At 46.8% G+C, this 57671-nt stretch carries 37 protein-coding genes, 1 tRNA gene and 2 pseudogenes (1 of these 40 running past the window's edge); 26 read left to right on the top strand and 14 right to left on the bottom strand.

Going from position 1 to position 57671, the window contains the following annotated elements; genetic code table 11:
* Together E5S67_RS09830 and E5S67_RS09825 are read right to left on the bottom strand one after the other, a co-directional pair.
* Positions 1-1425 carry the beginning of an EAL domain-containing protein gene (locus E5S67_RS09830; protein WP_246276708.1) on the bottom strand. Its footprint begins 1749 nt before the window's first position, so 1425 of the gene's 3174 nt are visible here — the first part of the coding sequence; its start codon is at positions 1423-1425; its stop codon lies off the left edge, out of view.
* Positions 1426-1937: 512 nt separating this feature from the next.
* The gene (locus E5S67_RS09825; protein ID WP_172186853.1) at positions 1938-5216 is read right to left on the bottom strand and encodes a PAS domain S-box protein; all 3279 of its coding nucleotides are present in this window, start codon (positions 5214-5216) and stop codon (positions 1938-1940) included.
* A 538-nt stretch (positions 5217-5754) separates the two neighbouring features.
* Here E5S67_RS09825 and gatB point away from each other — a divergent pair.
* From gatB to E5S67_RS34680, 10 genes and pseudogenes are all read left to right on the top strand, one after another.
* Positions 5755-7257, top strand: a complete 1503-nt coding sequence (gene gatB / locus E5S67_RS09820) for an Asp-tRNA(Asn)/Glu-tRNA(Gln) amidotransferase subunit GatB (RefSeq protein ID WP_172186852.1) — start codon at positions 5755-5757, stop codon at positions 7255-7257.
* Positions 7258-8978: 1721 nt separating this feature from the next.
* Positions 8979-10202, top strand: a pseudogene (locus E5S67_RS34690) (GAF domain-containing protein); the annotation flags it as partial.
* Between the two features lie 15 nt (positions 10203-10217).
* Positions 10218-10319 (top strand): annotated as a pseudogene (locus E5S67_RS34685) (DNA-binding response regulator); the annotation flags it as partial.
* 6 nt (positions 10320-10325) lie between these two features.
* A complete protein-coding gene (locus E5S67_RS09815) occupies positions 10326-13982 on the top strand; it encodes a PAS domain S-box protein (RefSeq protein WP_422614736.1) in 3657 nt (1218 codons plus the stop codon).
* A gap of 245 nt (positions 13983-14227) precedes the next feature.
* Positions 14228-15394: a pentapeptide repeat-containing protein gene (locus tag E5S67_RS09810; protein WP_172186851.1), complete on the top strand. Its 1167-nt coding sequence runs from the start codon at positions 14228-14230 to the stop codon at positions 15392-15394.
* Positions 15395-15433: 39 nt separating this feature from the next.
* Positions 15434-16021, top strand: coding sequence for a Uma2 family endonuclease (locus E5S67_RS09805; protein WP_172186850.1), 588 nt, complete (start codon positions 15434-15436; stop codon positions 16019-16021).
* Positions 16022-16234: 213 nt separating this feature from the next.
* A complete protein-coding gene (locus E5S67_RS09800; RefSeq protein WP_172186849.1) occupies positions 16235-16873 on the top strand; it encodes a Uma2 family endonuclease in 639 nt (212 codons plus the stop codon).
* 122 nt (positions 16874-16995) lie between these two features.
* Positions 16996-18207, top strand: coding sequence for a pentapeptide repeat-containing protein (locus tag E5S67_RS09795; protein ID WP_172186848.1), 1212 nt, complete (start codon positions 16996-16998; stop codon positions 18205-18207).
* Between the two features lie 187 nt (positions 18208-18394).
* The gene (locus tag E5S67_RS09790; RefSeq protein ID WP_172186847.1) at positions 18395-18598 is read left to right on the top strand and encodes a hypothetical protein; all 204 of its coding nucleotides are present in this window, start codon (positions 18395-18397) and stop codon (positions 18596-18598) included.
* Between the two features lie 137 nt (positions 18599-18735).
* Positions 18736-18867, top strand: coding sequence for a type II toxin-antitoxin system RelE family toxin (locus E5S67_RS34680; protein WP_216670338.1), 132 nt, complete (start codon positions 18736-18738; stop codon positions 18865-18867).
* A gap of 133 nt (positions 18868-19000) precedes the next feature.
* On the opposite strand, the gene dpdE is transcribed toward E5S67_RS34680, so the two are convergent.
* The 6 genes from dpdE to E5S67_RS09755 all read right to left on the bottom strand — a co-directional run bounded on the left by dpdE (position 19001) and on the right by E5S67_RS09755 (position 29690).
* On the bottom strand, positions 19001-22336 hold the full coding sequence (dpdE, locus tag E5S67_RS09780) for a protein DpdE (RefSeq protein WP_172186846.1): 3336 nt from the start codon (positions 22334-22336) through the stop codon (positions 19001-19003).
* Between the two features lie 197 nt (positions 22337-22533).
* Positions 22534-23355, bottom strand: a complete 822-nt coding sequence (locus tag E5S67_RS09775; protein ID WP_246276707.1) for a glutathione S-transferase — start codon at positions 23353-23355, stop codon at positions 22534-22536.
* A 51-nt stretch (positions 23356-23406) separates the two neighbouring features.
* On the bottom strand, positions 23407-24354 hold the full coding sequence (gene trhO / locus E5S67_RS09770; protein WP_172186845.1) for an oxygen-dependent tRNA uridine(34) hydroxylase TrhO: 948 nt from the start codon (positions 24352-24354) through the stop codon (positions 23407-23409).
* 54 nt (positions 24355-24408) lie between these two features.
* Positions 24409-24480 (bottom strand) — tRNA-Gly (locus E5S67_RS09765).
* Between the two features lie 139 nt (positions 24481-24619).
* Positions 24620-27760 (bottom strand): efflux RND transporter permease subunit, encoded by a 3141-nt coding sequence (locus E5S67_RS09760; RefSeq protein WP_172186844.1) that lies wholly within the window; start codon positions 27758-27760, stop codon positions 24620-24622.
* A 133-nt stretch (positions 27761-27893) separates the two neighbouring features.
* Positions 27894-29690 (bottom strand): efflux RND transporter periplasmic adaptor subunit, encoded by a 1797-nt coding sequence (locus E5S67_RS09755; protein ID WP_172186843.1) that lies wholly within the window; start codon positions 29688-29690, stop codon positions 27894-27896.
* Positions 29691-30099: 409 nt separating this feature from the next.
* On the opposite strand from E5S67_RS09755, the gene E5S67_RS09750 reads away from it, so the two are divergent.
* Both E5S67_RS09750 and E5S67_RS09745 read left to right on the top strand, forming a co-directional pair.
* Positions 30100-31233 carry an AI-2E family transporter gene (locus tag E5S67_RS09750; protein ID WP_172186842.1) on the top strand — a complete coding sequence of 378 codons (1134 nt, stop codon included), beginning with the start codon at positions 30100-30102 and terminating at the stop codon, positions 31231-31233.
* Positions 31234-31386: 153 nt separating this feature from the next.
* Positions 31387-32454, top strand: coding sequence for an ABC transporter permease (locus E5S67_RS09745; RefSeq protein ID WP_172186841.1), 1068 nt, complete (start codon positions 31387-31389; stop codon positions 32452-32454).
* A gap of 61 nt (positions 32455-32515) precedes the next feature.
* Here E5S67_RS09745 and E5S67_RS09740 read toward each other — a convergent pair whose 3' ends face one another.
* A complete protein-coding gene (locus E5S67_RS09740; RefSeq protein ID WP_172186859.1) occupies positions 32516-35923 on the bottom strand; it encodes a PAS domain S-box protein in 3408 nt (1135 codons plus the stop codon).
* Between the two features lie 626 nt (positions 35924-36549).
* Here E5S67_RS09740 and E5S67_RS09735 point away from each other — a divergent pair.
* From E5S67_RS09735 to E5S67_RS09695, 8 genes are all read left to right on the top strand, one after another.
* Positions 36550-36894: a hypothetical protein gene (locus E5S67_RS09735; protein WP_172186840.1), complete on the top strand. Its 345-nt coding sequence runs from the start codon at positions 36550-36552 to the stop codon at positions 36892-36894.
* A gap of 208 nt (positions 36895-37102) precedes the next feature.
* Positions 37103-38128 (top strand): ABC transporter permease, encoded by a 1026-nt coding sequence (locus tag E5S67_RS09730; RefSeq protein ID WP_172186839.1) that lies wholly within the window; start codon positions 37103-37105, stop codon positions 38126-38128.
* 575 nt (positions 38129-38703) lie between these two features.
* Positions 38704-40314, top strand: coding sequence for a ribosomal protection-like ABC-F family protein (gene abc-f / locus E5S67_RS09725; RefSeq protein WP_172186838.1), 1611 nt, complete (start codon positions 38704-38706; stop codon positions 40312-40314).
* 12 nt (positions 40315-40326) lie between these two features.
* Entirely contained in the window at positions 40327-41169 is an 843-nt protein-coding gene (locus E5S67_RS09720) for a hypothetical protein (protein WP_339382811.1), read from the top strand.
* Between the two features lie 62 nt (positions 41170-41231).
* On the top strand, positions 41232-42275 hold the full coding sequence (locus E5S67_RS09715) for a hypothetical protein (protein ID WP_172186837.1): 1044 nt from the start codon (positions 41232-41234) through the stop codon (positions 42273-42275).
* 386 nt (positions 42276-42661) lie between these two features.
* Positions 42662-43435 carry an ABC transporter permease gene (locus E5S67_RS09710; RefSeq protein WP_172186836.1) on the top strand — a complete coding sequence of 258 codons (774 nt, stop codon included), beginning with the start codon at positions 42662-42664 and terminating at the stop codon, positions 43433-43435.
* A 270-nt stretch (positions 43436-43705) separates the two neighbouring features.
* On the top strand, positions 43706-44605 hold the full coding sequence (locus E5S67_RS09705; protein ID WP_172186835.1) for an ATP-binding cassette domain-containing protein: 900 nt from the start codon (positions 43706-43708) through the stop codon (positions 44603-44605).
* A 114-nt stretch (positions 44606-44719) separates the two neighbouring features.
* Positions 44720-44962 carry a hypothetical protein gene (locus E5S67_RS09695; RefSeq protein WP_172186834.1) on the top strand — a complete coding sequence of 81 codons (243 nt, stop codon included), beginning with the start codon at positions 44720-44722 and terminating at the stop codon, positions 44960-44962.
* Between the two features lie 124 nt (positions 44963-45086).
* Here E5S67_RS09695 and E5S67_RS09690 read toward each other — a convergent pair whose 3' ends face one another.
* Entirely contained in the window at positions 45087-46046 is a 960-nt protein-coding gene (locus E5S67_RS09690) for a GNAT family N-acetyltransferase (protein WP_172186833.1), read from the bottom strand.
* 708 nt (positions 46047-46754) lie between these two features.
* Between E5S67_RS09690 and pap the strand changes: the two genes are divergently transcribed.
* Together pap and E5S67_RS09680 are read left to right on the top strand one after the other, a co-directional pair.
* Entirely contained in the window at positions 46755-48242 is a 1488-nt protein-coding gene (gene pap / locus E5S67_RS09685; RefSeq protein ID WP_172186832.1) for a polyphosphate:AMP phosphotransferase, read from the top strand.
* A gap of 353 nt (positions 48243-48595) precedes the next feature.
* The gene (locus E5S67_RS09680; protein WP_172186831.1) at positions 48596-49582 is read left to right on the top strand and encodes a YdcF family protein; all 987 of its coding nucleotides are present in this window, start codon (positions 48596-48598) and stop codon (positions 49580-49582) included.
* On the opposite strand, the gene E5S67_RS09675 is transcribed toward E5S67_RS09680, so the two are convergent.
* Positions 49579-49941, bottom strand: a complete 363-nt coding sequence (locus tag E5S67_RS09675; protein ID WP_172186830.1) for a hypothetical protein — start codon at positions 49939-49941, stop codon at positions 49579-49581. The genes E5S67_RS09680 and E5S67_RS09675 overlap by 4 nt on opposite strands.
* A gap of 348 nt (positions 49942-50289) precedes the next feature.
* Here E5S67_RS09675 and glsA point away from each other — a divergent pair, with 348 nt between their 5' ends.
* A complete protein-coding gene (gene glsA / locus E5S67_RS09670; protein WP_172186829.1) occupies positions 50290-51216 on the top strand; it encodes a glutaminase A in 927 nt (308 codons plus the stop codon).
* A gap of 98 nt (positions 51217-51314) precedes the next feature.
* Here glsA and E5S67_RS09665 read toward each other — a convergent pair whose 3' ends face one another.
* The 3 genes from E5S67_RS09665 to E5S67_RS32360 all read right to left on the bottom strand — a co-directional run bounded on the left by E5S67_RS09665 (position 51315) and on the right by E5S67_RS32360 (position 55286).
* Positions 51315-53132, bottom strand: coding sequence for an adenylate/guanylate cyclase domain-containing protein (locus E5S67_RS09665; protein WP_172186828.1), 1818 nt, complete (start codon positions 53130-53132; stop codon positions 51315-51317).
* 430 nt (positions 53133-53562) lie between these two features.
* On the bottom strand, positions 53563-54669 hold the full coding sequence (locus E5S67_RS09660; RefSeq protein ID WP_172186827.1) for a FecR family protein: 1107 nt from the start codon (positions 54667-54669) through the stop codon (positions 53563-53565).
* 347 nt (positions 54670-55016) lie between these two features.
* On the bottom strand, positions 55017-55286 hold the full coding sequence (locus E5S67_RS32360; protein ID WP_216670336.1) for a hypothetical protein: 270 nt from the start codon (positions 55284-55286) through the stop codon (positions 55017-55019).
* 53 nt (positions 55287-55339) lie between these two features.
* On the opposite strand from E5S67_RS32360, the gene petP reads away from it, so the two are divergent.
* The 3 genes from petP to E5S67_RS32355 all read left to right on the top strand — a co-directional run bounded on the left by petP (position 55340) and on the right by E5S67_RS32355 (position 57601).
* A complete protein-coding gene (gene petP, locus E5S67_RS09655; RefSeq protein WP_172186826.1) occupies positions 55340-55540 on the top strand; it encodes a cytochrome b6f subunit PetP in 201 nt (66 codons plus the stop codon).
* Between the two features lie 170 nt (positions 55541-55710).
* The gene (locus E5S67_RS09650; protein ID WP_172186825.1) at positions 55711-56805 is read left to right on the top strand and encodes a Get3/ArsA fold putative tail anchor-mediating ATPase NosAFP; all 1095 of its coding nucleotides are present in this window, start codon (positions 55711-55713) and stop codon (positions 56803-56805) included.
* A 214-nt stretch (positions 56806-57019) separates the two neighbouring features.
* On the top strand, positions 57020-57601 hold the full coding sequence (locus tag E5S67_RS32355; protein ID WP_216670335.1) for a hypothetical protein: 582 nt from the start codon (positions 57020-57022) through the stop codon (positions 57599-57601).
* The last annotated feature ends 70 nt before the right edge of the window (positions 57602-57671 follow it).

Genomic DNA, 57671 nt, shown 5'->3' with positions numbered 1-57671 from the left:
ATCGCCGTCGAGAATGATCGTGATGTCTGTAGCGTTTTCAATCAGCGATCGAAATCGCTGTTCGCTTTGCCGCAGCGCTGATTCGGCTTCTTTGCGATCGCTGATGTCGAGAGCTACTCCGTCTACAATTATGTCGCCGTTTTCGTTCTTGGAAAATCTGGCGCTGTCTTGCACCCACTTGACCTCCCCAGATCTCAGAACGATGCGGTACTGGCGATCGCAGGGCCAAAGACTCGCTCTCGATGCTGCTACGCTGCTGTCACACGAGCTTTTGTCATCTGGATGGATGATTTCCGTCAATAGTTCCGGGCGCTTCATTACTTCTTCGGCAGCGATCCCAGTAACTTCGCGCACGCCCGAACTGATGTAGGGCATAGAAATTGTGCCGTCTGAATGAAGCACGGTGCGGTAAACTGAGCCGGGAATATTGGCTGCCATTGTAGCTAGCTGCTGCTGGATGCCGCAGACTGCTGCTTCGGCGCGCTTGCGTTCTGCGAGTTCGGTTTGGGCTTGTTGGTAGAGTTCGGCTTGGTGGATCGCGATCGCGCACTGATCGGCTATGGCTTTGAGTAGCGACAGTTCTTCGGCGCTCCAAGAGCGCGCCCGATCGCACTGATAGAGGGCAATTCCTCCCAAAAATGACTGCTGGTAGAGCAGCGGGGCGATCGCGACGGCGCGAAACCCTACAAAATCTGCTGATGCTTGCAGGGACGGGCACAGGGTCGATAACTCGTCGAGGGCCAGGGTTTCTCCGGCCGCGAGCCCGGAGTGGTAGTGCTCGGCCAATTCGCAATTTAGCCCGACGAACCGTTCTCTGTCGGCTGCTTTACTGATGTAGCGAACTCTGATGCCGCCTGCGCCATCTGGCTGCAAGATCGCGCAGGCGCTGATTTCGAGAGCTTCGTGCAGTTGATCTGCAGTGGTTTGGAGCACTTCGTCGAGTACAAGGGTGAAGCGCATGGCTTGGAGGATGCGGTTGACGATCGCTTCTCGCTGAGCTTGCCGCTGAATTTGGGCGATCGCTTCTTGCTGCTGGCGGCGCATTTTGTATTCTTGGAGCGATCGTTCTAAGACTGTTGGCAACCTAAACAGCCGCCCCTTTAATACGTAATCGGTCATTCCGGCTTTGATGCACTCAACTGCCGCTTCTTCTCCCAAACTTCCGGTTACTAAAATAAATGGTATGTGTTGCCCTAATTCCTTCATTAATTTCAACACTTCTAAACCGTTGAAGCCGGGGAGGCGGTAATCTGATAGTACAGCATCGTACTTGCAATTTTGGAGTAATTTTCTGCACTCTGTTGCTGTTTCTGCCGTGTCGCAATTAAATTTTACTCCCCCCGCTTCTAAGGCGAGCATTATTAACTCCATATCTTCTGCCATGTCTTCGACAATCAACAATTTTAATGTTGATTCCGTTACCATTTTTAGTAGATAGTTGGTCGGAATTATATCTAACATAAGGTATTCGGAAGTTTTTAATTTGTTGTTTGTGTTGTTGCTGAATGTCATTTTTAAAATTTAGTTTTGTTAAGTTTAACTCAAATTTTTTAGTTGTTTTTAGTAAAATTAATTATATGCTCTACTCTCCAGACCTTTATTTAGCACTCGGAGCCGAGGGCTGAGCGAACCGATTGGGGAGCATCTGACCTTTGTACCCAAGCTAGAAATTGGAGTTTTGAGGCAGGAGGCAGAAGGAAAGAGACAGAAGGAAGGAGCCAGAAGAACTGTTTTCACAAATATGAGATGCTCCCATCCCAATTCTATAAAAAGCGTTTTTTAGGAGTGCGAGCATCTTGCACAGTCTAGAGTTTTCGCTGCGAGTTCTCACAGCGAACAGTCCTGTGAAACCAAAATTCGGATGCTCTGACAGATTGTGACTTCTTTAAGTGTATAATAGTTTTAAATTTTGCATTTAAAACTATTATAAAGTTAACTTACGAATCTATATTGGCGTTTGAGATTGTTTGCCCTAGTCTAAAGTAAAACGTGGCTCCTTGACTAGGTAGGCTTTCTGCCCAAATCGTGCCGCCGTGACGATTAATAATCCGCTGGACGATCGCCAAACCGATGCCCGTACCTTCAAATTCTCTCTGGGAGTGCAGCCTCTGAAAAGCTCCAAACAGCCGATCGGCATATTCCATCGGAAAACCCACGCCGTTATCCTTGACAAAAATCGTTCCATCGGGTAGAGCCTCAATAACTATTGTAGCCGGAGTGCGTCCGCGGCTGAACTTGACGGCGTTGCTGATCAAGTTGCTGAACACCTGTTGCAGCAAGGTTGGATCTCCCGTTACCGTCGGCAAGTTTCCGACGGCAAATTCAACGCTGTGGGGAGTTTGGGCCGGATCTGCGACTGTTGGGGGTTTAGTCAATTTAATCGCAGTTTGCACCAAACGGGTCAGATCGATCGGAATGTACATCAACTCGGTGCGAGCCACCCGCGACAAGGCGAGCAAACCGTCAATCAACAGGCTCATTTTTTGGCTGCTATCTTCAATTACTTCCAGATAGTGAACTATTTTGCGATCGCTCAACACCTCAGTTGCTTCTAGCCGCTGCTTTAAGGCATCCACAAAACCTGAAATGTGTCGCAAAGGTGCGCGCAAGTCGTGGGAAACTGAGTAAGAAAAAGATTCTAATTCTTGATTGGCAGCTTCTAATTGCTCTGTGCGTTCTGACAAAGCTTGTTTTGTCTCTACCAACTCAGTGACATCGCGAGCAGTGCCAATTAAAGCATAAACCTCGCCGTTGAGATTTCTCATCGGAATTTTAAACGTGTCGAAGTAAGCATTGCCACCCGGTATCACCACAAATTTTTCCTGGTAGTGCAGAGTTTTGCCGGATTCAAATACCTGCAAATTTTCCCGGCAAAATCGTTCTGCGATCTCGCTGGGATAGCACTCAAAAATAGTTTTGCCCTGCATCTGCTGCCTGCTGTCGAGTCCTGAAAATTCGACAAGGGGATGGTTGACAAAAGACAAGCGCATATTGTCCCGTTCTACAACATAAATGCAGTCCGGTAAAGTATCAAAAAAAGTCTCTAATTCTGCGGTACGCTGCGCGACCTGAGCTTCTAAAGTTTCGTTGAGTTCTTTGAGTTCAGCTTCTACTCGTTTGCGTTCGGTGATATCTTGACCAATGCCGATACACCTGCCGTCGGAAAGGCGAACATTTGCCCAAGAAGTGTCGATAATTCGCCCGTCTCTAACTTTTGTTTTGAAGTCGCTCCAGTTCTCATTGGCTGCTTGGATTTTATCGAAAACGTATTCACGGTATTCTGGCTGCGGATAAAATTCGGCCAAGATATCGCGGCCTTTGATTTCTGCCAAACTCCAGCCGAGCACTTGTTCCCAGTGGCGGTTTACCCAGTTTATTTTACCGTTTTTGTCTAATAATCCCAGCATGATCGGCACGTTGTCGAAGATAGTTTGCAGCAGTTCTTTTTGCTGTTTTAATGATTCTTCGGCTTGTTTGCGATCGCTGATGTCGAGTACGGAACCGATAATTTGCCTCATTTTTCCGTCTGGGGTTCTTTTGAAGATTGTAGACCGAGCGTGTACCCAGCGCCATTCCCCATTTTTATGTTTTATTCTGTAGTCTATGTCATCGGTTTCATAGGGATTGCTGCTGTGTTTGAGCCGCTCCATACCTGTAATTAACTTTAACAGATCCTTGGAATGAACTAAGTTAGCGATAGCATCTGTACCGAAATCTTGCCATTCTTTGGCAGTGTAGCCGAGTATGGGTGTGACAGATTCATTTGCATAAATAGTTTTGTTTTCTACTGCATCGTAAATGTAGAGAAAGTTCGGGATAGTTGTCAAAATGCTCTCTAAAAGTTGTTGATGTTGTTGCAGTTCCGATTTTGCTTGTTTGCGCTCGCTTAAGTCCAGCACGAAACTGACACCTAACTGCTTCGTTCCTTCTAAAAATGAGCTGCCCAGCATCACCGGAACGCGACTACCATCGGAGCGTATAAATTCTTTTTCAAAGGGAACAACCGTATTTCTAGCCTTCAGTTCGGCAACTTTTTCTGTATCTAAACGCACGTATTCTGGTGGTGTCATTTCTTGCCAGTTAATTCTTCCTGAAAGTAGATCGTCCCGCGTATAGTTTACCGAGTTTAAAAACGCGGCATTCGCATCTGTAATGCTGCCGTTAAGGTTCCAAAAAATGAGGCCAATCATGTTAGAATCAACTAGAACTCTAAATTTGGATTCGCTTTGCCGCAACTGGGATTCGACTTGTTTTAGCTCTGTGATGTCGCGGGCGATGGATAAAACAGTTTTTACTGAATTGTCTTCAGCAAACTCGGGAATGACTCGACAGTGGTAATGTTTTATGCCCTCGGTAGTGGGAATCTCAAATTCTATGGTTTCTTGTTGGCCGGTGCCAAAAACTTTCAGCAAAGTCTCGTCCCACAGGTCGCACAAGTGGGGTGGCATTCCTGATTGTCTGTTGCTTTTGCCAATCAATTCTGCGGGGGTTTTTCCGGTTGCTGATTCTACTGCGTGGTTGATGTAAAGGTGGCGGAATTCTCGATCGAACCTGGCGATGATATCAGGCGCATTTTCGGCTAGGGCGCTGAAAGCTTGTTCGCGCTGGTGCAGTTCTTCTTGAGTGCGGTGGTATTCGGTTAAGTCTCTGGCAAAAGAGAGAATTGAAACTACTGTTCCCGATTCATCGATTAGTGCAGAATTGTACCATTCGCAGTAAATTACCGAGCCATCTTTGGTATGGTTGCGGTTGTGGCTAATGTTGCGGGGTTCCCTGCCCTGTAAAAGTTGATTTGTGACGGCGCACACTTGCTCGAAGTCTTCTTGATGAACTATTGACCATTCGTGCCAATCTTTGCCGATTACTTCTGCTGCACTCCAGCCAAATATTTGTTCTGCCATTGGCGACCACCGCACTATCCGAAATTCCCTGTCCCACTCTATAACTGCCATTGGCGAGTTTTGGAGGTGCAATTCCAGCCGCGAGTTGGTTTGTTTTATCTTACTTTGAAGTTGCTGGCGGAGTTGCTTAGCCTCGGCAAAGCGGGCCGTAATTTCCTGTGTGTTTGCTGAGCCGGCGTTGGCAATGCGAGCAATGGTTTCTGCTGTTTGTTTTTCGAGTTCGTTCCAAGCTAGTTCGAGAGCTGATTCCGCCTGCTCTAGCTCAGTGATGCTGTTCTGAAACAGTGTGGCACTTTCAACTGGAATTTCAGGCATATTTTTGACACTTAGGCAAGTGTTACTTTTACAATTCAAAATAAAAGTTTAAAAATTAAAAATATATAATTGTTATGTCAAATTATACATTTTTAATTTTTAATTTGTGCCCAAAGCCGATCGTTGTCGGCGGGCGGTGCTATTAAAGACTGCCACTAAAAGGGTCTGGCGTGCAGATCGGCAATTGTGGTCGATCGATCTAAAACTTTCCTAGGCAAGGGTGTGGGCGGGAGCTGGCGCTAAATATATTTTTGCACAGGGTTGTTGTTTGGAGACGATCGAACGGATATCGGCGTGGCTCGGGGCGTGGGTCGATCGCGAATTTGTAGGAGGGCGTTATGTGTGCCGATTCCCATTGGTCTCAACTTAACCTGCTTTCCCACAGTGCGGTAGGGGGTTTCACCCCCCTGCCGCACTGCGGGTTTGACGTGCTTGTTGAGACTAATGAAACCGCCCCTAACTACAAATAATCTCCAATCGGTTTGGTAAATAAAAAGCTAAAATAAAATCTAAAGTTATTCAGTCTTTTAAGTCGCTTATGACTGCTGCTGCACCCTCTTCGATAAAAAACCAAACTCAGTACGAAGCCATTATCGGTCTCGAAACTCATTGTCAATTGAGTACGAATACTAAAATTTTCTCCAGTTCTTCTACAGAATTTGGCAATGCCCCAAATACTAACATTGACCCAATTTGTATGGGAATGCCTGGAGTGTTGCCAGTATTAAATCAAAAAGTGCTGGAGTATGCGGTGAAAGCAGGGCTGGCTCTCAACTGCGAAATCGCACCTTACAGTAAGTTTGACCGCAAGCAATATTTCTATCCCGATTTGCCGAAAAATTATCAAATTTCTCAGTTCGATTTGCCGATCGCTACTAACGGTTGGCTAGAAATTGAACTGGTGGACGAGACGGGAAATTCTACTAGAAAAAAAATCGGGATCACTCGCTTGCACATGGAGGAAGATGCCGGAAAATTGGTTCACGGCGGCAGCGATCGGCTGAGCGGTTCAACTTATTCAATGGTGGATTACAACCGCGCCGGTGTGCCTCTAATCGAAATTGTTTCGGAACCGGATTTGCGCTCGGGCGCGGAAGCTGCCGAATACGGTCAAGAATTGCGCCGGATCGTGCGCTACATCGGTGTTGGCGACGGGAATATGCAAGAAGGTTCGCTCCGCTGCGACGTGAATATTTCGGTGCGCCCCGTTGGCAGAAAAGAGTTCGGCACGAAGGTGGAAATTAAAAATATGAACTCTTTTAATGCGATCGAACGGGCGATCGATTACGAGATCGAGCGGCAAATTCAAGCTGTGGAAAATGGCGAAACCATCGTCCAAGAAACGCGGCTTTGGGATGAAAACAAGCAGTGTACTTTCAGTATGCGGATTAAGGAAGGTGCCAGCGATTACCGGTATTTCCCGGAACCGGATTTGCCTCCGATCGAAGTTTCGACCCAGCAATTGCAGGATTGGAAAGCTCAACTGCCGGAATTGCCGGCCCAAAAGCGCCATCGCTACGAAACTGAGCTCGCTCTTTCTCCCTACGACGCGCGGGTGCTGACTGACGACAAAGCCGTGGCGGAGTATTTTGAAAAATCGATCGCCGCCGGTGCTGTGGCTAAACAAGCTGCTAATTGGGTGATGGGCGATATTACTGCTTATCTGAAAAATGAAAAACTGGCGATCGCAGAAATTCCTTTCCAACCGCAGGATTTAGCCGAACTGCTGGCGCTAATTGATGCCGGCACGATCAGCGGCAAAATCGCTAAAGATATTTTGCCGGAGTTGCTGGCCAACGGCGGTTCTCCTCAGAAGTTCGTAGAGAGCAAGGGTTTGATTCAAATTTCGGATACAGGGGCGATCGATCGGGCGATCGATGCAGTGTTGGCGGCCAATCCCAAGGAGCTCGAACAGTACCGAGCCGGCAAAACTAAGCTGCTGGGCTTTTTTGTCGGCAAGGTGATGAAGGAAACGGGCGGCCGCGCCGATCCCAAATTGACCAATGAGCTGCTCGTGGCGAAGCTTAACGGCCCAGGCTAAGCGATCCTTAAGGGGGTCTTGTAGCGGATACAGCGGCGCGCGATCGGTTTTCCTCGATCCCGCCGCCCTCTCGCCTTTGGCGCTGTATGATAACTTTATAATTTAATCTACATTTCTTTACCTGATTTTTACATTTAGGGGTTTCACCCCTCATCCCGCTTGTGTTATATTGTGTTATGTAGATGCACCCTGATGGCAGAGAGAGTTACTTAGGTAGCTCTCTCTTTTTTTGTCTTTTTTTTTCTCGGGCACGGGTGTAAAAATAAGGATGCGGGACCGCAAGAGGGACACGTCCCTAACAGGTGTAAGTTTTTTTACAACGGATGAAGTCGCCTCCCAGGGCGAACATCAAGGTTAGAGTGGATAGAAACGTTTCCACCTCAACCTCTATTAGACATCTCCAATAATTCCCAACCTATTTCGCTAAAGCACTTCCGACACCAATAGATGAGTTAAAGGCACTTGGCAAAACTCAGCTAGAAATATTTTTGGCAAGTTACACCCCAATATTCGACAAGTCAGTATGTGAAACGAGCAACTTTCTGCTGTCAGGTGATGAGTTTAATAAATATAAATGGCGGACACATCTGCAAGACAATTACAGGATTAGCGCTAGAAACGCCAATAGGGTTATATCAGCAGCTAAGGACGCTGTTGACAGTGGCGCGTCAGGTCGGATTTTACACATCAAAACCTTAGAAGGCAAACCCAAATCTTGTACATATTAGCTGAACAAAGCCGAAAGTCAACTGAAAAAGGCTCGGAAATTTTATGCGGTCAAAAGTTTGCTTAGTAGTAAAAAGGTTGCAGTTGCGTGTTCCCTCGATCGTGTTCTTGGAACTATCGCCCAACCATTTGGCAAAAATTACGATTTCATACCCATAACAAGGTAAATTATACAAATATCAGCAAAAAATAGCAGTTTCAAGATGCGATCCTATTAAAAGTGTCAGTTAGCCCAAATCAAGCATTTGTATTGTACTGTAAAAAGGAGTCATTCGGCTATCAATTATGTCAAGTGATGGCAATAATTTAAGATTCCTAGTTACTGCATCTTTAAATTCTAAATTTGCCAAGGATGTAGTCAAAAATAGGAGGTTCGCCCGCCATATTAACGATTATCACTATTAGCTACTACTGACAAACACCTAATTTTTTATGATCAGTTTAATTTGCAACTCAAGAAATAACAACTAAAAAAACGAGGCACAAAATATCCTCCGATGCTTGCTATTTTGGTTTATTATCTGTTTTTAAAATTGTTAAACTCTATTCTCGATCATCCTAAGATTTAAATGCTCACAGTAAATCCGGCTTAGAATAGTATTATTGGTTTGGTTAAATACCTTAAAGCGTAGGGCTTGGCAAGTGATGAAGCAGCGGGTTTGGTGATTGCTCGTCGAGGTATGAGATTGTCTGGAAAAATAGCAGGCTCCTTAACCGCCTTTGTTGAGGTGAACTCAACACAGCACGTTTGGAACCTGTGGAATCAAGTGAATAATAAAATCAAGCATTCGGCTATGGTGGTAACAAATAGACATACTTACTATTCACTCTCTAACTGGGATTTCCTAGCAAACCCTGAGCGCAGTCGAAGGGAAGCGCAAGCATTAGCGAAGAATGCTTAAGAAACTTAGACAGCCTAGTTTTTCCGGGTTTGTCTGGATCTTTTGAAGCTGAGGCACTGCAAACCAAATATTTTTAGACAGGAATAAAAAAAAATGAGGGTCAATCGATCGGAGGAAATTCCTCAAGAGCTTTTTGCGGGTGGTGGCGAGATGGGGGCGCTGATCCGATCGCACGATTGGTCGCTTTCCCCCCTGGGCGCTGTCGAGAAATGGTCCCAGAGCTTAAAAACCGCAATGGGGATTGTCTTGGGTTCCCGCTACCCCATGTTCATCTGGTGGGGACACCAAATGATTAACCTCTACAACGACGCTTACATCCCTATCCTGGGTAAGCGTCATCCTGCGGCATTAGGTGAATCTGCGTTTAATCTCTGGGGAGACGTTTGGGAGGTCGTTGGATCTCAAGCTGAAGCCGTCTTAAATGAAGGCAAATCGTCATGGAATAAAGAAGCTTTGCTGATTGTGGAGCGAAACGGGTATCCAGAGGAGACCTACTTCACCTTCTCCTACAGTCCTGTTCCCGGCGATGATGGCACACCAGGCGGTGTGTTTGGCGCTGTCAGCGAAGAAACTGAGAGGGTGTTGAACGATCGCCGCTTGAGGACGCTGCGTGAATTAGGCACAGAAACAATCACGGCCAAGACGGTAGAAGCCGCCTGCCTTGTTTCCGCCACGGCATTGACCTCTAACGCCTGTGACATCCCGTTTGCGCTGCTGTATCTCCTCGATGCCGATCGCACTCAAGCACGACTTGCAAGCACAACAAGGTTAGCCGCCGGAACCACCGCCAGCCCAGAGGCGATCTATCTGACAACCGCTGAAACGTCCCAGGGGTGGCAACTGACGCAAGTCGTGGAGACCGGTGAAAGCAAGATTGTTGAGGATTTAGAGGCGCGATTTGGACTTTTACCGGGCGGCGAATGGTCCCAATCTCCCCATCAAGCGGTCATTCTACCACTGGCCCGATCGGGAGAAACGTTCGGGTTCTTGATTGCCGGAGTGAGTCCATTCAGAGTGTTTGATGATGATTACAAAGGCTTTTTTGACTCGATCGCAGGGCAGGTGACAACAGCCATCTCCAATGCCCGCACTTATGAACAAGAGCGGAAACGACTTGAAGCACTGGCAGAGATCGATCGGGCCAAAACGGTTTTCTTCAGTAACGTCAGCGATGAATTTCGGACTCCCCTCACCCTGATATTGGGTTCAACTGAGGAGGCTCTCACCGATCGAAACGTGCCGCTACCGGCTGCGCATCGAGAACGGATGGAGGTAGTGCAGCGCAACGGGCAACGGTTGCTGAAGCTGGTGAACGCGCTACTCGATTTCTGGGGCCTTGAAGCTGGAGCCGACGACTACTTGACTAAGCCGTTTTCTGACCGTGAATTGTTAGCACGAGTGGAAACAAATGTCGAGCTGGCGCAACTGCGACGGGAAGCAATGCAGCAGGAACAGGTGCTGCAGCCAGAAGCAGAAACAGCTCACCAGCAGGTTGAAAGCATTCTCTCTAGCATCAGTGATGGTTTCTTTGCTCTCGATCGCAACTGGCACTACACCTACGTCAACGATCGCTTGTGCGAAATTGTTTTTAAGCAGCGAGAAGAACTGCTCGGTTATAACCATTGGGACTTGTTTCCCAATACCGTTGACACCGATGTTTACCTTCAATTCCATCGGGCGATGAGCGAACAAACGCCCATCCAGTTTGAGTATCTTTATCTGCCCTGGAATCGCTGGTTTGAGTACCGGGTTTACCCCTCGGCCGATGGGCTGACCATTTTTGCAACTGACATTACCGATCGCAAGCAGGCGGAACTCGTGCTGGTCGAGCAGAAGAGACTGCTGGAATTGACCGCCTCAGGACGCCCGCTGGACGAATGTCTCTCATCCCTGTGTGCCTCCGTGTCCAAGCTAAATCCGCGCACGCGAGCCTGCATCCTGGTAGCCGATGCCGAGCGACTGACGTTTCCCTACTCCATCACCCCTGGTTTTGAGCCGTCATTCGCTCAAGGACTCAAGGATGCCCCGATTAATGAGCTTGCCATCGGTACGTGCGGCGAGGCAGTGTATTCCGGCACACCTGTCACCTGTGCCGACATCGCCAACGACGATCGCTGGTCGCAAGGATGGCGAGACTTATGCGTGGCTCACGGCGTGCTGGCGTGTCATTCTGCCCCCATAAAAGGCACAGACAACGTGCCCCTTGGTTCTCTGATGCTGTGCTTCGACGAGGCGCGGATGCCGACTGATTTGGAGTACCGACTGTCCGACTTCGCCACCCAAGTCGGCACCATCGTATTCGATCGCGATCGATCGAGCCTTGCCTTGCGCGAATCCGAAGCGCGTCTGCGTCGGGCGATCGCGATCGAAACGGTCGGGGTCATTTTCTTCCAAACCGACGGTACTATCACCGAAACCAACGATGCTTTCCTCCGCATGAGCGGCTACAGCCGTGAGGATACTGAGCAAGGATTGGTGCGCTGGGACACAATGACACCGCCGGAGTGGATGCCCCATTCCCTGATAGCAGTCGAGGAGTTTGAAGCAACCGGGCGCACGACTCCTTATGAAAAGGAATACATCCGCAAAGACGGCTCGCGCTGGTGGGCATTGTTCGCTGCGACGCAGTTCAATGAAGCAGAGGGCGTGGAATTTATCATTGACATTACCGATCGCAAACAAGCAGAAGTTGAACTGCGCGAGACTGAAGTTCGCTTTCGGCAAATGGCAGATACCGCTCCTGTTCTGATCTGGATGTCTGGAACTGATAAACTCTGTAATTACTTTAATCAGCCGTGGCTAGACTTTACTGGACGGACGATGCAGCAAGAAATGGGTAATGGTTGGTTAGAAGGAGTCCATCCCGATGATTGCCAACATTGCTTAGATACTTATGTCACTGCGTTTGATGCTCGGCAACAGTTTCAGATGGAGTATCGCCTCAGACGCTTTGATGGAGTCCACCGTTGGTTTCTAGACACAGGAGTCCCCCGGTTTACATTAGAAGGCGATTTCCTGGGCTACATCGGTTCCTGTATTGACATCACCGATCGCTTCCAAGCAGAAGTCGCATTGCGCCAGAGTGAATCCCGCCTCCGTCTGATGATTGAGAGTGCAAAAGATTACGCCATATTCACTCTCGATCTCAATGGCACGATTGCTACTTGGAATTCGGGCGCCCAAAGGCTTTTGGGCTACACAGACGCAGAGGCGATCGGCTGCCACGGTAGCATCATGTTCACGCCCGAAGACAAGGAACAGGGACGAGCAGAGAAGGAGAGGGAAATTGCTCTGACCCAGGGACAAGTAGAGAACGAACGCTGGCATTTGCGGAAAGACGGCAGCCGCTTTTGGGCGAGCGGTTTAATGATGCCGTTACAGGATGAAACGGGCAACACGCAAGGATTTGTTAATATCTTGCAGGACAAGACCGCGCAGCGACAGGCAAACCAACGGCTACACCTGCTGTATGAAATGACCAGTGATTTGCTTGCCACCGAACAACCCTTAGCGCTGATGAACACCTTGTTTAGCAAGCTCTCAGCCCAGCTAGACCTGCATTGTTACTACAACTTCTTAGTTGAGGAGAAAGACAATCGGCAAAAGCTGCATCTGAGCAACTTTAGCGGGATTTCTGAGGAAGTGGCAGCAATGATGGAATGGATCGACTTCGGTCAACACATCTGTGGACTGGTTGCCCGCGATCGGCGGCAAATTGTTGTCGATCGAGAGCAACTTGCCACTAATCCTCATGCTCAAATTATCCGCTCAATGGGTATTACCGCTTATGCCGCTCAACCGCTGATTGCTCGGGGACGGTTATTGGGGACGCTCTCGTTCGGCAGTCTGACCCGGACTTGCTTTACTTCAGAAGAAATTGATCTGCTGCAAGTAACCTGCGATCAGGTAGCGATCGCTCTGGAACGGGTCAACCTGACAACTTCTTTACAGCAGCAAGCAGAGCAGTTGCTCCAAGCCAACCGTATCAAAGACGAGTTTCTGGCTGTACTGTCCCACGAGCTGCGATCGCCCCTCAATCCCATTTTGGGGTGGTCAAAGCTCCTACAAGTTCGCAAGTTCGACGAAGCGAAGACGGCACAAGCCCTCGCCACGATTGAACGGAACGCCAAGTTGCAATCGGAATTGATTGAAGACTTGCTCGATGTCTCCCGGATTTTGCAAGGGAAGCTCAGCCTGAATCCCACTTCGATCAATTTGGCATCGACTATAACAACGGCGCTCGAAACAGTGCGGCTGGCGGCCGGGGCCAAATCTATTGCGGTAGAGGTCAGCCTGGATTCCAACGTGGGTGCTGTGTCAGGCGATCCAACCCGCTTGCAGCAAGTGGTGTGGAATCTGCTTTCCAATGCTGTTAAATTTACCCCCGCAGGCGGTCGGGTTGAGGTGCGATTAGAGCAAGTGGGCAATCAAGCTCAAATCACCATCAGCGACAACGGCAAGGGCATTCCTCAAGAGTTTCAGCCACACGTTTTTGACTACTTCCGCCAAGCCGATAGTGCCACGACGCGGAAGTTTGGGGGATTGGGATTAGGATTGGCGATCGTTCGTTACCTAGTTGAGCTACATGGCGGAACGGTTCAGGCAGACAGCCCTGGTGAAGATCTAGGAGCCACATTTACCGTCAGACTGCCGCTGATGCCAATTGAGCCAGGCGTCAACGATCGGGAGCAATGCTCTGAGGCATCCCTCAATTTGAAAGGCGTTCAAGTTTTAGTGGTCGATGATGATACCGATACACGGGAGTTTCTGGTTTTTCTGTTGCAGCAGGCTCAGGCAAGCGTCATCTGGGCCAACTCAGCAGGCGAAGCTTTGGCGGCGTTAATGGAATTTAAGCCAGACGTGCTGCTGAGCGATATTGGGATGCCAGATATGGATGGCTATATGTTGCTGCGCCAAGTGAGAGCTTTACCACCAGAGCAAGGTGGGCAAATTCCCGCGATCGCCTTAACTGCCTATGCGGGGGATGTTAATCAGCAGCAAGCGCTTGCTGCTGGGTTCCAAAGGCATATTGCCAAGCCCGTTGAACCGGATGAACTAATTGGGGCGATCGTTAATCTGATTAGACGGACTGAATAGGACTGAAACGCCAGTCAGCCGACCTTCTCTGCTATGGGTTACGTCCTTCTAGGGAAAGTGTTTACTGCGCTCACACTCAATAGGAGGAGTTTTCTACCGATAACTCTTAACTCCTCCTAGCAGTAAAAAACCTACATCTGTCAGGGGAGGCGGGAGAGGAGGCCACCGAGCGAGCGATTACCGATTAACAATTACCGCTTTGAGTCGATTAATATCAACTTTAGTTATTAACTAATTGTGACAGTATGAGCGAACAAGCTAGCGAGCTAATCAAGCAAGGGATTTCGCAATATCAGGCACGCCAATTTGAGGCGGCGCTGGATTCTTGGCAGGAAGCGCTGGGGCTGTATCGCTCAATGGACGATAAGCGGCGATCGGGTGCGGCGCTGGGAAATATGGGCGTAGCTTACGAAGCGCTGGGAAATTATGCTCAGGCGATCGACTGCTACGAGCAGCATTTGGTGTTAGCGCGGGAAATTGGCGATCGCCGGGGTGAGGCGAATGCTTTGGGAAATCTGGGCAATGCTTGCTGTGCTCTGGAGGATTTTTCTAGTGCTATTGATTACCAGCAACAGCGTTTGGCGATCGCGCGGGAAAGTGGCGACGGGCGCTCTGAGCTGGAAACTTTGGGCAATTTGGCGCTAGCTTGCGATGCTAATGGAGATTTGCCTGGTGCGATCGAATGTTATCACCAGCAGTTGTCGATCGCGCGCGCCAGCAAGGACGATCGCAGTGAGCGCAATGCTCTCAAGAATTTGAAGCTCGGTTACAAGTATTTAGCAGATTACGAGAAGGCTAACCAGTACCGGCAGCAGCAATTGGCGATCGTCCGGGAACTGTTTTTTACTGATAAAAATAAGAATTTTGTACACCTTGCAGAAACAGTTGGTTTGAATCTGGTTGAGGATTTTGCCGGGGCTAATTTAAGCGGTTTTGACTTGCACTACGCTGATTTTAACGGTGCAGATTTGCGCGAAACAAATTTCCAGGGCGCAGATTTGACCTTGGCGGATCTCAGCGGTGCTTTGCTGAGCGCTGCTATTTTAATTGATGCTAATTTGTGCAATGCTAATTTGCGGGATGCTGAACTCAGCAGCGCTAATTTAAGCGGTGCTGATTTGCGAACCAAGCTGCCCCGGGCAAATTTGAGCCGTGCTAATTTAACTGGCGCAAATTTGAGCAGTGGTTATTTACCGAATGCTATTTTGGTAGATGCAAATTTGACTGAAGCTAATTTAAAAAATGCTGATTTGAGCGGTGTAGATTTGAGCGGGGCGATTTTAAAGGGGGCTGATTTGAGCCGCGCTGATTTAAAAAATGTGGTGGTTAAAAATGCGAACTTTTCTGGTTGTCTGGGAATTTCGGAAGCCGTGAAGGTTGAATTGACCGCACGGGGTGGGATTTTTGAGTAGCATTGGAAATGTTGGTAATTGTAGAGGGTAAGAAAAGCTATGACTGCCGTAACTGCAAAACGGTTCTCGATCGCCGAATATCACCGTTTGGGAGAACTGGGATTTTTCGCCCCCGATGAGCGAGTTGAATTGATTCGCGGATCACTTATCCTCAAGGCTACTACAGGTAAGCTGCACTCTGTTTGTAACAGTCTTTTAGTTGAGGAGTTAATCATTTTACTGGCAAGACGCGCTCGCGTGCGCGCACAAGAGCCAATTATTTTGTCTGATGATAGCGAACCAGAGCCTGATGTTGTTATTGCCCGCAATCGAGCCAATCGTTATTTATCTTCTCACCCTGAGCCTGCTGATATTTTGTTGGTAATTGAGGTTTCGGATTATACGTTGAAGTACGATCGCACAACCAAGTTGTCTCTCTATGCTGAGACTGGTATTTCTAATTACTGGATATTTAATTTGGTTGATTATCAACTGGAAATGTACAGCGAACCTTATCAGAAACAAAACGGTAGTTTTAGTTATCAATTGCAACGAGTTGTGTTGCCAAATCAGACGGTAGTAATTCCGGGTTTTCCCGAGTTATCTCTGGATTTGTCGGAGGTATTTCCGGCACAGATTGGTGAGTAAAAAATCTGACTCGATCGCACATATTTTCACTCAGTAATTAGATAGCGATCGAGCTTTTCTCGATGATATAATGTAAAAGTGCGATGGCTACGCCCCGGCTTGCGCCTACGCACGAAGCATAAAACTAGCACTATCATCCAAAACAATTTGGTTTGTGGCCCCGGATTTATCCGGGGAGAAATCTAAAATCTAAAATCTAAAATCTAAAATCAGATGACCGCTCAAACTCTCGCCCCCCCGGAACAAATTGTCCAGCTATCGGGTATCAGTTGGCAAACCTACGAAACTTTGCTTGCCGAAATCGGCGATAGGCAAATTCGACTGACATATAATCGCGGCAATCTTGAAATTATGGTACCCTCCCCAGAACACGAACGTTTCAAAGAAGTATTCGGTCGATTTGTTGAAACCTTAGCGGAAGAATTAGATGTGAGAATTGAACCTCTTGGTTCCACAACTTTCAAGCGTCCTGAACTTAGCGGTGTCGAACCAGATAAATGTTTTTACATCCAGAATATTAGTGCAGTTAAAGGCAAAAAAAGAATCGACCTGACTCAAGATCCGCCGCCGGATTTAGTGTTGGAAATTGATATTACCAGCCGTTCGGAAAATAGCTTGCACGTGTATGCGGATCTGGGAGTGCCGGAAGTTTGGATTTATAATGGATCGCGACTTAGAATCAACAGATTTGAAAATGGAGAATACGTTGAGGGCGAGATCAGTTTAGCATTTCCCAGCTTACCGATATTAGAGATTGTCAGATTTTTGGAACAAGCAGAAACAATGGACTATTTGGAATTAGTCAAAGCATTTCGGAATTGGGTAAAAAGCCAAATTCAGCAAAACCCATGAAGGGCAGATAAACAAAATTTCCAGTTTCAATGGATAAAAAAATGCTGTAGTGTGATAAATTAAAAATTAGGCAGTCCTCAAAATCTCCATCACAGTCTGGCAAAGCCAGCACATCTACCGATATGCGATCGCTAGAGTCTCACAACAAATACCCAGATTGCTTGTGGATGCAATTAGAAGCAATTCCAGTTCCATCGGTTGCAGCCCAAACCCAGCAGTTCGACATTCACTTGAGCCTGAATTTTAACGAGCATTGGGAACCCCTGCTAGGTGGTCGCGTCAAATTTGGTCTGCAAGGCGGGACACTCAATCTTTATCTAGAAAATTGCGAAATTCCCGTAGCATCGCGTCAGTTAGTCGGTTCTTTCAAGCTTTTGCCAATAGAAGAAACCCTGCCGATTAAAAATAGTGCAGAAATTTTAGTGAGCGAAAATCAGCAGGGAGTTCAGGGCGGCGAAAATCCGCAAAAAAGCAAGGAAACAGAGAGCATATTTTGTCAAGTTTCCACAATAAGCAATGATACAACGCCAGCTTGGATTTTTGCAGTAGAACAGGGGAAATCAGTATTAAAAGGTTTGCTAAAAAGTGCTAAGCTAGGAGAAGTAGCTGCTAAAGAATTTCGGATGGCAGCGGCTTTTGAAGTGGCTAAAGAAGATATTTATCTCACAGATGCGGAGGGTTTATGGCCGCACGATATCACGCCCAACCAACATTCAGTTTTAGAAAGAATCCTGACTGTATATTTGCAAGCAAATAAACTCCAACCAGCTCTCAGTTGGGCGCTATTTTCCTACAATTTGCCTCCGGTTGAACCGCGCGAAGTGGAAATTGTCCCGGAAGCTGAATCGGAATTGCAGGAAATGGTCGATCGCGTTATCTCCGCTGAAACAGACAACTTTGTGGAGTTGGCAAAAATTGCCAATCTCAATCCAGCACTGGATTTCGCGGGTAGCAGCTTGCGCGGAACGACTTTAAGTGCAGTGGATTTTAGCAGCGCAAATCTCGATCGGGCAAATTTCCGGGGTGCAAACTTAAGCGATGCCGATTTCAGCGACGCCAACCTGCAAAATGCCAAATTCGGCGGTGCAGATTTGAGTGGCGCTTTCTTAGGAAATGCTGATTTAAGCGGCGCAGATTTGCACAAAGCAAGTTTGGCTTTAGCTAACCTCAGCGGTGCCAATTTGAGCGGCGCAAATCTGCTGGAAGTGAACTTAACAAATACTAATTTCAGCGGTGCGAATGTCGAGGCAGCCAGATTTGGGAACAATTCAGGCATGGATGAGGAGATGCAGGTGAATTTACAGCAGCGAGGCGCAATTTTTGAGGAAGTTTAGTCCCTAAGTGCGAGATCCTTTTCATCCATCTGCGTCCATCCCCGTTTATCCGCCTGCATCTGCGGTTCAAAAAAAGCGTGAAGCGAAGCTATCTCGAAGGGACTCGACCATCATCAAACCTTGTAAAAAAAATCGCTGTTAAAATAGAACCATCATTCCCTCCCAACTCATCTCAACATAAAAGTATATGAAGATAGAAGATTATCCACTTGCCAAAAAGTTAATATTAGATGCCGAAGGCAACATTAGTCAAGTCATTCTAGATTATACCGACTATCAGTATTTCCTAGAAGCTATCGAAGATAGAGGACTTCTGTTGGCTATGCGCGAAGTTAAAAATGAAAAGCCGTTAAATTTACGGCAAGCACTTGCAGAACTGGAAACAGAATGAAAGTAGAATATCTGCCCAGTTTTGTGAAGGATTTAAAAGCTCTTAAAAGTATGCCTGTTTTTTAGCAAATCAAGGAGTTTGCTTTTGGGGAAATTCCCAATGTTAATGATTTACAGACAATAGTTAACTTAAAAAAATTGAAAGGCGATGATAATGCGTATCGGTTTCGGGTTGGCGACTATCGAATAGGTTTTTATTTTGATGGCGAAACAGTTACTTTTGCAAGAGTTCTTCACCGGAAAGATATTTATCGATACTTTCCACCCTAAAGCTGTTTTCACTCTTAAAGTTTGATTAAATAAAAAGCGATCGCCCTTTTATCCATATCCGTCCATCGTGGCACGGGCGTCTCGCCTGTGCTTCCGAATCGGGTCAAAAAGAGCGATCGCCCTCCCAAACAAATTATCCTTCATCCTCCGACTTTACAGGAGCACGCCCAGAAATCACAATAAATCCCACAGACTCAAGAGTCATGTGCGGGCGGCGAATACCAGCTAAAACCGCTTGACTCAACAAACTTTCCGTACTGATTTCATCAGCCAAAACCGATTCTAAAGCTTGTTCGGATTTAGAAAGTCGATTCAAGCGCAATTGCAATTGATTTACCCGGTTTTCGAGTTGGATTGCAGCACTGACAGCAGATTTCTCGCACATTTCCACAAAAGCCGATCGCCCGCGCAGCAATTCCTCCGATACCAACCGTCCCTTTTGACAAAAATCATCCCATTCTAGGGGATCGACAAAACTGTCAATAAGCGACGTGCGATTTTTCGACAAATTATAATCCCGGTTCGGCCCGCCTTTCCCCTTATAAGCCCGCTGCAAAATCGCCAGAAGTTCCGCATCCTCCACCAGAGACATTTGTTCGCTGCGAGCATCTACAAACACAGTTTCAAAAGTTGGGAGAAACAGAGCATCAGCGCGGCGCTGCAAAGCTTTCAAGTTGTAATTTTCGATATTTTGTGCTTGCAAAACTTGCTCGGCCGGCTGCACATCAGTCTGGATTGAATAATTAAACTGGAAGCCGAACCACTCCTTCCCGGGCTCCGCATCCCAACTTTCATCATGGCGCCACATGGCAAAAGCTTGACCCCGATCGTCCCAGCGAATATAAGAGCCAAGTGCATCGATCAATCCCTCACCAATGCGGTAAAGAGCGACATCCGCATTCTGATGAGCAATGCGGCGGTTGTAACTACCATATTGCTGGCAATAAGGAATCAATCTGGTTGTCAAATCGTTTGAGGGAATCAACGTTTTTTGAGTAGGTTGATAGCGCAGCAGCCCCGATATACTCGGATGTTCGATTTGTTTGAAGTGGAGAGCTTGACACAACCAACCTTCAGTCGCCCGCTGCATTTCTTTATGCTTAGCATCGCAGTTGTCGAGAGATTCAAAATACTGAGATGCACTGTCATCAAGAGTATCAATTTCATCGAGAACGTACTGTTCGTCAATTTTGATTTTCTCTTGCTCAATTTCAGTTTTAATCGCTTCAATTTCGCTGGATAAGCCCTTGCCTCCCTCAGCAAACAACTTTTCTTCAAGTTTGAGAATTTTTTCCTCAGCATAAAACTGAAGGCTGGCAATAGATTTGTTGAAGATATCAAACCCATCTTTTAAAACTTGAAACCAAGCTTCGTGGGGACTCTCTGGCAAATCCGGGCCTGCAAACAAACAAAATTGCACTCCCATTTTGCTACCAATGCGATCGACTCTGCCGAGTCTTTGTTCTAACTGGTTGGGAAACCACGGCAAATCGAAGTGAATTAACCAATCTGTCAATTGCAGGTTTACCCCTATTTCCGCCGATCGATCGCACACTAAGATAAAACAATGCGGCTCAGTCTTAAACCGCTTGAGACTAGCCTCAACATCATCAGCCGATTTGCTCGTGTCATGGCTGGCGATCGCATTTTTACCAAAGATTTTCGCTAAATTTTCCGCAATCTCTTTGCAAGTTGCCGTAAAACTGGTAAAAATCACAATTTTCGGGAAACGCTCGCCGGGAATCGGCCGTTTAATTTGCTGTTGAATTCTCGACAGCAAATCGCGAGGATTGCTGTGATACTCGCGCGGAACCTTCAAAGCAACTGCGAGAAATCGGAGAATCGCGATTCGTAACAAACTCAGTCGATCGAGCCCTTCCTGGGGCTTTTCCAGCGTGTTGAGCAAGGTTTCCAGCATTTCCCTTTCTTCGGGAAACAGCGCAGTTTTGGTCAAAATTGCCGTGTCATTTTGTCCAAATTCGCGATCGAGTTCTGGAGTCGATTTTTTCTGCAAGCGAGCTTTGACAACCCGTTCTAAAACATTCAGCCAAGTACCAGAAGCGCGGAAAAACACCAGAAAAATTCTCTGATATTCGCTCGACTTGGGAGCGACCGTGCGCCATTTATCGAGTACGGTTTGAATTTCCGACCACTGTTCATCATTCAGATCGTACTCCGTTTTGGGGACAGCATCTCGATCGAAAATCACATCTTCAACCGCATCCCGGCGGTTGCGAAGGATGCGGCGATGCAGGCGGTAGGTATCGCTAACATGAGTGCGAATAGTTCGGACAAGGCGAGCCTGTTCTGCGGTTGCTTCAGTTTTCAAACAACTTTCTAACTCAGTAGCTAATCCGATTAAATAATCATCTTTTGCAAAAAGAGTGCGGAGTTGAGCGAGTTTTGTTTGCAAAACAGCAGGCTTGGCATTTTCTCGGAAATCTAGCAAAGCGCGACCGATTTCCTGACGATTTTGCACCTGTTCTTTGAAATTTTCCAGATCGTCAAGACGGTAAGTTGTCGGGTCTAGCAAGTGCAGCATCGTTAGAAAATCTTGCTCGCGGCCGAGAACTGGCGTTGCAGATAATAACAATAAATTTTTGCTTTTGTGAGCGAGTTTTTGACAAAGTTCAAAGGACTGCTGCTGAGCGCGATCGCTCGAATGTGCCATTGCCGCCACATCATGCGCTTCATCAACAATCAGAAAATCTAGGTTAGCATTGCGGCTAATTTGATTGATTTCGCTAACAGCAACAAGCTGCACTCGGTCAGCAAAATGAGACAAATAGAATTTATTTTCCAACTCCTGCCGCCACTGTTCGAGCAAGTATTTCGGAACCAGAACCACAGCGCGTCCGTTGGGTTCATCTAGCAGAAATTGCCGGAGAATTGTCCCGGCTTCTACTGTTTTTCCCAGTCCTGGTTCGTCTGCCAATAAATAGCGCACGATTGGGTCTTCTAGGACGCGCCGGACGACTTCAACTTGGTGCGGATAGAGGTCTATGTTAGCAGAAATTAAACCAGTCATGCCGCGGCTGACGGCCCGCTGTTCGATCGCAGATTGGACGAATGCCAATCGGCGATCGTGAAAATACGGCGTTTCTTGGCCTTTGACTGCTAAAATGTCGATCGGATCGGCGATCGGGATATTGCAGCGAACGTAAAGTTCGGTTTCGACAGCTTGCAAACTTTGGCTGTCGGGGAGGTCAATTTCGTACTCTAATTTATCTTCATCCCAGTCATAAACTCGCCCAATTATCCATCTTTCCTGAGTGGTACTCCAGAGGTAGCAGCGGGTTTGGCGCTGAAGTCTAGCTTCTTGCAGCAAACCCAATGGCACAGTTTTGCGGATGCGGTTTTTAACTGAGCAAAAATATTCAACTACGGCATCAGTACGCGATACCTCGACAACTTTTCCGACTCCCAAATCGTTTCTGGGCGATCGAACTAACGAACCAACATCAATCATAGTTTTAGCCTGATAACATTTACTAGAATACAGCAAATCCTTTCACGTTTAAAAAATTAGCAAAAGGCGATTTTTGCCTGCGTCACTTTTCTAGTCAAATGACAGTAAATCTAGTATTCTCAAAACAATAAGTTTAGCATGGTAAATAACATTTTGGGAAGTTAATAAATATGCTGGCAGCGAATAAGAATAAGTAATTACGAGGAAGGAAAAATAACGCCTGCATTACCGGATTCCCATTTCGGATATTTCTGCATAACACTGCTATAAATTTCCGACTCTGTAAACCCGGCTAACCAAGCTTGTAGCTGCGGCCAAGGCTGTTCGTTGAACCAAACTCGATCGGTATGAGCGAATTGACGAACAAAAGGTGCGATCGCCATATCGGCTAATGCTACATTGTTACCAAACAAATATTTAGTAGCGCTTAACTTGGCATTTAGTTTTTCCAGGAATAAAGAACCTTCATAGCGATGTACTTGAGCATCAACATCTGCATAGCGATCGGGGTACTTATAACGATCAAGATGATATTTAAATCTATCATCAAATACAGCGATTAGTTCCAGCATTTCTGTAACAGAACCTTGCTGTGGCATCAACCATTTTTCAGGATCGTGTTGTCTCAATGCCCACAACATGATATCGATACTTTGATCGAGTACGCGCCCGTCAACATCAATCAATATTGGTACTGTACCTTTGGCAGATACTTCCAACATCTCTGGTGGTTTGTCTCGCAAAACAACTTCCCGCAACTCACACACCCGATTGCTAACCATCAAGGCTAAGCGCGCGCGCATAGCATAGGGACAGCGGCGAAAGGAATACAGAATCGGATATGTTGCTAACATATAATTAGTCGATCGCGCGATCGGGTTTTTCGGGCCAGAACCCGGTTTCTTGGTATATTTCTCGTCGCCAAACAAGATTTTTCGTCGAAACCGGGTTTCTTTGAGCTTAGTGCCAATACTACACGAGTCAGAAACCCGATTTCTTTCTATATTTCTCGTCGCCAAACAAGATTTTTCGTAGAAAGCGGGTTTCTTTGAGCTTAGTGAATAATAATATTAGTCGCAGGCCTCATCTACTTTTTCCTTCGCATCGTAGCGCGCGCCTATATGTACTTGGTTGCGACGCTTAGCCAGCTCAATCTGACGTTGACGTTCAGATAAAGCTTGTTTTTTGGTTTCAGTTTTTGAGTCATGACAATGAGGACAACTCACACCAAGTACAAATAATTCAGAAGCCTTATCTTCCGGACTAATCGGGTGACGACAACCGCGACAAAGTTCATAGTTACCCGGCTTTAAGTCCTGACCAACAGAAACCCGTTCATCAAAGACAAAACATTCACCTTCCCAACGACTTTCTGCTTCCGGCACCGTTTCCAAATATTTTAAAATTCCGCCTTCGAGATGATAGACTTCATCAAAACCTTGACTGCGCAAAAAAGCAGTAGATTTCTCGCAGCGAATACCACCCGTGCAAAACATTGCCACCTTGGGTTTATTGCGTAAAGCAGTTTCCCGCAGCACCCATTCAGGTAACTCGGAAAAGCTTTTTGTTTTGGGATTAATAGCGCCTTCAAAAGTACCCATAGATACCTCGAAGTCGTTACGAACATCAACCACGACAACATCGGGATCGTCAAGCAGCTTATTCCACTCATCAGGCTTAACATATTTGCCAGCCATGAGGCGGGGATTAATGTCCGGTACTCCCATCGTGACGATTTCGCGCTTCAATCGTATTTTCAGGCGGTAAAAAGGTGCTTTTTCCGAGAAAGATTCCTTGTGCACCAGATCCGCAAAACGCGGGTCACTGCGCAAGAATGCCAGCACTGCGTGTACGCCCTCGGACGAACCGGCAATAGTGCCATTGATGCCTTCTTGGGCCAGCAAGATAGTGCCTTTGACGTTGTTGTTGTTGCAACAATCGAGTAGCGGTGCTTTCAGCTCGGCAAAATCAGGTAGTTCAACGAACTTATATAAAGCAGCGGTTAAGAAATAAGCCATAGATTGAATTGATAGCACTAATTAATTTTCATAATTCTATGAAAATTCAGTGAAAGCGGACGGTGGGACTCGAACCCACGACGTTCAGCATGGGAAGCTGACATTCTACCACTGAATTACGCCCGCGCTTAGTGTTTTTTACCTGTTTTGACTTTCTTTTGCCTTGGAGGCGTCGCGGTAAAAAACGACTAGAAAAACATTGTACAACTATTTTCTGATTTTGAGTATAACATTTTGACTGTCAATATTGGGCGGCAGCCGATCGCTATTTTCCAATTTTGACTCTACCATTTTGGCTTTCTATGTTGCCTTCGATCGCCCTTCGCCCCCTTTTCTTCCCCCGCATCAGATTAAAAATCCAGATTTGCAAACCGTCCATGTAAGTAAAAACCACCGGAATCACCACCAGAGTCAGCAGCGTAGAAGTCATCAAACCGCCAATTACCGCCATTGCCATCGGGCTGCGAGTTTGCGAACCAGCGCCAATTCCCAGAGCAATTGGCACCATCCCAGCTATCATCGCGATCGTCGTCATCAAAATCGGCCGCAACCGCGCCACTCCCGAATCCAGCGTCGCCTCGTACATCGGCTTGCCTTCCTGCTGATTCATAATCGCGTAATCCACCAGCAAAATCGAATTTTTCGTCACAATTCCCATCAGCAAAACCACGCCAATCAAAGCGTACAGCCCGAGAGACTTTTGTCCCACCAGCAGTCCCAGCAGCGCGCCCCCCAGAGATAAAGGCAAGGCGGCCATAATTGTCACCGGATGCAGGAAATTGGCAAACAGCAGCACCAACACAGCATAAATAAACAGTACCGCCGTTCCCAGAGCCCCCGCAAAACCGCTGAACACATCCTGCATCACCTTCGCATCACCCGAAGATTCCTGTTCCACGCCGGGGGGCAAAGGATTCATTGCAGGCAGTTTCTTCACCGCCACCGAAGCTTCTCCCAAAGTCGTACCCTGCAACAAATTTCCCTCTACAGATACTTGACGGGCTCTGTCGTAGCGATCGATCTGAGAAGGCCCGCTGCCCAAAGCAATATCCGCCACGGCCCTCAACGGCACCAAAGTATTATTTTTCGCCGGTACTTGCAGATTCTTAATCGTTTCGATATCGCTGCGAAACTGCGGCGCCAACATTACATGAATCGGAATTTGTCTGTCAGGCAAATCAAATTTAGCAAGATTCGAGTCAATATCTCCAATCGTTGCCAGAGATGCAGTTCGAGCAATTTGCTGCACCGATACACCCTGATCCGCCGCCCGATTCGGGTCAGGTTTAACCAAAATTTCTGGCTTCACCAAACTCGCGCTAGACTGTACCTCAATCAGTCCCGGAACTTGCCTCATTTGTTGCGTGAGGGCTTCAGCAGTGTTAGTTAAAGCTTCGGCATTTTCGCTTTTTAGGACGATCGACATTTGCTTCCTACCGCCGACACGCCCTTGAGCAAAACTCAACCGCACACCGGGAACATCGCGAAGTTTCGGCCGCATTTCCTCTTCAAATCGCTGTTGTCCGATCCGCTTGTCGGCGGGTTTCAATTTCACGTAAAGACTGGCTGTATTCACCCCGCTAGCGCCCCCGCCGCCGCCAGCACCCCCGGAAACTGTCGGAGCACCTTCAGTCTCCAAAACGCTATCTACGGCTGGATGAGCGAGCAATAATTGAGTTGCTTGCTGCACTGCTGAATCTGTCTGCTGTAAAGTCGAGCCCGGAGGCAATTCAATAGAGACAGTCGAAAGTCCGGTATCATCGCGATCGATAAACCCAGTCGGAATGTAAGGTATTAATTGAACGCTGCCGAAAAACAAAGCTACACCTAAAATTAAGACGATCGCCCGATGCTTCAGCGCCCAAGTCAAAAGCCTGCGGTACTGATAAGAAAGTTGGTCTTTTTTGAGTTCCTGATGGTGTCCTTTCTCCTTAAACAAATAAGCCGCCATCATCGGAGTAACGGTTCGGGCTACTAACAGCGAAAATAACACCGACGCCGAAACCGTCACCCCAAAAGGTCGAAAAAACTGACCGGGAATTCCCGGCATAAAAGCCACCGGCGCAAATACCGCAACAATCGTCATCGTAGTAGCAACAACAGCCAAACCAATTTCAGCCGAAGCATCCAAAGAAGCTTGATAGGGAGTTTTCCCCATCCCGACGTGACGTTCGATATTCTCAATTTCGACGATCGCATCATCTACTAATATTCCCACCACCAGCGACAGCGCCAACAAAGTCATACTGTTGAGGGTGTAGCCCAACAGCCGGAGCACAGCAAAAGTAGGAATTGCCGACAGCGGTAAGGCAACAGAAGCAATTAAAGTTGCGCGCCAATCCCGCAAAAAAATTAAAATAGTTATTACCGCTAAAGCCGCCCCCAAAATTAAAGCATCTACAGAAGCTTCATAAGAATCTCGAATGTGGTCGGCTAAAGTATAAATAAGTTCCAGCTTGACATCAGGCGGCAAAGTTTTTTCCAGTTTCTTAACAGTTTCCCGCACCGCTTCTTCTACTGTTACCAGAGTGCTGCCGGTACTGCGGAGGATGGAAAAAGCCACTACAGGTTTGTTATTGAGCCGTGCCGCCTGACGCGCTTCTGCATAGCCTTCACCAACTTCTCCCAAAGTGGAAAGCGGCACAAAACCGCCTTTAGGCAAGGTAATTTGATAAGCTTTCAACTGTTCGATTGTTTTGGCACTGCCGAGGGTGCGGACTGTTTGCTCGGAATTGCCAATTTCAGTTCTGCCGCCGGGTAAATTGATGTTAAAATTGCGAATTTGGTCGTTAACTTGAGTAGCTGTAATGCCGAGACTTTGCAGTTGTTCGGGGTTTAAATCGACTCGAATATCCCTGTCTCTGCCTCCGATTCGCTGCACTTGAGCTACACCTTTGACAGAGAGGAGGACGCGGCTGATGTTTTGGTCGATTAATTCGCTTAACTGTTCTACGGTTTGGCGATCGGAAACAACCGCGTAAGACATAATTGAACTGCCGGCAAATTCGACTCGCTTGACAACGGGGTCATTAATGTCTTGGGGCAAGCTTTGGCGGATTTGGGCGATCGCATTGCGGACATCGTTAGTAGCGCGATCGCTATTTGTTCCCAATAAAAAGTTAACTGTAGTATTAGAAGAACCATCATTAACTGTAGAGATAATGTGGTCGATATTGCCCAAACCAGCCACAGCATCTTCTACTTTTTTCGTGACTTGAGATTCCAGTTCTGCTGGATCTGCCCCCGGTTGGCTGACGGATATCGAAACTGAAGGCACATCAATATTTGGTGAATCATCAATGCCTAAAAGCGGAAATGATAGTAAACCCCCGATTGTCAGAACTAAGAATAAAACAATCGTGGGGACTGGCTGTTTGATCGACCAAGCCGAAATGTTGAAAGACATAATTTAGAATTGGGAACTCGTACTGAGCTTAGTCGAAGTATTAGGAATTGGTTATCTGCGTTCGTCGGCGTTTATCTGCTTTCATCTGCGGTAAAACAAACAAAAAAATCTAACAATAACCCATAACCAATAACTATTTAACAACCTTAACCCGATCGCCATCCTTCAGATAACCAGCCCCAGCAATAACCACTCGATCGCCCGCCTTCAAACCCTTTTTAACCTCCACCTTAGCAGCAGTCAAATCGCCTACAGCACCCCCGGAAATTTCCCCAACTTCCACTGGTTGAGCCTGTACCTTGTCCTCGCCGACAAGTTTGTAAACAATAGAACTGCCGTCAGATTGTGGCAAAATAGCTTTAGCGGGGACTTTCAAACCTTGAGCCGTTGCCGTCGAAAGGGATGCGCGCAAAAACATTCCCGATCGCAAAAACGCGCTTGCCGGCAAATCAATCTTCACCGTAGCTTGCCGATTTTGCGGGTCAACAAGCGGCGAAATATCTCGCACAGTTCCTGACAACTTAATCCGCTTGTCAGAGTCAGAAGTAATCTGCACCGCTGTTCCCGGTCGCACTTGCGCAACCTGAGTTTCCGGCACTTTCAATTGTAGTTCCAGCTTGTTTCCCCGAATAATTGAAAAGAGTTTTTGACTCCCCGAAGAAACATCCCCAACTCGACCAATTCTTTCAGCCACAGTGCCGCTATCCGGTGCTCGCACTATAGTTTGTTCGAGTTGAGTTTGTAACTGTTTGACTCGCGCATCATTGCTGCGGACAGTTGCTGCGTTATTTCCGACATTTGCTCTGGCACTGCTGACACTCGCTCCGGCCGTATTCACTTTAGCGCGAGCGCTGCTGAGGGCGGCTCTCGCCGTACTGATATTAGCTTCACCAGTAGCTACTTTAGCAATAGCCGATCGCACTTCTTCCGCTGCTTTATTCTGTTCTTCCAAAGCTGTATTCAAGTCAGCTTTAGTTTTGTTCAAGTCTTGAACGGCCGTGTCTCGCTCCGTCTTGCGCTGTTCTAAATCTTGCTGGCTAATTACTCCCTGAGTCGCCAAATTTTGGCTGCGATTTACTTCTCTTTGAGCTTGAGCTAATTTAGCCTGGGCGGAAGCAATTCCCGCTCTAGCTTGAGTGACACCGGCTTTAGCTTGCTCCACACCGGCCCTGGCCTGGCCGACGCCTGTTTGGGCTTGCGCTGCGTCAGCGATGGCTTTTTCAACGCCAGCTTGAGCTTGAGCGACGCCGGCTTGGGCTTCTTGTTGGGCTGACTGAGCTTGCTGCACCTGAGCTTCGGCTTGTTCTACCGTAGAATTAGCCGATTGTACTCCCGCAAGCGCTTCGGCAATTTGCGATCGCAGCACCGAATCGTCCAAAACCGCCATCGTCTGACCTTTTTCTACCGCATCTCCCTCCGCCACCAACACCTGCTTGATTTGCAAACCGTTAGCCTGTGGCAGCACCGGCAGCAAGTCGTAGGCCACCACGGTGCCCGTCGCTTCCAGAGTTTCACCCACCTCGGCAGATTCCACAGGCGCCACTGTCACAGTCTGAGCCGTAGCCTGCTGATTTGCCGGTGGAATTGGAGCTGCGGGACGCGCGCTCTGCTTGCCCCCACCAGTCAACTGTACTGCTAGCAGCGTTGCAGCCACGCCAATGCCTGCGCCAGCCAACATGGTAGGCCACCTGAGTCCTTTGCTGGGCGAGGCTTCTGGCTCTTCAGGCTCCAAAACTTCAGATTCTTCCGCCTCCATTTCTGGAGGTTCTAGGGCAACTTCTCGTTCATCTTCCTCAGGAGAAAATTCCCAGCGAGAGCGGTCTGAGAGTCCACTTTCAGGTATGTCCACTGCTGAGTTGTTGTCGCGTCCGCTCTGCACGGGGGGAATGGGTTTCTTTTCTTCCGCTTCTGAAAAAACTTGATTGGTCACGGTAATTCCTCTCGCCGCTATTAGCCTGTGGTTTTTTTATTGTAAAGAAAGATTGCGGTTTTTATATCTGATTCATTTTAACGAAGGGCCTGAGCAGTTGCGCGTCCTCCTTTTGGGTGAGTGTAGCGCCATTTCACCTTACAATGTCGAATTGAGCCTTTGTACGATCGACATTTAATTCGATCGGGCTCCCGGGCATACTGAGATATTAGGGTGATTTTGCAGCGTGGGGTCGATCGGACTCGCATTGTCTGTCCCGGAGCGGTTTTGCCATCACCAACCGATTAATGCTGAGAGAATTCAGTCTAATCTTGAACTGATTATTGCTAATCTATACTCTAATGTGTTTATTGTAGAATACGGCACATCGGCTAAAAAAGTTGTGCCAGTTTATTTAAAAAAAATCAAAATGAATAGTCTCTTTTCTCCCCTCCAACAGTTTCTAATTACTTGGCTGCTAGTGCTAGTGACGGGATGGTTTACCCTGACTGCTGTCAGTTATGTTGGGGAACTCGTCAGCATTTTAGTAACAGCGGGACTCATCGCATTTTTATTAAATTATGCAGTAAAAAGACTGCAAGTATTTTTGCCTCGGGGAGTAGCTGCGGGGCTGGTTTATTTAACTGCGGGTGTGATAGTAGTAGTGATCGGTTTAACTATTGTGCCGCCGGTGTTCAGCCAAGCGAGGCAGTTGGGGGTAAGGTTCCCGGAATTGCTGGAGTCGGGGCGGCTGCAGCTAGGTGAATTTCAAGCCTGGAGTGCCGAGCGCAATTTACCGTTTGACGTGCAAATATTGGAGCAGCAACTGTCAGCTAGAGTCCAGGGACAAGTACAGGCGATCGCCGGTACGGGTTTAGGCTTAGTTGTAGGTACTTTTAACTGGTTTTTGGACTTAATTTTTATTGTGGTGATTTCCTTTTATATGCTCCTAGACGGGAAAAGAGTGTGGCAGGGTTTGACCAGCATTTTTTCCCCAGACATTCGCTATGTTTTAACAGAAACTTTGGAGCGAAACCTCCAGCGATTTGTATCGGGACAGTTATTGCTGGGACTATTTATGGCAATCTCGCTAACTCTGGCTTTTTGGTGGCTGCAAGTTCCGTTTTTTCTCTTGTTTGCCGTCTTTATAGGATTGACGGAAATAATTCCGTTCATCGGAGCAACGCTGGGGATTGGCACTGTTAGTATAATTGTAGCGTTTATTGATTGGTGGCTGGCGCTGCAAGTCTTGGTAGTGGCGATCGGTCTCCAGCAAATCAAGGATAATTTAGTAGCGCCCCGAATCATGGGCAATCTCACCGGATTGAGCCCGGTAATTATTTTCACAGCTTTGCTGTTAGGAGGTAGAGTGGGAGGGTTGTTAGGAGTTATCCTGGCAATTCCGCTAACAGGGGTAGTAAAAAGTATAGTAGAAATTGTACTCAATCCCAAATTGCCACCGCAAACAGGCTCGTTTTTCTACAATCCTTTTAGCGGCGAGGAATTGGGTAAAATATCCGAAGATGAAAGTAGAATAATTTTGGTTTCAGATGAACAAAAATAGTCTAATTTTTGTAGTAAGTAATTCAGTCCTGAAAACTTGTCTAAGTCAGAAATTAACTTTTGGCTGCTGAGTCCATTAAGCAAAGGCTAAAGTCTTTACTAAGAACTTTAGTCTTTATTACTAACCCACTTAAAATCTCAAACCTAAAAACTTATGAATTGGTGGCAAAATCTTAGAAAAAATCCTCTAGCTCGGTTGGGAGCAGTGCTGCTGTTAATTTTTTATACAGTCGCACTTTTTGCCGAATTTGTAGCACCTTACGACCCCTACGACTCTCAATTAAACGGTTCATTGCTGCCGCCGACTCAAATTTATTTAACCACGCGAGACGGGCAATTTATAGGGCCCCACGTTTATCCCACTACTCAAGGGCCGGTGGATGCGAATACGGGCGATCGCGAGGTAATTGTAGACTGGCAAAAACCCTCTGGTGTAGGTTTGTTTGTCAAAGGTTCTCCGTATAAGTTTTTAGGAGTTTTGCCATTAGACAGGCACTTGTTTGGTACTACAGGAGAAGGCCAAATTAACATTTTAGGAACGGACGAACAAGCTCGCGATCAATTCAGTCGCTTAGTACAGGGCAGCAGAATTAGCCTCTGCATCGGTTTAGTAGGAATAGCAATTTCTTTTCCCTTGGGATTGTTAATCGGAGGGATCTCGGGTTATTTCGGCAGTTGGATTGACAGTATTTTAATGCGCTTCGCCGAAGTATTGATGACGATTCCCGGTCTTTATTTATTAGTAGCGCTAGCAGCAGTGCTGCCTCCGGGATTGACAAGCGCTCAGCGATTTATATTGATTGTGCTGATTACTTCATTTATTAGTTGGGCGAGTTTAGCGCGGGTAATTCGCGGCCAGGTACTGTCAATTAAACAGCTAGAATTCGTGCAAGCGGCGCGGGCAATGGGCGCCAATCCAATTTATATTATTGTCCGCCACGTGTTGCCACAAACGGCAACTTACGTAATTATTTCTGCCACTTTGTCGGTTCCTGGTTTTATTGTGGCGGAGTCGGTTTTGAGTTTAATTGGGTTGGGAATTCAACAGCCAGATCCTTCTTGGGGAAATTTGCTATCCCTGTCTACTAATGCTTCCATTTTAGTGTTGCAGCCTTGGTTGGTTTGGCCTCCGGCAATACTGATTATTTTGACTGTTTTGGCGTTTAATTTATTGGGGGATGGGTTGCGCGATGCTCTCGATCCGAGAAGCATTCAAAGGTAATTTGGAGTTCGTAATTTCTCGTTCCCAGGCACAGCCTGGGCAGCAGTGACGCACCCTAATTTTAATTATTAACAGGTAAGCGGATCGTAAAAGTAGAACCAACACCCTCCTGACTTGTTACTGAAATATTTCCGCCCATCATTAGGCAAAAACGCTGGCTGATTGCTAGTCCCAAACCGGTGCCGCCGTACTTGCGCGTGGTGGAAGCGTCTGCTTGGGTAAAGGGTTGGAAAATGTGCTGCAACTGATCCGGATTCATCCCAATTCCTGTATCTATACAATTAAAAACTAAAAATTCTTTCCTGGCAATGGAAGATAGAGAATTTACCGCAGGTTCAGAACTGTTTTTTTGTATCGCTTCGCTACTGTCGTCCGCAATTTTTTCTCGGGTGGCGGTGAGGGTAATTGTACCGTTTTGAGTGAATTTGGCGGCATTGCTCAGCAAATTTAATAAAATCTGCTGCACTTTGGTAATGTCACCGTGCATAGTGCCGATATTCGTAATTCGATCCAAATTTAGAGTGTTGCCGTTTTTCTCAATTAGCGGCGCGGCGGTAGATGCTACTTCTTCAATCAAGGCGGCGATGTCGAAGGTTTCTAAGTAAAGATCCATGCGGCCGGCTTCGATTTTAGAAATGTCGAGAATGTCGTTAATTAGTGACAGCAAGTGTCTGCCGGAAGTGCGGATTTTGTCTAAATCTGGGGTGAGTTCATTGTAGCCCAATTCTTCGGTTTCTTCTTGGAGCATTTCGCTGTAGCCGATGATGGCATTCAGAGGTGTTCGCAGTTCGTGGCTCATGTTTGCCAAAAATGCGCTTTTTGCGGTGGAAGCGGCTTCGGCTGCTTCTGCGGCGAGTTGCAAGGCGGATTCAAAGACTTTGCGATCGCTAATATCCTCGACACTGCCTTCATAGTAGAGTACCTCGCCGTCGGCGTCGCACACTGCACGCGCGCTTTCAGAAATCCAAATTACGCTGCCGTCAACGCGGTAAACTTCTGACTCAAACCCCGAAATTTCTCCGAATTCTTCCATCACCTGCATAAACTTGTCGCGCCGCTGAGGATCGACGTAAGCTTGCTGTCTGATGTTTGTGAGGTTTGATATCAATTCTTCGGGAGTGGCGTAGCCGTAGATGCGGGCTAAAGCTGGATTTACACTCAAGAAGTGGCCTTCGGGGGTTCTTTGAAAAATGCCTTCGACGGCATTTTCAAAGATGCTGCGGTATTTTTGTTCTGCTTGACGCAGAGCGATTTGTGTGCGCTCGCGCTCGCTAGCTTCTATGGCTAGGGACACTAAATCTGCCAGGGAAGCTGCAAAATTTTGTTCTTCTAATGTCCAGTTGCGATGAGTTCCCACTTGTTCGATAGAGATAACTCCGACTGTTTGTCCGCCAAGTCGAATCGGCGCACCTAATGTTGATTTGATTCCGGTGAGTCCAAAGTAAGATGCCACAAATTCTCTGGTTCTAATATCTGAGAAAGCATCGTCGGCTGCGATCGTCCGGTGTTCTTCCAAAGCTTTAAAATAAGCTGGATAGTCTGCTGCTGCGAGTTCTGCCCCTGCTTCATGCTGTTCGCTGCTGCGGTGAAATTGGTCGAGACATTGCAATTTCGATCGAGTCTCATCATACAGCCACGCGCCGACTTTTTCTGTCTGTAGGGTATGAGCTGCTGCTTCGGTGATTTGCCTTAAAGCTACTTGCAAATCGCCTCGATACAGGGCTTTATTTCTTGCCAATTCTACCAAAACCGTATTTTGTTTGAGCAATTGTTTTTGCCTTTGGCGCCGCACTGATTCCGCTCGCTTCTGTTCGGTAATGTCGCGGGCTACCAAAATGACGGATTCTTCTGAAAGCGGCGAAATGCTGGCGGCAAAACAAACTTCGCGGTCGTCAATGGTTAAATCGTACTCGATGCTGACAGTTTGCTTAGTATCTAAAGCTGCTCGGATGTGGTTGAGAAAATTGTCGGCTGTAGCTTGCGGAAACACCTCTCCGACTTTTTTGCCAACTAATTCTTCGGCTGGTTTGTAGAGTAGGGAAAGATTGGTGGGCGCGATTTTTAAATAGCGACCGCTGGCGTCCAAAACTAGAATTAATTCGTTCATGGCTGCAAACAAAGCCCGCAATTCTGCTTCGGCAGCTTCGAGTTCTGCCGTCCGCTCTGCTACTCGCTGTTCTAAACTAGAGTTGGTTTGTTCTAGGGCAACAAAAGACGATCGCAATTGTCGGGCCATTTCATTAAAAGACTGAGCTAGGAGGCCGAGTTCTTTGACGCCTTGGACTTCGACTTCGCCGTTTAATTCTGCAGAGGTGAAGTCGGATGACTCAGACATTTTTCTTAAAGCTTTGGAAGCTTCCAGCAATCGGGTAATCGGTTTGACAACCCAGCGAGTGGTAAAAATTCCGAGTCCGATCGCCAGTATGAAGGCAAAAAAGCACAATAAGATAGTTGTGCGAGTGTTGGCGTTAATTTGCCCCATGAAGTCTGCTTCTGGGATAGCGACTACAATCAGCCAATCAAGACCGCGACCGTCTTGCAGGGGAGCAACCGTAATGAATTGACGTTTGCCGTCAATATCGAAGGTAAACTGTCCTTGGCTGTCAATTTGTTCAAAACTGCCAAATCGTTTTTGCAAGTATGTGGAGGCCGATCGAATTAGCAAATTTTTGCTCTGTGTCGCTAACAGCCGTTTTTGTCCGTCTTGACCAGTGACAAAGGGCAGTTCGTCTGTGGAACTGGCGACTATTTCTCCGCTGCGTTCGATCGCAAAAACTTGTCCCGACGGGCTAATTTTGATGCTTTTGAGAAAATCGCTGATTTGAGAAAGAGTCAGGTCAATTGCCAGTACCCCCTGCAGGCTACCCGTTTGGTTGTAGATGGGTATTACCGGCGTAATCCCCAGAACTGGCGGGGCTGCAAAAACGTAGATAGGAGACCAAGAGGCTTTTCCTGACTGTTTGGCAGCTTTGTACCAGGGTCTAGTACGGGGGTCATAAGCGACGGTTTTGATTAGCTCAGTGCGATTTCCTTGGCTGTCGAGGCGATAAATTTGGCGGTTTGGAGCGGTTGATTCGTCTCTGATATATACTAAGCTTTCTGCTTCTCGCTTGAGCAAGAGGAATTTGCCCTGTTCGTCGCCGTAGTAGATGGTTGTAGTTCGATCGCTCAGCTTGGTCTGGTTCCACAAATAGCGCTCTAAGTTGGGGAAGTCTTCCGGGTCTAAGTTTCCAGAGGCGATCGCAGCAGTATTCATTTGCAGGAATAAATGAGACACATCCCCAAAACTGCGGAAATTTTCTTTCGTCCTCGCTGCAACTTCCAAGCTTAACCTAGTAGCAAGGTCATTGACGGCTTTCTGGCCGTTGCGAAACGACAGCCATCCAGTCACGCCGACTGCTACGGAGATTTGCACCACCAGCGGTATCAACAAAACTAGGCTCAGTGACATCTTGGGCGAGCTTTTCATCAGATAACTGCTCAGATTTTTTAATAACATCAATATTCTGACACCTACCGAGTTTGCGTATCGTTTGTCGTTTAAAAGATGCCCTTGATATAAGTTACAAAGTTGTACTGCAAGAGTGAAGTGCGGTGACCGGCCTCTCAAAACTTGGCTGAGGTTTCCACCGCTACTGTAAAAACTTGTAATATTAATGATGCCACTACTTGCCTGAATGTGCCGATCGCTCTGCGGACTCGCTGTCAAAACGTCACACCCCGTAAAAAAAGCAACTTTAGGCCCGTGCTCCACACCCTGGTTGTCATCAGTCCTTCCCAATTATTTAATTCTTTAATCTAAAATTTTTCATTTAAAATGGGATCGCTTTCTCCGGGTGCGGAGGGTCTCCCTTACGGCTGCTTAATAAAAATCAGATTTAAATTTTTTCTACTGTGGCAGGACAAATGTAAATTATTTGACAATCGGGTATTAAATAATTTGCTATTAATAAGATAAGCGGCCAACATTCCGATCGACTGACTGCAAAGAGGATAATTGAAGCATCTGCATTTCATCAAGGGCAGCAAAGTAAAGCGTTTTTGGCTTTTTTGGACGATCGATCTTTTGGCAAAATAATACTTCTGGAGGATGACATGAACTATACATTTGAAATCCTGGGCGTATCTCCAACTTTAACATTTTTTAACCAGCAGCAGGAATTGCTGCAACAACAGCAGCCGTCGGGTGTAGAATACTTGGCAAACCGGAAGTGTACTCTCGATGCGTTTGTGGCATCCGTGGAGACAGTTTCTCCCGATCGCGGCTGGGATGTCGATCGAGTTGTAGACACCGTGATTAGTTTCTGGATGAACAACTCGGATAGCATCCAGTATTGGAAGCACAGGCTGCAGGATGCAGGCAGCGAAAACTTGTTAGTAGCGAGAGTAGGCGATATCAAGTCTTTGCAAGCTGCATTTGAATCGCTGCTGGGCGAATAGGAAAATCGGGAAATGCGAAAAAGTCGATCGGCTTTTTCGCAAAAATCAACTTAACTGTCTATTCGCAATTCTCAATTCCCCTGATTCGCGGCACGGAAGTCGCAGATATAAAATATCTGTTTCTTCCAGCTTCTACCTTCCATCTGCCTGATGCCTTCAACATCTGGCTAATGATTAATGACTTCGCTATTGGCAATTCCCAAATATTATGTCTCGTTCCAAAGCCCTGCAATCTTATATTTTTCTCCGCTTGCTTCTCGCACCGCTAATGTTGTGGACAATCACCACAGCAGTATTTTTGTTGCTGCGGGCCACTCCGGGCGACCCCATAGATGCCATTCTCGGCTCACGAGCTCCGGCAGCCACCAAAGCAGCAATGCGAACCCAACTCGGCCTCGACGCACCCCTGTGGGAGCAATATTTCAAATACATGAAAGACTTATTAAGTCTGGACTTGGGAACCTCCATCACCACTCGCGGACAAACCGTGTGGCAAATTATCGGAGACTATTTCCCCGCTACAGTGGAATTAGCAGTTTGTAGCATGGCCATAGCTTTAATTGTCGGCATCAGTATCGGTTCCCTGGCAGCATCCCGCCCCAACACTATTTTCGATGCTGCCGGCCGTTTGTTTGGCATTATCACTTACTCGCTGCCCGCTTTTTGGGCCGGCATGGTTTTGCAGTTGATTTTCGCGGTGCAGTTGGGCTGGTTTCCCTTGGGAACTCGCTTTCCCGTTACATTCCCAGCCCCCCAAGGCTATACAGGACTGTACACGATTGACAGTCTCCTGAGCGCTAACCCCGGTCAGTTTCTCACATCTTTGCATTATTTGGCACTTCCGAGTTTGACGTTGGGGATTCTTTTGAGCGGCATTTTCGAGCGCATTGTCAGAGTGAATCTCAAGCAAACTTTGCAAGCAGATTATGTCGAAGCAGCTAGAGCTAGAGGCATTCCCGAATTGCAGATTTTATGGGCTCACGCTCTGAAAAATGCGCTAATTCCGGTGATTACTGTCTTAGGATTGACTTTTGCTGCACTGTTGGGCGGTGCTATTTTAACAGAAGTTACTTTTTCTTGGCCGGGGCTGGCAAATCGCCTTTACGAAGCGATTAGCTTGCGGGATTATCCAACTGTTCAAGGTATTGTGGTGTTTTTTGCGGCAATTGTCGTAATTGCCAGCATTGTAATTGATATTTTGAATGCTTACGTTGACCCGCGAATTCGGTATTAAAGGAAGTTAGTTATTATATGATGTGCGGTCAATTACAAGTAATTGACCGCACATCATACAGCATATCCGGTCAATTACTTACTTTCCCAAACTATGAGTTTAAGTAGTTGAAAATCAACCTATGTCTGAATTGAAGAACAAAAAGGCTAAAATCAACTAAAACAAGACCAGAAATTTTTGCTATATAAGAATTTGTGCCATTATTTTCAGATAGAAAAGCACAGTAAGTACGGAAGAGCCAGTATGGTGTACAGTGCGCGCCTTACCACTACAGATGGTGTCCAAATAGATTCCTTGCGTCCAAGACTGTATCCGTTGTACCCCAGAATTCAAAACATCTGTGGCTTGACAACGTAAAATTCGTGTAATATAGTGTAATTTATTGTAGTTAATTAATTCTTACTGCCATGAAGCTAACTGCTGGTTGCTAACCCATCCCGATCGATTTCCAACGCTCTGTGCTTTAAAAACTACGAAAGCCAGAGATTTGAATTGGGTAGCGACCTCTCGATCGTACTGCGATCGAGCGTCCAGCACTACGAGGACGGCTCAGCAAACCAAGATGGAGCAGAAATATGCAAAAGAAAGCAATTCTCAACGCAGCTAATTTGACCTGCGAAGTCGCACCCACACGGACTTTGTTCGCAGATATCACTGTTGCAATTCATGAAGGCTCGCGCATTGGCTTAGTCGGTCGCAACGGCAGCGGTAAATCGACCTTGCTCAAACTACTTGCCGGACAACTAATCCCGCAGATTGGCACAGTCGCGAGGACAGGTAGTATTTACTATCTGCCTCAAGTCAGTACGCTGAATCTGTCTGCATCGAATGAATTGGTACTGGACTGGATCGCTTCTCATTCGGATGAATGGTGGACGGTGACAACGTTGCTAGAGGAGAAGTTTCCCTCGGAAGTCTCGCTATCTCAGCCTCTGAGCACAGTCAGCGGCGGAGAACTGACGAAACTTTGGTTGGCGATCGCTCTATCGAAGCAGCCTGATATTCTGTTGTTAGATGAGTCAACAAATCATTTAGACCTGTTAACCCTGGAACAGTTGCAGACAGCACTGCAAGAATTTTCTGGTGCTTTCGTTATTGTCTCGCACAAGCCGTTTTTTCTCGATCGCACCGTCGATACGATTTGGGAATTAACGCCAGCGGAGTTAAAGGTTTACGGTGGCAACTACTCCTTCTATCGATCGCAAAAAGAAACCGAACATCAAGCCGCATTACGCGCCCACGAAGTAGCGCGAAAAGAACTAAAGCGAGCGAAAACATCAGCAGCTCACGAACAACAACGAGCCGTTCAATCTCGCCAACAAGGTCGCAAACGTGCTGACAGCATTCCAAAAATTCTCGCTGGTGCGTTGAAGCGACAAGCTGAAGTAACGGCAGGAATTGCTAAGAAAAAACATGAACTAGCCGTAGAAAAAGCAACTAATCAAGTTACCGCAACCAAAATCAAAACGACGAAAACAACCCGGGTTAAATTAGAAGAATGCAGTCACAAACACAAAAATTTAATCGATATCCAAGGTGCTGATTTGAGATTAGGAGCGCGCCGATTAATCAAAAACATTCAGCTTCATGTATCGTCAGACTCGCGCATTGCTATTGCTGGAAAGAACGGCTCAGGAAAATCCTGTTTAGCTCAAGCCATTCTAGGAATGGAGCGAACTCCAGCAATTTTAGAAGCCGGTGAAATTGCCATAAAATCTGCCATAAAAGGGGTATATCTCGATCAAAGCTATGAAATGGTCGATCGGTCTCGGACAGTCCTAGAAAATATGCAAATGGCAAACCCAAACTTAGACTATCAATTGCTGCGACAGCAATTAGGAAATTTTCTATTTTTTAATGATGAGGTGAACAAGCCTGCATCTGCCTTAAGCGGCGGTGAGTTAGCGAGATTAGGGCTGGCTGCGATCGGCATTTCTCAAATTGATTGGCTCATTTTAGATGAACCAACAAATAATTTGGATTTGGAAACAGTGAATCAGATTGTTGATGGAGTCAATGAGTTTCAGAGCGCCCTCTGGGTCATTTCCCACGACCTCGACTTTCTCAGCCGCATTGGAATCACACAAGCCTACCAACTCCACAACGGCCAACTTCAGCCGCTGATCCATCAACCGCATGAGTTGCAACGTTATCATCAAGAATTACTTGAAATGCAAATGTCTTAATTCTGAAGCTCAGTGGCGCAGCCTACATCAGCAGGAGTAGCAAAAGCTCCTATTTTGGGAAGAAGACAATTTCTAGTTTCTGGGCAATACTGGATCAAACACAGTTCAATATTTGAGGAAACGCTGATGAGATTATTGCGAACAATCGCCGCTCTATCGGCGGTCTTGACCCCACTGATGGCTGAAGCTGCCTTTAGCCGTCCCATGCCGGGAACAGCCGATTTTCCCAGAGCCTCAAACCCCCAAGTAAATGTGCCGGTTTGCTTCCTCGAAACTCCAGGCGGCACAACTTTTGATTTAGTAAGCTTGTGCGGCAGCAATGCTGCTCCCCAAAACACTGCTCCGGTTGCGGGCAACCCCGCCAATGCTCCTGCAAATAACCCCAATGCAGGCACTCCGGCTGCTGCCCCGAACCCCAACCCCATCACCAGAGATGCTGTCGGCACCCCGATAACTACTCCAACAGGCACGCCAAATCCCAACAATCAGAATAATCAGAATCCGGGAACTTCGCCCAATACCGATCAGAATAATCAGAATCCGGGAACTTCGCCCGCAGGTACTCCCAATAATGCCAATTCTGGAAGTTCACCGAGTACCAATCCCAATAATCTCAATCCGGGAAGTTCGCCCTATACCACTCCGAATAATGCCAATCCGGGAACTTCGCCGAATACCAATCAGAATAATCTCAATCCGGGAAGTTCGCCCTATACCACTCCGAATAATGCCAATCCAGGAACTTCGCCGAATACCAATCAGAATAATCTCAATCAGGGAACTTCGCCGAATACCACTCCCAGCAACAATTTGTCTCCGAATAATGGAACAGGCAACGGCACGGGCACTCTTTGAACTGCCGGGGATGAGTTATGCTAAGACATTGAAGTGGCGATCGCACTTGAGGAGGACATCTCGTGTCAAACTTAGTTCAACGCTTAGAAATAACCGCTCATCCGCAACTAGAAAAATCCCTCGGCTATCGAGGAGATAGTCGCTGGGTAGCTTGGCGCTGGGAACCGGATATCGACCAACTTATATCCAGCGACGGCAAAACAGTTGGCACTGGCAATAATATGGCTTGGCTGGTGTTTTTGCAGCACGATTTAGTCGATCCTGCGGTACAAGAGTACAACCTCGGCGAGGGCGATCGCTACTGGCTGCTTTTAGACACAGAAACTAGAAATCTCTACGTCGGCGAAGGGAAAACTGTTCAAAGTCTGCTCGAACAGCCGGAAAGTTTAGCTTTATTGGCCTGTCTCGATGGCGGTAATGCCGATCGACAAACTGGTGAAACTTGGCAGCAAACGTTATCTCAACTAACAGCAAAACCAGTTGTTCGCCACCTCACAAATGCCCTTCCTTTCGGTATCGCTGCCGCTTTGATAGGTGCTTTAGGCATCGGAACCGGATTGTGGGTAGTGCCGGCGGTGCAGCAGAAACTAGCCGAAAAAACAGCTTTTACTTCCCCAATTAGTTCTGTGGCAAACTGCGGGCTTGGCGGTTCCGACGATTTTTCAGCTTATATCGGTTCTTCAAGCGGGAATAAAGAACTTCATTTAATAGGCGTTTACGAAGCCAATGCGGATCACAAGAACCGAGATTTATCAAAAAGTGCGATCGAAATCAAAGTAGAACGCCGAAACAAGCCAATAATTCTCGCACTTTCAGCTTATGAACCGGTGCAATGGAACATTACCGCAGAACCGGGAGCTGTTATCGAAAAAATCATTGTTAACGGATACAACAACCAAACTGTTTCAGGAGTTTCGGGAATTCCTATTGAAGAGCACAGCTACGAAGAAACCGGAAACTATATCGGCGACTTTATCTACAAGTGGGGTGCTACCGCTGAAAGTACCAATACTTCTTCCCTCGTGACTAAATTGGAACAGATAAACCGCACCAGTTTAACTTCTTTTCAAGGATGTTACCGAGGTACGAATTTTGCGATTAAGTAAGAATTATTGATTATTTTGGGGTGGGAAAACGGCATTGCCGTCTCCTGAAGAGCGGTCTTGTCGATCGTTAGATCAAGAGAGTAATTTCATCATCCCATCCGTCCAATTGATTTTACCCATTAGCGGAAATCAGGAAACGGCAGTGCCGTTTCCTACAATTAATCGGGCTTATGGTTACATTTTCCCTAGGGCGATTATTTTGGGGTAGGAAAACGGCACTGCCGTTTCCTCCTTTGCGTGCTGATTCTGTTTTTAACCAATCCGTTGATGTTAAGTCATTGGTGTACATTTTAAACAGTTATTTGACAAGCTTATGTCATGACTGTATCATAAAATATTAACTTTAATTTTTGATTTCAGACAATAACAATGCTAACAAACTTAAGATGAAATACTGGTATGAAACCCTCGCTGTAGCGCAGCGCATTTTAATAGAATTGGGAAGGCGAAGACGCAGTTTAATTTTTTGGGCTATCTTTCCGATTTCTATCTTGATTATTAACGCTTTAATTTTAGCAGAACGCGCGCAACTGACAACAGCAAAAGCTTTTGAAACAGCCGCCCCTGCAAGCTTAGTAGGAGCTGCTTTATTTTTTAGCTGTCTCGGCGGTAGCGTAGCAACCGTAGTAGCAGAGCGAGAACAGCATACTCTCAAACGCTTGTTTATTTCCCCCCTGAGCGGCACTTCCTACTTTTTAGGGATTTTTATTGCTCACAGTTGCATCGGTATCGGTCAGGTAATTTTAGTATACACGATCGCCTCTTTTTTAGGAGCACAATTTCAAGGCTCTATCCTGTTAGGATGTGCGATTATTCTGCTCAGTATTGTATCTTATGTAGGTGTAGGCTTTATTCTCGGCACCCAGTTTGCTAGGCGCACTGAAGATGTCAACTCGCTAGTAGCAGCTTTTGGCGTTCCTTTGTTGATTTTAGGAGGCGCATTTTTGCCAACTTCGCTGTTTCCCAAAAGTCTGCTGGAACTCGCCCAGTACAATCCAATTTATCACATGAACGAAGCGCTGATGGGCGTGTGGGCTGACGGCAAAGATTTGGCTGATATTTCGTCGCACTTCGAGTTTTTGTGTATTTTTGCTGTTTTAATGATAGTAGCCGGATGGCTCTCTTACCGACGGATGTTGAGAGTAGAAAGAAGACTTTAAACGAAGGGGAAGGAGTGAAATAATTTACTTTAAAAGAATTCAATCATGGTTCAGTTGAACCTAATTATGTAGGGTTCAATGCACACCATACCTTACACCTATTTAGCGTTCTATGCACACCGCACCTTACGGCTATAGCAATCCTCGCATCATTTGTGAATTTCTTACAAACTCCCAGCGGGTTCGGGGAGGGTTGGGGTGGGGGAAAAAAATTACGACTCCTGCAAGGATTGGTATTATATTATAGGAAAAACTAGGAGATTTCAAGCTGTGCTGCAAATTGAAAAACTCAATAAATCCTACGGCGAGCGTTCAGTGCTTAAAGATTTAACACTGCACATTCAAGCTGGAGAAATTTACGGTTTGCTGGGGCCAAACGGGGCGGGCAAAACTACCACTATCAATATTTTATGCAATTTGCTAAATGCCGACAGCGGCCAAGTTTCTATCAATGGTGAACCTGTTTCCGAAACTACTAAATTATTAATAGGTGTAGCGCCCCAAGAAAATTTGCTTTACAAAAGCCTTAGCTGCGAAGAAAACCTCAACTTTTTTGCTCAAATTTATGGTTTAGAGCGCAAGCAGCGCCGCTATCAAGTAAGACACTGTTTGAAAGCAGTAAATTTGACAGATAGAGCTACAAGCCCGGTGGAAACTTTGAGCGGAGGAATGCAGCGCCGTTTGAATATTGCCGTGGCTTTGGTACACCAGCCTAAATTAGTAATTTTAGATGAACCGACAACGGGTTTAGATATTGAGGCTCGCTACGAAATTTGGGATTTAATTCAGCGATTGCAATCGGAAGGAATTACAATTTTGCTGACAACTCACTTGTTGGATGAAGCTGAGCGGCTGTGTCAGAGAATCGGAATTCTGAAAAATGGGAGTATTGTGGCTGAGGGCAGTTTAGAAGAGTTGCAAAAACTGATTCCGGCTCAAGAAATTATCGTGGTAAAAACCGACGAAGAAGCTGAAGTCATCGCCCGCGCTAAACAATACAGTTTTATCCCCCGCCGCTACGGTAGCGATTTAGCTTTTTGGCTGCCCGAACGTTTAGAATTAAAAGAAATTATTTTGCTGTTCGATGGGATTTCTATTGATTCGATCGCTCGGTATCCGGTGCGTTTAGAACATATTTATGTAGAAGTGACTAAACAAACTGTATCCTAAGCTGCGTTCATCCGCGTATATCCGCCACTATTTGCGGTTAAAGTTCCACAGTAATTAACTGATAAACAAAGTGCTAACAAAAAGGATTTGATTATTTTTAGCGACAGGGATATCGTGAATGTCGATATCTCCTGTAGTATACCCGATGCGCGGTATGTAGAGTATTTGATATCATCGCTGATTTTACAGGGCAAGGATTTGATTGGATTAAGCGGAGGTTTAATCTTTGGTCAGTTAGAAGTAACTCAAAATACTCAGGGAACTCTCATCAAGAATCTCTCGACAGGAGAGGAGTTAGGTGTGATGATTGGAGTGAGTGCCAATGCGATTACATCCGCTAATTTCCGGTTGATTTAGGAAATCAAGGAAAGTACGATCGCCCATTCGATCCAAAAGGGATCTCGCACTTGACCCAAAATCGCACTTGACAACCCCGACTTCTTTAAGCAGTCGGGATTCTCGCCTTCAGGGCCAACCTTTTCTACACAGTCTTAGCCCACTCGATCCAAGTTTCCATCGGGCGGAAACCGACCGATTTGTAAAGCTTTGTCGCCCCCGTCAAACTGTCAGCATCAACGCTGAGTTTAGCTGTGTTTGCACCCGCCGCTTTTAAGGAGTGCAAGCCAGCCAGCAGCATCGCTTTTCCTAAACCCATTTTCCGAAAGTCACGCCGCGTACCCAACAATTCAATCCAACCGTCTTTTGTGCCGCTGAGGGCGTTTTTTTGGGGTTTGATTTGACAGTCGCAGAAAGCTGCAAATTTGCGATCGCCCGAAACAGCAATCAAGTCTAATTCCGGCTGATAATTCGGATCTTGCATCCAGTAGCGCACGGTTTCCGCAGTTAAATCGTGGTGATTCCAGTGATCGATAAATGACTGGTTAAACATCTCTACCCACGGTTGAATGTCTTGTTCTCCTGATACGTGTGTCAGCGCAAAATCTGCGGGAAATTCAGGTGTTGGTATTGGTTCAGCTAGGGATCGGGCCATTGTCCAAAAATAGCGATCGACCTCAAAGCCCTGTTTCTCTAACAGTCGCATCTCATCTGTTTTATCCTCGCGGCTGTAGGTACGCAATTTCGCGGGCAAATTCCGTTCTTTTGCGACTTCGTGCACCCGTTTTTCGCCCCACTTAATTATGTCTTTTTCTAAACCTTCGCTACGCAGATTTGGATGCACGTAAAACCACAGACAAGCGTCTATTTCATCCTGGGAATCGGGCATATCTAGGAGTGACAAACCGATTAGTTTGTAATTACCATCTTCCCACAACTGCACGTCGCGGGCTTTGTCGAGTTTGGGTGCATCAAGTATTAGCTTGAGTTCAGTTGCTGAGACTTCTTCGCCGAGGCGATCGACTGCTTCGCAAGCATCGATTAAATTTGCGATCGCGCACCAGTCAGTTTGGCCCTTGTAGGAGCGTGTTGTTAAGATATTCATAGAAAACTTGCAATCCGTAATTTCGGACTGTTCCTCTTAATTGGTATTGGCAAACAAGTACAGTGAATTTCTGGCAAAAATCCGAGTTTTTGATTGTTAACCGCTTCGGAATGCGGATAAACGCGGATGTAATGCAGATTTATTGTGGTGTCGATAAAACTCAGAAACCTGTTTATATCACCCAGGCTTTCAGGTTTTATCTAATTAGGCAATCATAAAAATTGGTTTGCCCTTCCGGGCTAGTTTTATATGTGAGTTTATGGCTGGATGTCGATGAGTCGCGCTCTCTTTTGTTACCAAGCTTGGTGCTTAAGTAACTATTGTTTGAATAAAGTTTCTACAGCTAAGTAAAGAAGTTGTCACCCCCACCGGGTAGTTGATTTTTACTTTTGCTCTCTTTTACACTAAATCCTTTTTCAGGGATTTTTGCCTCCTCCTGTTAACTCGCCCGATCGGGGGAGGGGAGAAGTTGAACTTATTTAAAAGTTACCTATTTCAACTATAACCTGAGCCGTTTTTTTTGGCAAGTTTGAAATTGAGGGAATCTTGCTAGTATTAACGAGGCTGCCATTTGAGGGCAGGTGCGATCGTGCTTTTAAGCAGCCGTAACTGTAATTTTTATAACGTTTTTCCCGGAGTTGGGGATTTAATTTTATCCAAACGTTAAACTAACGTTAAACAGTTTTCTCAGATTTATATGAGGTAAATATGCTCGAAAACCTCGATTTAGATATCTCCCTCGATAAAGAAACCTACGATGCCAAGATAGAAGTTTTAATGAAACAGTTGCGATCGCTCCAACTGGCCTGCTGGGAAAAAAAATTGCCCGCAATTATCGTCCTCGAAGGCTGGGCAGCCGCGGGCAAAGGCGCTTTAGTCAAACAAATGGTAGGGTACATGGACCCGCGGGGGTTTGCCGTCCACCCGATTTGGCCGCCGTCAGCCGCAGAAAAGGGCTATCCTTTTCTGTGGCGATTTTGGCAGCAACTCCCCGCCCGCGGCAAAATTGGTTTTTTCTACCACAGTTGGTACACTCATGTTTTAGAAGACCGATTGTTCGATCGAGTCTCCGACGCCCAAGTACCCACAGTCATCAGGCAAATCAACGCCTTCGAGCGGCAGATGGTAGATGACGGCGCGGCAATTGCCAAATTTTGGATTCACCTGAGCAAAAAAGAACTCAAGCACCGGCTCAAAAAACTAGAAGACGACACCTTACAAGCTTGGCGAGTGCGGCCAGAAGATTGGAAACAAGCCAAAAAATACCAAGAATACACAACTTTAGCAGAAGAAATGGTAGCCCAAACCGGCACGGGTTCCGCACCTTGGACGCTAGTAGAAGGCGATTGTCAGCGGTGGGCGAGAGTCAAAGTTTTAACGCAAATGGCCGCGACAATTACAGATGCCTTAGACAGACTGCCGATGCAATCTGCACCAGTGAAATTGCCACCTCAAGAAAGGTTGGAACCCACCGAACCCGACTTACTGGCCCAAGTAGATTTAACTCAATCGCTGTCGCCCGACGAATACAAACAGCAACTTCGCGAGGAACAAACCCGTTTTGGTAAACTTCAACAAAGCATTTACGAAGATAAAATCCCCGTGTTAGTGATGTTTGAAGGTTGGGACGCCGCCGGTAAAGGAGGAGCGATCAAACGCTTGACGGACGTATTAGACCCCCGCAGTTACACCGTTAATGCCTTTGGGGCCCCGACCGACGAAGAAAAAGCCCACCCATACCTCTGGCGGTTCTGGCGGCGGCTGCCAACGGCTGGTAAAATCAGCATTTGCGATCGCAGTTGGTATGGTAGAGTGCTGGTCGAGCGAGTCGAAGGATTTGCCACCGAACCCGAATGGCGCCGAGCTTATCAGGAAATCAACGAATTTGAGGAGCAACTCACCAGTTTCGGTTGTGTCTTAGTTAAATTCTGGCTGCACATCAGTCCTGACGAGCAACTAAAGCGGTTTACAGAGCGGCAAAACAATCCATTTAAACAATACAAACTCACCGAGGAAGATTGGCGAAATCGGGAAAAGTGGAATTATTATGAAGTGGCGGTGAATCAAATGATTCAGCGCACCAGCACGCCGCTTGCTCCCTGGACGCTAATTGCGGCCAATAACAAGTATTATGCTCGTGTTAAAGTAATTCAAACGGTAACGCAGGCAATTCGGAATCAACTGAAGCGCCGATAAATTGGGATTGGTGAATCGGTAACAGGTAATGGGGACAAAAGTAGGCAGAACAAAGCAGGCTTGAATTGTCAATTCCACCTGCGGTGTACTCGATCCATTACCAATTACCAATCAACCATTACCAGTTATCAATTACCAATTAACTGTCAGCAATCTGTGACTGGAAGTAGCGGGTTTCACCCTGCAACCAATGGTTGATAGCTGACCGGAATCGAGCATCAGGATAAATGCGATCGGACTGCGTTATTGGCGAAAGTTAAAAACCCACCGATGCCCGTATTTCCTCCCGCAGCTAAATTCGCGCTCGTTTCCAAACTTCTGTACTAATTTATGAAGACACAGAATATTGCAAGATGCCAGAACTGTTAGCTCGCATTCTATTTCTATTCCTCCTGTTCTCACTGCTCAAATCGTGGTGGGATCAATCAGGAGGCAAAGACAATCCGTTATTAGACCGGCTGCGCGTTTTGCTGCTGATCAGCCTTTTGTTCCTGGCTTTTTTTGCGCCAGACACGCCAGTCGGAGCAGCGATTTTCGGCATAATAGCCTTCTTCTTTACGCCGTTAGGTTTTTCGATCACGCTGCTGGTGATTGCATCGGCGCTGATCACGAACGGGGGCATCCGCAACCCGGCGCCGAGAATGATCCTGGCAGCGCTGTTAGTTTTGATCCTTTCGAGTATGCCAGTTGTAGCTTACTGGTTCGCCGACCAAGCAGAACGGGACGCTGCTGCTCGCACAGTTTGCTGCGACGAAACAGCAGCGGCGATCGTCCTCCTCGGCAAGGGAACGACTAACAACCACACCGCCAACCGAGAAGCGATTCAACTGACAGATGCAGGCAATCGCCTGCCCTATGCTGCAGTTTTGTACAAAAAACAACTAGCACCTATGGTCATCGTTACCGCTGGCCCGAGACCCGAGTTGGAGGGTTATGTTGGCGAAGGTAAGGATATCGAAACGTTGCTGGCAAACAACATGGGCGTCCCGCGCAGCAGTATCGTTCTCGACAATAACGGCAGCAACATACGCACCAGCGCTGAAGAGGTGAGAAAGATACTCGACAGCCGCGGCGTCGGGCGCAAAGTAATCCTCGTAACATCTGCGATTCAGATGCGCCGTGCCAGCCTAGCATTTGCGAATATGGGAATTCAGGTGATTCCTAGAGCTACCGACTTCTACACTTTCCAGCCCACCGCAGGAGGGAAATCCAGACTCCGCTTAGACGCGGGAGATTTTTTGCCTCGTGCAGAAGCTTTGGTAACTACGACGCGAGTATTCGAGGAATATTTCGGGTCTTTTTATTACTATTTGCGCGGCTGGCAGTCTCCCAGGGCCTAAAGCGGCGAGTTGCTGGTGTTTTTCTTAGGCAACAGCGACTGCTCCCCAGATTGGTTTAACATCTGATGAGAATCAGACCTTTGTGGGGAGTTGTATTTTTTTTTCATTCCGGCGGGGTCGCCGACAATCAAGTTTGCCATGAAAGCAAACAATACCCAAAAGATAACTGGCTCCCACTCGGATTTTTTGGGGGCCGGCGCCTCTTTAGCTTTGACGGACTCGACGTTGATTTTGATGTCTAGTTTGCCTTCAATTTCTTTGCCTTTTAGAACTCCGTCGCTGCACACACCCTTAAAAGTCAGCGGAGCTGGTTTTGCTGCTTCTGCTTTTGGTGCTTCTGCTTTTGGTGCTTCTGGCATTTTTTTATCCTGATTTTGGTAGATTCGGTTGGATGGTAAATTCTCAGAGGTTCGGGGGGTATCCGGAAAGGATTGCGAATTTCTCCCTTGAGAATTAAGTTAGAGAAGCACCCTGCCCTGACAACGGGGCAGGGAAATCACCATCGGTCGCCCTTTTGAGCTAGTGCTGGTTGTTGTCGGGAAACAACTTTGCCTTGAAGCTGCTACTTATTTATCTGGGCAAATAGCAGGTTTTTATGCAAAGTAATTTTCTTGGTCAGATTTATTTTAAAATCGGGCATGGAAAAGTTTGTGATCTCGATCGGGCGATCGCACTTTATTTTAGATTAAACCAATAAGTTATCTAATTTGACAATATCCACCAGCAAACTATCTTCCCTGCAACCAGAACAACTGGCCGCATGGGCAACAGAGGCCATAAATCGCAGTAAATCCGGTCAAATTCCCGCGTACATACCTCTCCTTGCGCGAGCCGATCGACAAAACTTTGCCGTGCAAATTAGGGCAATTGACGGTCAAATTGTGAGCTGTGGTAGCATCGATCAAAAATTCCCGCTGATGAGTGCAGTCAAGCCCTTCGTCCTGCTTTATTTGCTGTGCGAATTGGGCGAAAAAATGGTATTTGACTGCGTTGGCTGGGAGCCTTCGGAACTGCCTTTCAATTCGTTAACTCAACTCGAAATAGACCAAGGAAAGCCGAGAAACCCGATGATTAATAGCGGGGCGATCGCCCTAGCGTCTTTGATTCCCGGTCAAAATGCTGTGGCGCGCTGTCAAAACTTGCTCGGTTGGCTGAATCAACAGGCAAAAAGTCAGTTATTTGTTGACGAGTTAATGCTCGATTCAGTGAAGGAAAACCCGAATCAAAATAATTGGAATATCGCCTTAAAAATCGTAGAATCGGGTTATATTCAAAATGCGGAAATTGCTTTAGAAACTTACAATCGCGTCTGCTGTTTGTCGGGAACTGTGGAGGATTTAGTTAAGCTGGGGATGGTTTTGGTAAATAGTGGCGATCGAGCAATGGGGGAAAACTGCCGTACTGTCAAAGCACTGATGGCAACTTGCGGTTTGTATGAAGCATCGGCCCGCTTTGCGCTGCGGGTAGGACTGCCGGCCAAGTCGGGAGTTAGCGGGGCAATGCTCTCGGTAATTCCGGGTCAAGGTGCGATCGGCTTTTACAGTCCGCCCCTCGATAAAGAGGGAAATTCTGTCGGCGGCTTATTTCTGTTAGAACAAATAGCTAAAACTCTGCGCCTGAGCGTATTTGATTAGATTGGTCAGTAGTCAGTAGTCATTAGGAATTGGGAATGGGAATTGGGAAAAAGGTAATTTTCCCTACTGACAACTGACAACTGACAACTGACAACTGACTAATGCTTTTCGCCCATAATAGCATAAACCACAGTCAGTTCTTTTTTTCCGCGCAATTGAATCGATCCTACTTTTTGGCCTTCGTAGCGATCGCGCACGTAAGCAAAAGTCCTCCCCGTCACCAACAAATTAAAAGGACTGTCAGAAACAATTTCCTTATTCATCGCCTCCAATCTAGCAGCAACGTTGACAGCATCACCGATCACAGAATAATTCAAACGCCGGGAACCGCCCACGCTGCCAGCAACTAACTGTCCGGTATGCAAACCGATGCCAAACTTAATTAAAGGTTTGCGTTCAATTCTAAGCTGCTGGTTAAGTTGGTGCAGCCGTTCGTGCATCGCAATGCAAGCTGCAACTGCATTCAAAGCATCTTGTTGAATTTGTCCATATTCGGTATGGCAAAAAGGCACCCCAAAAACTGCCATAATTGCATCACCTATGTATTTATCTACAACGCCGCCGTGATCCATAATACAGTTGGTCATCGCTTCCAAATAATTGTTCAGCCAGGTGAGCAAATCCCGCGGTGGCATTTTTTCTGAAATCGAAGTAAAACTACGAATATCCATAAACAGCACCGTTGCTGTCAGTTCTTGAGGTTCGAGTTCTCCCTGTTCAAATATCTCAGCTTTGCGTTCCCAAATAAGCTGAGCTGTCTCTGGAGCGACGTGCTTTTCAAATAACCTCATCAACTGCTGCTTTTCGTACTGTTCCCGGAGTTGCAAAGCAGTGCCAGATAAAATGAGAGTGCCGATAGGTGCGGCAATCGGAACCCACCAAAAAAATAAGCCAAATAACAAAGCAGCAGCCGCAATCCAAACTATAGGCAAACCGAGAGCGATCGCAATTCTCTCTGTAACACCTCGGTTGCCCAGAACCAAAGCGGTAAGCGGGCCAATCCCCAACAATAACAAAATTTCTATGAGTACCGGCAGCCGCCGCAGCAAGCGTTGATTGAGCAAATTGTCAACCAACGCTGCATATAAATAAACCCCAGCCGTAGTCTTATTGAGAGGTGAAGATATCGGGTCTAAACCGGTAGCAACTATGCCCACTAAAACTAACTTATTGGTCAGAGCATCTGCGGGAATTTTACCTTCTACGACATCAACAAAAGCATAGGTAGGTAGATTTTCAGTTTTCCCCGGCCAGTTAACCCAGACTTTTTTTTCCTGCTTATTTTTGGAATGTGGGAGCAATACTGGATCTTGGGGATTAGCAGCATTGTACCTGTGAGTCATTGCTAAACCGAAATTAGGAATCCCGTTGAGAAAGATTTTTGAGTTGCGGGTAATACCGTCGCTATCGGCTTCCTGGCTGATGTGGCCGACACCTGCGGCGACTGCTTTTAAAGATGCTACTGGTTCTTCTTTAATGGTTCTAGGGAGTACAACTTTGGCGTTGGCGGCGATCGCAGCAGCTAAAATATCATCTTTCGGACTCGGATCGAGGAAAAGAATGTCAAAACCAACTGCTGTGGGGGGAGATTTTTTCAGCGCTTCTAGCAGTTGGGCGTAGCGGTTGCGAGGCCAAGGAAATTGACCGTATTCCTGCAAGGAATGCCGTTCGATCGCAATTACGGCAATTCTAGAATCCCATCCGGGATTTGGCAAAATTCCCGCTTCTCGAATTTGAAATAGCGTTTTGTATCCCAAATATTCAAGGGGTTTCCACATTCCCAATTGCAGCATGGCTACAGACATTATACCTGCTATGGCACCTGTTATCCAGGGAGGATTTGTGATTATATATTGCCGCAGGCCGATCAGTTGATTGTCTTTGAGATGCTCGTCGATCCATTTTTTGAACTTCATGCAATTAATTTGACGCAAAAAGTAACATTCGAGTCCGGTTTTCGAGAGGAGTGCGAGTCATTCGATTTTAGATTTTAGATTTTAGATTTTAGATTTTAGATTTTGGATTGATTCCACGGATAAATCCGGTGGCTTGTACCATCAAAAAATTTTTGGTCATGAAGTTTTACAATACCGTAAGGGCGAAGGGTAGTCGCAAAATTTATTAATTTTGACTAATCTGTTGGGAATCTAAATTGTATTTTGCGGCTGGCGGGACACCCCACAATAATTGAATCAAACTTAACTGTAAGATTTAGATGCACCTGGGCTGAGGGAGTTTCACCGCGAAATGCTTCGCACTTACACATGATAATCAACCCAGATAGGACTTACAATCTAACTCAGATCCTCAGAGACTGCCCGCGCACTTTACTCTTAAAAAGGTTGTTTAAGGAACAGCGAGGCTGTAATGCCGTTCTGTGGTTGACGGGCCTCGCACTACGATTTTGAGGCGGCGACTTGGAGGTAAAATTCCTTGGATTTTGAAGTTGCCATTTCGATCGATCTTAATCGCTTCGTTGTTGACATAAATTATGTCGATCGGGTTAATTTGACCGCTAAGGCGATAGATATTGCCGCTGAGTCTCCCCAAACTGCGGACTTTGAGTTGAGCTAGGCGAGGACTCGCTGAGGGCCCCACGGGCGAGGTTTGAGGGAAAATTGTCGTGGCGTTGCCGCCGTTGACAACTACTTCTGAGTCAGTGCTGCTGGATACTGCGACTGCACCTTCAATAGTTTCGACTGCGGTTTTGCCTTCGCCGACGCTGACGCCAAAGGAGGTGCCGCGGACTCCGGCAACGCCTTCTGGGGTTTCAACCCTGACTGGGGCGGTTTTGGCAGAACTTTTTTGTTGGGCAATTTGACTGGATTTGCCGAGTCCGCTGAAGGTATTTAGGGCGGCTATTTGGTTCGGCGGGATAATTGTTGAGGTGTTGGCTGCGGGAGTTGTCGCGGCAGTTTTGCCGATCGACAACCTGACTCGCCCCCTGCTGACAAAAATCGCTGTGTCTTTTTCGCCCCCTGCACGGCTTGACAAATCAGATATTCTGACTGCGGTTTTTTCGGCAACTTCCACGATGCCGGTGTAGTTGTCGATCGCTAAACGGGCTGTGGAATCGGGGCCGGTGATGATTTCGTCTCCGGGAGCGAGGAGCCGATCGCCCACAACCGCCGGTCGCCCTTTAAAGCTGACTGTACCGCGAATTTCTTGGATTTCGAGCGATCGTCCGACGGCTGTTCCCTGAGCCTTTATTGTCTCTGTTGGGGATGAATTCGCCGCCACTGTTGCCGGATTTTTTGGAGATTGTGAGTTTGTTGGCAATGCTGGCGGTCGATCGACCGAGACAATTTTAGTAGCGTGTGAGGGCTGTTTGGGGGATGGAGAGAGCGGACTGGCGATCGCCCCACGACCGAGCGGCAGACAGGCGAACACAGCTAACGATAAACTTAGGAGCGGAATTTGGGTCGATCGCCAGCACGTAAAAATTTTATTCATTATTTCAATTTTGTGATCTTGAAGTTCCTTGACTTCCTTTGCTCTCTTGGACACCCTAAATCCGGCAAGCGTTCCACTTTTTATGCGGTAAGACAACAGCAAAAATCGACTTTCTCAACCTGAAATTTTAGCATTAAATCTTTTTTTTATTTTCAGATTTTAGTAAACTGTTACAAGATGGCAGTTTACTAAAATCTGACCTTCGGGAAATTTGGCCGACCAGACTCAAAGTGCTTTGCAGTATGGATTTTAGCCGAGGTCAACTTTAGAGATCGCAGATTTATATATAGCAAACATAAAATTAATTACTGCTTCTGAATGCTTTTTGGCTTCTGCCGGAAGGATGACTAATTGGGGACAAATTCTGTAGTTGTGGCAATTAATAAAAAGATTGTTTTTGCAAAGGGATAAAAAATAATTATCTTCGCGGTGCGCGAGAGTCTGGGAGTTGAGCTTGCTGCTGTGGAACCTGATGAGGCAAACCCAAGCGAATCAAGGTACACGATCGACCAACCCCGACTAGAAGAGGGTTTTTTAGGGAAAGCTGGTCGAAATTTCGATGGAAAATCATAGCGAGCGATCGCCTGCTGGCGTTGCTGTTCCGAAGTAGACGCCAAACTGTAAAATGGACGGTTGTATATAGGTTATATAGAGCAGGAGAACAATTTCAGTGGCAATAGAAGTAGGTCAGAGAGTGAAGGTGCGCCGTCTCAGAGATCGGATACCTGCAAATATAGTGGGCAAGATAAAGGAGAATCCAGTAGGCACTGTTGACGGATTCAGAATGGTTGACGGTAGCGGAGTAGGTGTGGTTGTCAAGTTTGACGGTTTTGCGACTTGGTTTTTTGAAGATGAGCTAGAACCCGTTTAACAGATGTAGAAGGAAGAAGGAAGAAGGAAGAAGGAAGAAGGAAGAGGAAAAATTTTCCCAATTCTTCCCCTCTCCCACTCTCCCACTCTCCCACTCTCCTCTTCCTCCCCACTCTGGCTGAAGGTTGCGCTTAAATGTTAAAGAGTAAGCTTTGGCAGTGAGAACAGAAAATGGCTTTGATTTTGACATTTTTGGGCAAAGGCGGCACTGGCCGCAGTACGATCGCGATCGCAACAGCTAAAAAATACGCGGCTCAAGGCAAGCGAGTTCTGCTGCTCGGCCAAGATCCGGGCCCTGCATTGGGTATCCTGCTAGGGGTTCCCCTGACTCTCAACCCCCAGGAAATCGCCCCCAACCTCAAAGCAGTTCAGGTGCAAAGCGCGCCGCTGCTAGAACGCAGGTGGGACGAAGTTAAACAACTAGAAGCTCAATATGTCCGCACTCCGTTTTTCAAGCAGATTTACGGTCAAGAATTAGGAGTGTTGCCGGGAATGGACAGCGCGTTGGCGTTAAACGAACTTCGGGAATACGAGGACAGCAAACAATACGATGTAATTGTTTATGACGGCAATGGCGGCATGGATACGCTGCGGATGCTGGGAATGCCGGAAATTCTGAGTTGGTACATCCGCAGGTTCCGTCAAGCTTTGGTAGATTCGGATTTGGGGAAAGCGCTTTCACCTTTTATTCAACCGGTTGTCAGTACGGTGTTGACTGTGGATTTGTCGGGAGACAATGCTTTTCAATCTACTAAGCAAGTCGATAATCTTTTGGATAAGGGTAAGGAAGCGCTGGCAGATCCGAACCGCACGGCGGCTTTTTTGGTGACGACTGGGGATGCAAGCGCGATCGCAACTGCCCGCTATCTTTGGGGAAGTTCTCAACAAGTTGGTTTGACTGTGGGCGGTGTCATTGTTAATCAAGCACCGGTTACAGAAGCTATTACTGCCGAGTTTGAGCCTTTGACGGCTGTTTCGGTTCCGGCGCACAGTGACAGTAACTGGCAGCCGCTAATTGATGCTTTGCCCGATTTTTCTCAGGCGGCAAAAGCTCCTCAACCCATTAACATCAACATTGCACAGCGTCAAGTTAGTTTGTTTTTGCCTGGGTTTGACAAGAAAGAAATTAAATTGATTCAATCCGGGCCGGAAGTGACGATCGAAGCGGGCGATCAGCGGCGCAATATTTTGCTGCCTCCGGCGCTAACTGGAAAGTCTGTTACTGGTGCTAAGTTCCTGAATGGTTACTTGATTATTTCTTTTTAGGGTAAGGAAGAAGAGCGTTTCTAGTAAGGACTAAAGTCCTTAGTTCCCCGAAAATTATTTGGGGTAGGGAGACGGCATTGCCGTATCCTCTGCGGCCAAAGTCAGGACACGGCAGTGCCGTTTCCCTACAATTAATCGAGGGTAGGGAGACGGCATTGCCGTGTCCTCCGTTGCTTATGTTACAATCTCCAACAACACATCACCAACCCAGCCAATGATCCGACAAATTTGGCAAAGCATCCTCAATCTGTGGCGGCAAATTCAGCGACATTTCCGCAAACAACCTGCACCCCCACCGTCAAAGCCAACTCCGATTCGCTCTTTTGGGGAATACGAACAGAAATTCATGGCACTGTTAGAGGGTGTTGCACAAGGCTGGAGTCGGGGCGAAATTAAAGGCTTTTTAATCGGCTGCAAAATCAATGATGCTGAGTGGGTAAACTGGCTGCAAGAATTTGGAGACATGTTGCTGGTATCGCCCGAAACGCATTTAGAATTGGGTGGGCGAATGGTGCGGCTGGGTGAGATGAATTGTGGGAAAATCAGTGAGGTTGCTGGGAAGATTGGTTGGCAATTGTTGGCTGGGGAGAGTTTGAATCGGAAGGATGAGGAAGGGCGATCGGTTATAAGTGAAAATATTCTTACTCGATTGTTGGCTGGGGAGAGTTTGAGTGTTTCTTCTACAGATAATTCATCCGCTGCTAACAAATATGATTCAGCTTCGCAGGCAGAATCTATAGAAAGAGAAGTCAGGCAAAAGGCAGAAGAATTATATAACCCAATACGGTTCAGTTAAGGGCTATGCAGTGCTTGAAACAATAAATATAGGAGTATTCATTATGATTCCAGTACCTCTGTGTTTAACT

This window comes from Microcoleus asticus IPMA8, assembly GCF_013179805.1.
Taxonomy (GTDB): domain Bacteria; phylum Cyanobacteriota; class Cyanobacteriia; order Cyanobacteriales; family Microcoleaceae; genus Microcoleus; species Microcoleus asticus.
The sequence above is the reverse complement of the archived record's forward strand: the minus strand, read 5'-3'. Positions and strand labels throughout refer to the sequence as shown.

What these genes read in the sequence shown, in the direction of transcription:
- E5S67_RS09825 (WP_172186853.1), bottom strand. Translation starts at nt 5,216, where the DNA reads ATGCCTGAAATTCCAGTTGAAAGTGCCACACTGTTTCAGAACAGCATC.
- gatB (WP_172186852.1), top strand. Translation starts at nt 5,755, where the DNA reads ATGACTGCTGCTGCACCCTCTTCGATAAAAAACCAAACTCAGTACGAA.
- E5S67_RS09815 (WP_422614736.1), top strand. Translation starts at nt 10,326, where the DNA reads ATGCAGCAGGAACAGGTGCTGCAGCCAGAAGCAGAAACAGCTCACCAG.
- E5S67_RS09810 (WP_172186851.1), top strand. Translation starts at nt 14,228, where the DNA reads ATGAGCGAACAAGCTAGCGAGCTAATCAAGCAAGGGATTTCGCAATAT.
- E5S67_RS09805 (WP_172186850.1), top strand. Translation starts at nt 15,434, where the DNA reads ATGACTGCCGTAACTGCAAAACGGTTCTCGATCGCCGAATATCACCGT.
- E5S67_RS09800 (WP_172186849.1), top strand. Translation starts at nt 16,235, where the DNA reads ATGACCGCTCAAACTCTCGCCCCCCCGGAACAAATTGTCCAGCTATCG.
- E5S67_RS09795 (WP_172186848.1), top strand. Translation starts at nt 16,996, where the DNA reads ATGCGATCGCTAGAGTCTCACAACAAATACCCAGATTGCTTGTGGATG.
- E5S67_RS09790 (WP_172186847.1), top strand. Translation starts at nt 18,395, where the DNA reads ATGAAGATAGAAGATTATCCACTTGCCAAAAAGTTAATATTAGATGCC.
- dpdE (WP_172186846.1), bottom strand. Translation starts at nt 22,336, where the DNA reads ATGATTGATGTTGGTTCGTTAGTTCGATCGCCCAGAAACGATTTGGGA.
- trhO (WP_172186845.1), bottom strand. Translation starts at nt 24,354, where the DNA reads ATGGCTTATTTCTTAACCGCTGCTTTATATAAGTTCGTTGAACTACCT.
- E5S67_RS09760 (WP_172186844.1), bottom strand. Translation starts at nt 27,760, where the DNA reads ATGTCTTTCAACATTTCGGCTTGGTCGATCAAACAGCCAGTCCCCACG.
- E5S67_RS09750 (WP_172186842.1), top strand. Translation starts at nt 30,100, where the DNA reads ATGAATAGTCTCTTTTCTCCCCTCCAACAGTTTCTAATTACTTGGCTG.
- E5S67_RS09745 (WP_172186841.1), top strand. Translation starts at nt 31,387, where the DNA reads ATGAATTGGTGGCAAAATCTTAGAAAAAATCCTCTAGCTCGGTTGGGA.
- E5S67_RS09740 (WP_172186859.1), bottom strand. Translation starts at nt 35,923, where the DNA reads ATGAAAAGCTCGCCCAAGATGTCACTGAGCCTAGTTTTGTTGATACCG.
- E5S67_RS09735 (WP_172186840.1), top strand. Translation starts at nt 36,550, where the DNA reads ATGAACTATACATTTGAAATCCTGGGCGTATCTCCAACTTTAACATTT.
- E5S67_RS09730 (WP_172186839.1), top strand. Translation starts at nt 37,103, where the DNA reads ATGTCTCGTTCCAAAGCCCTGCAATCTTATATTTTTCTCCGCTTGCTT.
- abc-f (WP_172186838.1), top strand. Translation starts at nt 38,704, where the DNA reads ATGCAAAAGAAAGCAATTCTCAACGCAGCTAATTTGACCTGCGAAGTC.
- E5S67_RS09710 (WP_172186836.1), top strand. Translation starts at nt 42,662, where the DNA reads ATGAAATACTGGTATGAAACCCTCGCTGTAGCGCAGCGCATTTTAATA.
- E5S67_RS09690 (WP_172186833.1), bottom strand. Translation starts at nt 46,046, where the DNA reads ATGAATATCTTAACAACACGCTCCTACAAGGGCCAAACTGACTGGTGC.
- pap (WP_172186832.1), top strand. Translation starts at nt 46,755, where the DNA reads ATGCTCGAAAACCTCGATTTAGATATCTCCCTCGATAAAGAAACCTAC.
- E5S67_RS09680 (WP_172186831.1), top strand. Translation starts at nt 48,596, where the DNA reads ATGCCAGAACTGTTAGCTCGCATTCTATTTCTATTCCTCCTGTTCTCA.
- E5S67_RS09675 (WP_172186830.1), bottom strand. Translation starts at nt 49,941, where the DNA reads ATGCCAGAAGCACCAAAAGCAGAAGCACCAAAAGCAGAAGCAGCAAAA.
- E5S67_RS09665 (WP_172186828.1), bottom strand. Translation starts at nt 53,132, where the DNA reads ATGAAGTTCAAAAAATGGATCGACGAGCATCTCAAAGACAATCAACTG.
- E5S67_RS09660 (WP_172186827.1), bottom strand. Translation starts at nt 54,669, where the DNA reads ATGAATAAAATTTTTACGTGCTGGCGATCGACCCAAATTCCGCTCCTA.
- E5S67_RS09650 (WP_172186825.1), top strand. Translation starts at nt 55,711, where the DNA reads ATGGCTTTGATTTTGACATTTTTGGGCAAAGGCGGCACTGGCCGCAGT.
- E5S67_RS32355 (WP_216670335.1), top strand. Translation starts at nt 57,020, where the DNA reads ATGATCCGACAAATTTGGCAAAGCATCCTCAATCTGTGGCGGCAAATT.